55 protein-coding genes (2 of these 55 running past the window's edge) are annotated in these 56,707 nt (G+C 54.2%); 29 read left to right on the top strand and 26 right to left on the bottom strand.

Annotation, left to right across the window (positions count from 1 at the left end):
* Both trfA and OZ428_RS34070 read left to right on the top strand, forming a co-directional pair.
* Nucleotides 1-131 carry the 3' portion of a plasmid replication initiator TrfA gene (gene trfA, locus OZ428_RS34065; RefSeq protein WP_269134268.1) on the top strand. It extends 751 nt beyond the left edge of the window, so only the last 131 of its 882 coding nucleotides appear in the window; its start codon lies beyond the left edge, outside the window; the stop codon is at nt 129-131.
* Nucleotides 132-170: 39 nt separating this feature from the next.
* Entirely contained in the window at nt 171-683 is a 513-nt protein-coding gene (locus tag OZ428_RS34070; RefSeq protein ID WP_269134269.1) for a hypothetical protein, read from the top strand.
* Here the strand turns inward: OZ428_RS34070 and OZ428_RS34075 are convergent.
* Nucleotides 641-1,462 (bottom strand): hypothetical protein, encoded by an 822-nt coding sequence (locus OZ428_RS34075; protein WP_269134270.1) that lies wholly within the window; start codon nt 1,460-1,462, stop codon nt 641-643. The two genes, OZ428_RS34070 and OZ428_RS34075, sit on opposite strands and share 43 nt — an antisense overlap.
* A 673-nt stretch (nt 1,463-2,135) precedes the next feature.
* Between OZ428_RS34075 and OZ428_RS34080 the strand changes: the two genes are divergently transcribed.
* Complete coding sequence (locus OZ428_RS34080) at nt 2,136-3,785, top strand: DNA topoisomerase (protein ID WP_269134271.1); 1,650 nt, start codon at nt 2,136-2,138, stop codon at nt 3,783-3,785.
* 123 nt (nt 3,786-3,908) lie between these two features.
* Here the strand turns inward: OZ428_RS34080 and OZ428_RS34085 are convergent, their stop codons facing one another.
* From OZ428_RS34085 to OZ428_RS34170, 18 genes are all read right to left on the bottom strand, one after another.
* Entirely contained in the window at nt 3,909-4,274 is a 366-nt protein-coding gene (locus OZ428_RS34085; RefSeq protein ID WP_269134272.1) for a hypothetical protein, read from the bottom strand.
* Nucleotides 4,271-4,735 carry a type IVB secretion system protein IcmW gene (locus OZ428_RS34090; RefSeq protein WP_269134273.1) on the bottom strand — a complete coding sequence of 155 codons (465 nt, stop codon included), beginning with the start codon at nt 4,733-4,735 and terminating at the stop codon, nt 4,271-4,273. Before OZ428_RS34090 ends, OZ428_RS34085 begins: the two co-directional genes overlap by 4 nt.
* Nucleotides 4,732-6,615: a hypothetical protein gene (locus tag OZ428_RS34095; protein ID WP_269134274.1), complete on the bottom strand. Its 1,884-nt coding sequence runs from the start codon at nt 6,613-6,615 to the stop codon at nt 4,732-4,734. The genes OZ428_RS34090 and OZ428_RS34095 overlap by 4 nt, the downstream gene beginning before the upstream one ends.
* Before the next feature lie 14 nt (nt 6,616-6,629).
* Nucleotides 6,630-8,264, bottom strand: a complete 1,635-nt coding sequence (locus tag OZ428_RS34100) for a DotH/IcmK family type IV secretion protein (RefSeq protein WP_269134275.1) — start codon at nt 8,262-8,264, stop codon at nt 6,630-6,632.
* Nucleotides 8,261-8,914 carry a DotI/IcmL family type IV secretion protein gene (locus OZ428_RS34105; RefSeq protein ID WP_269134276.1) on the bottom strand — a complete coding sequence of 218 codons (654 nt, stop codon included), beginning with the start codon at nt 8,912-8,914 and terminating at the stop codon, nt 8,261-8,263. The genes OZ428_RS34100 and OZ428_RS34105 overlap by 4 nt, the downstream gene beginning before the upstream one ends.
* Nucleotides 8,911-9,474 (bottom strand): hypothetical protein, encoded by a 564-nt coding sequence (locus OZ428_RS34110; protein ID WP_269134277.1) that lies wholly within the window; start codon nt 9,472-9,474, stop codon nt 8,911-8,913. The genes OZ428_RS34105 and OZ428_RS34110 overlap by 4 nt, the downstream gene beginning before the upstream one ends.
* 5 nt (nt 9,475-9,479) lie before the next feature.
* Nucleotides 9,480-10,535 carry a ParM/StbA family protein gene (locus tag OZ428_RS34115; protein ID WP_269134278.1) on the bottom strand — a complete coding sequence of 352 codons (1,056 nt, stop codon included), beginning with the start codon at nt 10,533-10,535 and terminating at the stop codon, nt 9,480-9,482.
* Nucleotides 10,536-10,785: 250 nt separating this feature from the next.
* Nucleotides 10,786-11,865: a hypothetical protein gene (locus OZ428_RS34120; RefSeq protein ID WP_269134279.1), complete on the bottom strand. Its 1,080-nt coding sequence runs from the start codon at nt 11,863-11,865 to the stop codon at nt 10,786-10,788.
* A 106-nt stretch (nt 11,866-11,971) separates the two neighbouring features.
* Nucleotides 11,972-12,361, bottom strand: a complete 390-nt coding sequence (locus tag OZ428_RS34125) for a hypothetical protein (protein WP_269134280.1) — start codon at nt 12,359-12,361, stop codon at nt 11,972-11,974.
* Nucleotides 12,358-15,141 (bottom strand): type IV secretory system conjugative DNA transfer family protein, encoded by a 2,784-nt coding sequence (locus OZ428_RS34130; protein WP_269134281.1) that lies wholly within the window; start codon nt 15,139-15,141, stop codon nt 12,358-12,360. Before OZ428_RS34130 ends, OZ428_RS34125 begins: the two co-directional genes overlap by 4 nt.
* Nucleotides 15,142-15,150: 9 nt before the next feature.
* Nucleotides 15,151-16,257 (bottom strand): hypothetical protein, encoded by a 1,107-nt coding sequence (locus OZ428_RS34135; RefSeq protein WP_269134282.1) that lies wholly within the window; start codon nt 16,255-16,257, stop codon nt 15,151-15,153.
* Nucleotides 16,258-16,280: 23 nt separating this feature from the next.
* Nucleotides 16,281-17,126, bottom strand: a complete 846-nt coding sequence (locus tag OZ428_RS34140; RefSeq protein ID WP_269134283.1) for a hypothetical protein — start codon at nt 17,124-17,126, stop codon at nt 16,281-16,283.
* Nucleotides 17,110-17,589 carry a hypothetical protein gene (locus tag OZ428_RS34145; RefSeq protein ID WP_269134284.1) on the bottom strand — a complete coding sequence of 160 codons (480 nt, stop codon included), beginning with the start codon at nt 17,587-17,589 and terminating at the stop codon, nt 17,110-17,112. The genes OZ428_RS34140 and OZ428_RS34145 overlap by 17 nt, the downstream gene beginning before the upstream one ends.
* Nucleotides 17,589-18,242: an HNH endonuclease gene (locus tag OZ428_RS34150; RefSeq protein ID WP_269134285.1), complete on the bottom strand. Its 654-nt coding sequence runs from the start codon at nt 18,240-18,242 to the stop codon at nt 17,589-17,591. Before OZ428_RS34150 ends, OZ428_RS34145 begins: the two co-directional genes overlap by 1 nt.
* Before the next feature lie 12 nt (nt 18,243-18,254).
* Nucleotides 18,255-18,632, bottom strand: coding sequence for a hypothetical protein (locus tag OZ428_RS34155; protein ID WP_269134286.1), 378 nt, complete (start codon nt 18,630-18,632; stop codon nt 18,255-18,257).
* A 13-nt stretch (nt 18,633-18,645) separates the two neighbouring features.
* Entirely contained in the window at nt 18,646-19,080 is a 435-nt protein-coding gene (locus OZ428_RS34160) for a hypothetical protein (protein ID WP_269134287.1), read from the bottom strand.
* Nucleotides 19,061-20,341, bottom strand: a complete 1,281-nt coding sequence (locus OZ428_RS34165; protein ID WP_269134288.1) for a hypothetical protein — start codon at nt 20,339-20,341, stop codon at nt 19,061-19,063. The genes OZ428_RS34160 and OZ428_RS34165 overlap by 20 nt, the downstream gene beginning before the upstream one ends.
* Nucleotide 20,342: 1 nt before the next feature.
* A complete protein-coding gene (locus OZ428_RS34170; RefSeq protein WP_269134289.1) occupies nt 20,343-21,569 on the bottom strand; it encodes a hypothetical protein in 1,227 nt (408 codons plus the stop codon).
* A gap of 505 nt (nt 21,570-22,074) precedes the next feature.
* On the opposite strand from OZ428_RS34170, the gene OZ428_RS34175 reads away from it, so the two are divergent.
* The 5 genes from OZ428_RS34175 (at nt 22,075) to OZ428_RS34195 (ending at nt 28,298) form a co-directional block, all read left to right on the top strand.
* Nucleotides 22,075-23,241, top strand: coding sequence for a hypothetical protein (locus tag OZ428_RS34175; RefSeq protein ID WP_269134290.1), 1,167 nt, complete (start codon nt 22,075-22,077; stop codon nt 23,239-23,241).
* Between the two features lie 349 nt (nt 23,242-23,590).
* A complete protein-coding gene (locus tag OZ428_RS34180; RefSeq protein WP_269134291.1) occupies nt 23,591-23,803 on the top strand; it encodes a hypothetical protein in 213 nt (70 codons plus the stop codon).
* Nucleotides 23,800-26,793 (top strand): hypothetical protein, encoded by a 2,994-nt coding sequence (locus OZ428_RS34185; RefSeq protein ID WP_269134292.1) that lies wholly within the window; start codon nt 23,800-23,802, stop codon nt 26,791-26,793. Before OZ428_RS34180 ends, OZ428_RS34185 begins: the two co-directional genes overlap by 4 nt.
* Nucleotides 26,794-27,089: 296 nt before the next feature.
* Entirely contained in the window at nt 27,090-28,001 is a 912-nt protein-coding gene (locus tag OZ428_RS34190; RefSeq protein WP_269134293.1) for a hypothetical protein, read from the top strand.
* A 12-nt stretch (nt 28,002-28,013) separates the two neighbouring features.
* The gene (locus OZ428_RS34195; RefSeq protein WP_269134294.1) at nt 28,014-28,298 is read left to right on the top strand and encodes a hypothetical protein; all 285 of its coding nucleotides are present in this window, start codon (nt 28,014-28,016) and stop codon (nt 28,296-28,298) included.
* 58 nt (nt 28,299-28,356) lie between these two features.
* Here OZ428_RS34195 and OZ428_RS34200 read toward each other — a convergent pair whose 3' ends face one another.
* The gene (locus OZ428_RS34200) at nt 28,357-28,650 is read right to left on the bottom strand and encodes a hypothetical protein (RefSeq protein ID WP_269134295.1); all 294 of its coding nucleotides are present in this window, start codon (nt 28,648-28,650) and stop codon (nt 28,357-28,359) included.
* A gap of 1,039 nt (nt 28,651-29,689) precedes the next feature.
* Here OZ428_RS34200 and OZ428_RS34205 point away from each other — a divergent pair.
* From OZ428_RS34205 to OZ428_RS34230, 6 genes are all read left to right on the top strand, one after another.
* Entirely contained in the window at nt 29,690-30,823 is a 1,134-nt protein-coding gene (locus OZ428_RS34205) for a hypothetical protein (protein WP_269134296.1), read from the top strand.
* Nucleotides 30,824-31,037: 214 nt separating this feature from the next.
* Nucleotides 31,038-32,156 (top strand): ParA family protein, encoded by a 1,119-nt coding sequence (locus OZ428_RS34210; RefSeq protein WP_269134297.1) that lies wholly within the window; start codon nt 31,038-31,040, stop codon nt 32,154-32,156.
* A gap of 124 nt (nt 32,157-32,280) precedes the next feature.
* Entirely contained in the window at nt 32,281-33,303 is a 1,023-nt protein-coding gene (locus OZ428_RS34215; RefSeq protein ID WP_269134298.1) for a ParB/RepB/Spo0J family partition protein, read from the top strand.
* A 153-nt stretch (nt 33,304-33,456) separates the two neighbouring features.
* On the top strand, nt 33,457-35,598 hold the full coding sequence (locus OZ428_RS34220; RefSeq protein ID WP_269134299.1) for a DNA topoisomerase: 2,142 nt from the start codon (nt 33,457-33,459) through the stop codon (nt 35,596-35,598).
* Nucleotides 35,599-35,620: 22 nt separating this feature from the next.
* A complete protein-coding gene (locus OZ428_RS34225) occupies nt 35,621-36,655 on the top strand; it encodes a type IV pilus twitching motility protein PilT (RefSeq protein WP_269134300.1) in 1,035 nt (344 codons plus the stop codon).
* Nucleotides 36,656-36,847: 192 nt separating this feature from the next.
* Entirely contained in the window at nt 36,848-37,276 is a 429-nt protein-coding gene (locus OZ428_RS34230; protein WP_269134301.1) for a hypothetical protein, read from the top strand.
* Nucleotides 37,277-37,414: 138 nt separating this feature from the next.
* Here OZ428_RS34230 and OZ428_RS34235 read toward each other — a convergent pair whose 3' ends face one another.
* Genes OZ428_RS34235 through OZ428_RS34245 form a run of 3 tightly spaced genes read right to left on the bottom strand, consistent with a single transcriptional unit; the run spans nt 37,415 to nt 41,190 of the window.
* Entirely contained in the window at nt 37,415-39,604 is a 2,190-nt protein-coding gene (locus tag OZ428_RS34235) for a hypothetical protein (protein ID WP_269134302.1), read from the bottom strand.
* On the bottom strand, nt 39,601-40,200 hold the full coding sequence (locus OZ428_RS34240; RefSeq protein ID WP_269134303.1) for a hypothetical protein: 600 nt from the start codon (nt 40,198-40,200) through the stop codon (nt 39,601-39,603). The genes OZ428_RS34235 and OZ428_RS34240 overlap by 4 nt, the downstream gene beginning before the upstream one ends.
* A 12-nt stretch (nt 40,201-40,212) precedes the next feature.
* Nucleotides 40,213-41,190, bottom strand: a complete 978-nt coding sequence (locus tag OZ428_RS34245) for a hypothetical protein (RefSeq protein ID WP_269134304.1) — start codon at nt 41,188-41,190, stop codon at nt 40,213-40,215.
* 1,375 nt (nt 41,191-42,565) lie between these two features.
* On the opposite strand from OZ428_RS34245, the gene OZ428_RS34250 reads away from it, so the two are divergent.
* From OZ428_RS34250 to OZ428_RS34265, 4 genes are all read left to right on the top strand, one after another.
* Nucleotides 42,566-43,069 carry a hypothetical protein gene (locus OZ428_RS34250; RefSeq protein WP_269134305.1) on the top strand — a complete coding sequence of 168 codons (504 nt, stop codon included), beginning with the start codon at nt 42,566-42,568 and terminating at the stop codon, nt 43,067-43,069.
* An 86-nt stretch (nt 43,070-43,155) separates the two neighbouring features.
* Nucleotides 43,156-46,986 (top strand): strawberry notch C-terminal domain-containing protein, encoded by a 3,831-nt coding sequence (locus OZ428_RS34255; protein ID WP_269134306.1) that lies wholly within the window; start codon nt 43,156-43,158, stop codon nt 46,984-46,986.
* Nucleotides 46,983-48,098, top strand: coding sequence for a PcfJ domain-containing protein (locus tag OZ428_RS34260; RefSeq protein WP_269134307.1), 1,116 nt, complete (start codon nt 46,983-46,985; stop codon nt 48,096-48,098). Before OZ428_RS34255 ends, OZ428_RS34260 begins: the two co-directional genes overlap by 4 nt.
* Nucleotides 48,099-48,362: 264 nt before the next feature.
* Nucleotides 48,363-48,908 (top strand): hypothetical protein, encoded by a 546-nt coding sequence (locus OZ428_RS34265; protein WP_269134308.1) that lies wholly within the window; start codon nt 48,363-48,365, stop codon nt 48,906-48,908.
* A 446-nt stretch (nt 48,909-49,354) separates the two neighbouring features.
* Here the strand turns inward: OZ428_RS34265 and OZ428_RS34270 are convergent, their stop codons facing one another.
* Together OZ428_RS34270 and OZ428_RS34275 are read right to left on the bottom strand one after the other, a co-directional pair.
* Nucleotides 49,355-49,837 carry a lytic transglycosylase domain-containing protein gene (locus OZ428_RS34270; protein WP_269134309.1) on the bottom strand — a complete coding sequence of 161 codons (483 nt, stop codon included), beginning with the start codon at nt 49,835-49,837 and terminating at the stop codon, nt 49,355-49,357.
* Entirely contained in the window at nt 49,830-50,228 is a 399-nt protein-coding gene (locus tag OZ428_RS34275) for a hypothetical protein (RefSeq protein WP_269134310.1), read from the bottom strand. The genes OZ428_RS34270 and OZ428_RS34275 overlap by 8 nt, the downstream gene beginning before the upstream one ends.
* 166 nt (nt 50,229-50,394) lie before the next feature.
* On the opposite strand from OZ428_RS34275, the gene OZ428_RS34280 reads away from it, so the two are divergent.
* Nucleotides 50,395-51,363 carry a hypothetical protein gene (locus OZ428_RS34280; RefSeq protein WP_269134311.1) on the top strand — a complete coding sequence of 323 codons (969 nt, stop codon included), beginning with the start codon at nt 50,395-50,397 and terminating at the stop codon, nt 51,361-51,363.
* An 18-nt stretch (nt 51,364-51,381) separates the two neighbouring features.
* Nucleotides 51,382-52,344: a hypothetical protein gene (locus OZ428_RS34285; protein ID WP_269134312.1), complete on the top strand. Its 963-nt coding sequence runs from the start codon at nt 51,382-51,384 to the stop codon at nt 52,342-52,344.
* A 238-nt stretch (nt 52,345-52,582) separates the two neighbouring features.
* Here OZ428_RS34285 and OZ428_RS34290 read toward each other — a convergent pair whose 3' ends face one another.
* Nucleotides 52,583-53,203, bottom strand: a complete 621-nt coding sequence (locus OZ428_RS34290; protein ID WP_269134313.1) for a DUF6904 family protein — start codon at nt 53,201-53,203, stop codon at nt 52,583-52,585.
* 150 nt (nt 53,204-53,353) lie between these two features.
* Between OZ428_RS34290 and OZ428_RS34295 the strand changes: the two genes are divergently transcribed.
* From OZ428_RS34295 to OZ428_RS34335, 9 genes are all read left to right on the top strand, one after another.
* Nucleotides 53,354-53,641, top strand: coding sequence for a hypothetical protein (locus OZ428_RS34295; RefSeq protein ID WP_269134314.1), 288 nt, complete (start codon nt 53,354-53,356; stop codon nt 53,639-53,641).
* 90 nt (nt 53,642-53,731) lie between these two features.
* Nucleotides 53,732-54,124 carry a hypothetical protein gene (locus tag OZ428_RS34300; protein WP_269134315.1) on the top strand — a complete coding sequence of 131 codons (393 nt, stop codon included), beginning with the start codon at nt 53,732-53,734 and terminating at the stop codon, nt 54,122-54,124.
* Nucleotides 54,125-54,184: 60 nt separating this feature from the next.
* Nucleotides 54,185-54,430, top strand: coding sequence for a hypothetical protein (locus OZ428_RS34305; protein WP_269134316.1), 246 nt, complete (start codon nt 54,185-54,187; stop codon nt 54,428-54,430).
* A 120-nt stretch (nt 54,431-54,550) separates the two neighbouring features.
* Nucleotides 54,551-54,856: a hypothetical protein gene (locus tag OZ428_RS34310; protein WP_269134317.1), complete on the top strand. Its 306-nt coding sequence runs from the start codon at nt 54,551-54,553 to the stop codon at nt 54,854-54,856.
* 1 nt (nt 54,857) lies between these two features.
* Nucleotides 54,858-55,112, top strand: a complete 255-nt coding sequence (locus tag OZ428_RS34315) for a hypothetical protein (RefSeq protein WP_269134318.1) — start codon at nt 54,858-54,860, stop codon at nt 55,110-55,112.
* Nucleotides 55,109-55,354 (top strand): hypothetical protein, encoded by a 246-nt coding sequence (locus OZ428_RS34320; RefSeq protein WP_269134319.1) that lies wholly within the window; start codon nt 55,109-55,111, stop codon nt 55,352-55,354. The genes OZ428_RS34315 and OZ428_RS34320 overlap by 4 nt, the downstream gene beginning before the upstream one ends.
* 8 nt (nt 55,355-55,362) lie before the next feature.
* Nucleotides 55,363-55,656 (top strand): hypothetical protein, encoded by a 294-nt coding sequence (locus tag OZ428_RS34325; RefSeq protein ID WP_269134461.1) that lies wholly within the window; start codon nt 55,363-55,365, stop codon nt 55,654-55,656.
* Nucleotides 55,657-55,824: 168 nt separating this feature from the next.
* Nucleotides 55,825-56,223, top strand: coding sequence for a hypothetical protein (locus OZ428_RS34330; RefSeq protein ID WP_269134320.1), 399 nt, complete (start codon nt 55,825-55,827; stop codon nt 56,221-56,223).
* 120 nt (nt 56,224-56,343) lie between these two features.
* On the top strand, nt 56,344-56,707 hold the 5' portion of the coding sequence (locus tag OZ428_RS34335) for a hypothetical protein (protein ID WP_269134321.1). 158 nt of this gene lie beyond the right edge of the window; the window shows 364 of its 522 coding nt (coding positions 1-364); its start codon is at nt 56,344-56,346; its stop codon lies off the right edge, out of view.

Here is a 56,707-nt window from a genome sequence, read left to right on the forward strand (position 1 = left end):
CCTTCAAAACCAAGGTGCGTGCCGCATTGGAAGAAATCAAGAACATTGGTGCGATCGCAAACTTCAATATTTCTCGTAACGGCGTGGTGCACGTTGAGCGATACCCTCTCAATACCCTTCCAGGATTTTAAACCGGCTGCAGCGCATTGATCGTAAAGGCAGGAATAGACATGGCCCACGAAATCGCACTCACCGACTTGAACCTCACGCAACGCATCCTGCGCAAGGCGAGACGACTGCTATCACCTAAAAGCCTCCAGTACCAGGAGTCGGACCCAAGCTTGTTGGGACAGCAGCTGCACGGAGCTATGACCTTGCTTCATACACAGAGCGATGCGTTTCGCAGAGCCCTGATCAATCCGCAGATGACGCTTGTAATTTGGTTTGAAGACCGAACAGGTTGTCAGGTAAGCCCAGCGCAGGGTGACGTTCGCACCTCAAGAGGAATGCCAGAGACGGCGCTTGAGATGATCCTGGGCGTAGCCACTACTCTCGAACGACGCTACATCGCAAACGGGGTATTGCAAGGGATCAAAGTCACGCTCCCGGAGACCATCTGTGAGCACTTCTCTTCCGTTCTCCGCGACGTCGGTCAGCACCACGGAACCCGCGCGTGGATTAGAAACTATTCCGAACCCGCCTATGCAAAAGCCTGGGACGGGAAGGTTGATTTCTTCAGCTGACTGTACGCCTCACAGCGCAGCACCTCTCGAACGGCCCGGGTTCGCGTTGAATCAAGCGGCCAATGCCTACCCGCCTCTCTGAAAGCAGGTGCTGCACCACTGATCTGACGGATCCGCGAGCGGAGCCAGTTTGCATCGGCAGTGTACTGCGCTGCTGGATTGTTCTGCAGCAGAGCGCAGAGCTTCAATCTCAACTCACTTGTTAGCCTGACTCTTCCCAAGATGTGGAAGTCATGATGGCGCAAAGTGGAGCAATCCTCCGGGCTCATCGCCTCAAGGTTGGATGGAATGCCGGCACATATGCGGTCGGTCCCAAAGATTCGCACGGCTCGATCCAGCATTTGCCCGGCCGATAGCCCCCCTCTTTGAAGAGGCACGATTACGCGAGCCCCTGCCTGGGCCCAGATCTGCACTTTTTCGGCGTGTTCAGCCCAGAGAGCCAGGCTCGCTGCCTGGTCCCCGATCACATCTGGCGCAACGATACTGACCCCTTCAGGCCTTTCGGTATGTCCGAGAACGGTATCGTAAACACTGAAGACCTTGGCCCAATCCACTTCGACCCCCTTCTGAAACGCAGTGAAAGCGCCGGAGTCGATAAACACCGCTCCCCCGCCATCGAGATATCGAGGCAGGACCAGGATCTGTTGCGACAGGTTTAGAAGGGTGGCCACCACACCCACCGGCGCACGCTCCTCAACCGCAGCCCGCAGATCGCTTTTGGATGACATTCCAGAATGAAACGCAATATGCCAATTATGGTCCACCAGATAACCCCACACACACCAACCTGCGTTTATTAAGACCCTATAATTTACTAACGACTACTCAATTGTAAAGCGCCTAAGTTGTTGTTTATTTAATTATTGTGCATCGTTGAGCGTCCAACTCGCCTTCACCACAACTTGAATAATCATCACTCAAACGAAAACATTCCGAGGAGCCATCGCTCAGAGAATCCTTATTTTATTGAGCGCGTCAATATTACGACCCCGCTAAAATGAACGAAATTCATCATTAAGGGACTTATCCACAGCCGTCGTCACACGAGGTGGTTTGAACGAAATTCCCTACGTCATACGAGGTTGGTTCAGAAAGCGCATCAACCGAACTGTCGTCACACGAGATGGGAAGTCGTCATGCGAGATAAGGAGCTCGTCATACGAGGTTGAAATTCGTCGTCATGCGAGGTGGTTGGGGCTCGTCATGCGAGATGGTTTAAGACTTCAACAATACGTATATGTCATTGTTTTCATTAGGTTTTTCATATTTTTCAAATCTCCCTATATGTTTAATAAAAAGATATATATACAAAAAGGTCTGACGCCCTGCTCATCCGGAGCGACCCCATCTGGACACTCCTAAATCCACTACCTTTCCCATGACAAAACCGCCAACTCAGGCCTAGAATGTAGGACTGGAAGGTTTTTGTTTCGCGATTACGGTATTAATACAATGAGTGAACTGGTAGTGGTCATCGAAGCGCCCGGGAAAATTCGACCACTTCGAAAAATATTGGCCGAACTCCGCATTAACGCCCAGGTCCTCGCCACCGGTGGTGCGTTGTACGACATTCCTCAAGATGTTCTTGGGCTCAATCCTGACGACCTGACCCCTGAGCGCTGGACCCCGACCTCCTCACGAACCATCCAACACCTGACGAAACATTTCAAAGACGCCAAGCGCATTGTCGTTATGGCCGACGGCGATCCTGACGGTGAATTGATCTCTGCACAGGTTAATAGCGTCCTGATGGCGTCCGGGTCATCGGCAACTGTCGATCGCGTGACAACGTCGGCACTGAATGCCGAAGCCGTTAAAATCGCTCTTCAGTCGCCCCGGGCGATTGATCGCAAGGTGTGTGTCGCAGTGATGGCCCGTCGAGCAATCGACAGGGCCATCGGTTTTCTCTGCAGCAACCCGAATGCATCTGGTCAAGTCGCCGGGCGGGTAAGCAGCAAAATCATCAGCACCATCGATCGAGCTCCATTGAAAACAATTAAGGTCGCTGGGACACACCCTGCGCAACCAGGTTGGCGTATTTGGGCCAAAGGCACGTCATCCAAGCGCGAGTCACTGCAAGCAATCGAAACGGCGTTCCGAAACATGGATCCCGAATTGATGAGCTTCAGTCGTGAAACCACCATCAGTAAACCGGCGCCGGCAATGCTTAATGGTGCGGATGCACTCACACTCGTGTCCAGCCAACTTAACGTCCCCCTAGCGGAAGCCGAGAAGCTTATGCAAACGGCTTATGAGCGCGGAGCAATCAGTTACCCCAGAACTGATTCCAGGGACATTTCTCCACGGACCCGAACGATGCTGGAAGACGCGATGCGTACCTTTGGGCGTCGCGTGGGTCGTTTCAAAACGGGCAACGAGGGCCTCAGCAAGCCCGTAGCGGCGCACGAGGCTGTTTATCCATGCTCTCCCATCAAATTCAACTCATCGAGCCTGACAGGGCTCTCCAGGCTCGACTCAACAATTGCCGTCATTACGCGGCGCGCGTTCGCATCTCTGTCGCCTGATGCCAGGGTCAAAACGATCGAAATCGAACCAGACGCAATTTCTTCATTCCTCGCCAAGAAAGGCCTCCCATCTGTGCAAGTCCGCATTTGGAAGGACATTCCCGAGACCGCCGGTTGGTTAACAGTGGAGAGGGAGTTCTTGAGACCAGCGCAACTCACCAACATCCCACTCGACAGCGCCATCATGGAGCGGATGGTTGAACAGAATATCGGGAGGCCGTCCACGATCGTGGGGCACATCGGTAAGGCGCTGCACCGTGGCTGGGTCCAGGATAACGGGACGCTTTCCGGCAAGGGCCAGACAGTACTTGCTTACCTGCAACAGAATTATCCGGTGCTACTGACCCCTCATGAGCTGGACCGATTCCTTGCCCAGGCCGGTTTCGAACATGTGAACCTGGCTGTGCGCGCTGGCATAAATGACGTCGGATTGGATTTCAAGATGCTGCAGCACCTGGCGAGAGAGGCCTCGGTGGGAGTCAGCACTTCATTCCGACCGGATGCCGATGCTGATGAGAGCGGCTTGCCGACTTACGCCCCTGAGGAAGATGTCGAGATGGCTATTGCCGCACCCTAACCGATGTACACAAAGTCACATATTTGTGATTATCCGTACATCAAGAAGGCAGAAAGGTGAGCCCCGGTTCTTCAGTCACAAAAAAAGGAGCCTGCGAGGGGCTCCTTTTTCTTTGCTACCAGGTCAAGTGAGATCGATGCGCAGCACGAAGTCCAGGACCACTTCCATCGCTTCCTCGCAAAAACTCGCCCAGGCCCGGTTAACTGGATCCTCAGCATCCACTGGGACGCCCAGAACCTGTTTGCGATCTATCCAATAACAGTGGATATCTAGTGCTGCAAACAGGACGGCAACTCTCCTGAAGAGCTGTACCCTGGCGTCATCTTCAGCGTCGTAACGATAGGCGAATGGAATGTCGTACTCCTGGGGCAAGGCCTGACCAGGTGTCGCGGGTAACTTGTGCTTCTGCGCGACAGCCAGTACTTGCCTGGAGACCTCCCCGATCACCTGATCATTGGTCCAGACATTGAGTGAATCGTAGGTGTTCATTTTAAGTGGGCTCCCCCGCCGGTGATTTCGCTCACAATGTCTTTAAGGATCTGATAGCGCGCAATCATCTTCGCACGCTGCCAGACAACACTGCAGTTTTCATCATGACGAAAGTTTTGGTGAGCGTGCTCCAGCAATGTGTACGGTAGTTCGAAAGACCTTTCACCCAGCCATTCGAAAAATTTGGATGATGCCGAACAAGGCAACGCCGCGGCCGCCGCGGTAAGTTGTGAAACCCCCTCCTGAACCAGAGCGTTCTCCGTTCCGTTGCTTTGCTCGAACGAGTGAAGCAACTGCGCGATTTCCGAATATAAAGTGCTCAAACCATGATCAACGTCCTGCAGTGACCAGTGCTCCTTGTTGTCCATTTCTTGGAAGAACGATAGCAGTTTTGGTTCACGCTCGGCCCAAAACGCCTGGACTGCACCAGGCGTAAGGTCAACCCCATGACGGGAGGTCATGCACCTGGTCTCCGCTCGTTACCGCGCTCATAAACACGAGCGGTCAGCACAAAGTAGTAAGTAGAGACACGATTCTGACTCTTGGTCGAACCAATCAGTCCGGCAAATGGACCAGCTTTTTCATACCCTGTCACACCAGAACCAGAATTGGTCTCGTCGGTTTCCATCTGTCCTCCAATGATGATGGTGTCGCCGTCACGAAGCAGTGCTTCACCGTTGTAATCGATGTTGGCAGGAAGCGTGATTTGGGTCGGTACTTTAGTCGTCCCATTGGCGTCGGTCAGGTACTGGTCAATCGTTTTTACTTGCGATCGCACTGCAACGTTGAGCGTCAACTGTGTGCGGATGATGCCGGTTTCCAAGTCGATTTTTGGGTTGACCCGAAGCAAAGTACCGAAACGAATCGGTATCTGTGTGTTAGTTGTCGCAACGGAGCTGCTCTGTGTGCCGGCGACCGCGCTCTGACTGACCTGGCTAAACAAATCCGTTTCAATACGACGAAACTCCGCCGGCGCGCCCGACGTGGTAGCGATGGCAGGACGCTGAGTAACCGTAACGTCACCGATCGAGGAAAGGTAATTCACGAAAAGATTCGCGGGGTTCCCTTTCAAGACCGACAGACCCAATCCAGTCGAGCCAATCACGCTACCGCCTGGTGTCATCACGGGGGGGCTGCCAGGCGTACCAGGCATGCTTGGCGAGATGGTGATACCGCCGGCTGGGTTGTTGTTGACAATCATGCCGAGCTTGCCATTGGCGAATGAAGCAAAGGCAGTGAGATCAAGACCTTCCGACTTGTCTTTGGTCGTCGATACGAGGATCAGTCGGCCCTCAAAGTGGATCGCCGTGTTGAACTCTCGCGATACGCCCTTGATGTACTCGTCGATTTCATTCTGCAGCCACTTCGGAGCCTGCACAGTAATTGTGCCGGTATCCGGGTTGACGCTGACGGTGCCCAGTTTTTGTGAGCGGTACATATCCGTGGACCTGGACGTGTCCGCTCCTGCCATCGGCCCCATGTTTCCAACCGGCAGCGGTGGCATACCGTTGATTGGCATGCCTGCCGCGGTGTTGATGACACCCGGCACCACCGTGTTGCTGCTAACCGGAACCAGAACAGAAACCCGGCTATCAAGTTCCTCTTTCATCGACTTCCAAAAGTCTGATTTCGATTCCAACTTCGAGGTGCCTGAACGCTCACCCTCGGAACCTTCACCGCCGCCCCCTGATCCGCCGCTCTGTGGGATACCACCCAGGCCTCCGCCGCCCATGCCGCCGGAGCCATTGGCGCTCGACGCAGAATTGAGCGAGCTGGCCAGAGAAGCTCCGACATCGAGTGTGCCGCTCAGGGATGCAGACGTGAAGTTGGTGGAGCGCTGGGAGTTGATGTTCAGGGTCCACTGCTTGGCCCGCATTGGCACAATGGTGACAATGCGTCGGTCGTTGTCGACCACGTAATCAAGCCCCATCGAAGGAAAAATAAGGCGCATCGCCGTTTCAGCATCGACATTGGTAAACCCGTACCCAGCGTATGTGTAGGTGTCCAGAGGCATTGAGCTGGTGATATTTAGGCCTTGGCTGACCAGTGATTGGGCCAGTTCATTACCATTGACCGGTTTGTTGATCGCCAGCGAGACCCGCTTGTCCTGGAGCCACGGTGAGCGGACCAGGGGCATAGTCTTGCCGGTCATCAATGGACCATTTGTGATCTTGATACGCTGATTACGCTGCGATTGCTCGCTTTGCGTTTTCAACTCAGCAAGTTCATCCATAATTTTGCTGTAACTGCCCCCTTCAGCTCCCTTGGGGATATTCTGCAGACACCCCGAGAGGGTCGCACCGATAACGCTTGCCAGCATGAGTTTTGCGAAATTTTTCATTGGGCGATCTCTCGTTAGTGGAGCCAAACTTTCTTTTCGAGCGGGCTGATTTCTACATTGAACCGGTAGGGATCCGCGTAAGGTTCGAGGAATTTGGCCACGGCCTCTTGCGGCGTAGCGGCGCTAATGACGTACCCACCTTGAATTTCCTTGTCCTGTTCACCCAGGTCCCAAAGCGGCGAGTTCCAGTTGAGTTCTTGCGTCATCCGGAACAGGTTTTCGTACAGTCCTCCACTGCGAACGTTGAACGTCACCCCTGATGACGTTGGCGCCGCGGCTGCGGTAGGAGTGGCCAAGGTGGAAACAGGAACGATTGCAGGTGGAAGAACTTTGGTAGCCGCGCTGCTGGCTGTGACAGCCGCGGAACCAGTTGAAAATGTTTTGGTGTTCAGCGGTTTTTCGGCTGCAGGTGTGCCCACACTCACCCCTGGTGCTGATTGATTCGAAATCGGCGGGACGGGTCGACTACGGTGAGTGGCTTCAATAAGACGCGCCGCTGCATCCTTGTTCAGACTCAAGTCACTCACGATCTGAACGCGGTTCGCACGAACCCCCTTACCGTCGAAGGATTCGTAAGTAGCACTCGTTTCCTGGCGGCCTGACGCTGCCGGGTTGATTTTCTGAACACGATCCCGGCCTACCAGGCCCAATGGCTCTTCAAAAGGCAAAGCGGTATCCATAGGCGGTCTAGCCGGTGAAGTCCGCTTGACGGTCATGGTTTTCGACCCATCACGTCCTGCAAGAATATCCGCTGGATTTTCGAGCGACACCGAGTATTCGACTCCCGCGGCATCTCGTGTCCGGATCATCAGAGGGATGGGTTTTCGATAGCGATAAACTCGCGAAGCGCCGTCAGGATCACGTGTTTCTGTCAGCCAATCTGGCCCGACCATCGACGCGCCTCGCAGGCGAATGATCGCGTCGTCGCGATTTGGCGATAACCAATAGCTGACACTGAAGGGCAAATTTGCGGTGTCGCTCACCTTCAGCGTGGTCCAGTTTTTACCCGGAGACTGTCCCAGGGCGTTCATCAACTGATGATCAATCGCGACACGGTTGGGCTGCAGCAGGGGCGAGCTCCCTTTCGGAACGCCATCTACAATCAGTTTTAGGCTATCTTTCACGCCGTCGGTGGGATCGGCCGAAACCTTCACGTAAAGCTTGATAGCCTCGTTACGGTCTTTGAGATACAGAATGACGTTGGTGTTTACCCAGGGCTTCTGGGGATGAATTTCCACCGCGCCAGAGTCTTCTACCAGTTGCACATCAATCACGGAGTCGTCCCCTGCCCTGGCACGGCGGATCGGCCATGGCGATCCGTTCTCCCCCACCACCATCACAGAGGTCAAATAACCAAGCTGCAGGGTGACCGACTTGGTTTTTCCACCATCAGTCAAATCTATGATTTGCTCCGGGCTCGTAGCGGTAGCACCAGCGGGCAATTGCGGTGCCAGGCTTTTCCGCTCGTTACGCAGATATTCCTCAACCGCGGCTTGCTGCTTCACCGTCATAGGGCTATTGCGCTTGAGCACGGTGTCTACGAGTGGGTCGCCAGTACGGGGAGCATCACTCAAGCCCGGCTCTCCGTCTGCGTGTGCCGCTGAAGCGATCGTGGCGAGAAACATCAAAGTCCAGGTATTGATATTCATGTCTTGTTGACCTTCACTCGAATTGCATGCACTGCAAGACCATCAGCGCGGTTGGCCTGGTCAATGCGTAAGAGGTCGACTTCGATGGACCCACGGCGAGGCTGATTTACGTTGCCGTTGAAAACGATGTCGATTGGATGGGTGATGGTGTAGGACTGGCGTGCTACCCCATTGGTGACCTTCACTGACTTGTCCAGGAATTCGCCAGGACCAGGCGTAGCAGCGAGGACGAGACGAGTTTTGGGATCTCGCAAGAGTTCCATCAAGCCGGCCCGCTCGAAGGCGGCCAAATAGCTGCTGTAGCCGGGATCAGTAAAGCAGGTGCGCTGTGCTTCCGACTGTTGGCGTTTGTAGTTCACGTAGTCGAGTTGGAACATCCGAATAACACAGGTGGAACTGAAGTTCAGCGCCCGCTCCTCACCACCGATAGGAGAATCAAGGGGAGTTAACTGAAACAAGGAGCCATCGTGAGTCGTAGCGAAATACTCTCGCTGAATAGACTCGATTTTGTTTTTTGCATACCAGAGAACCCCACCCAGTCCAGCACTTAGAGCAAGCACCACAATGATCAGCACGCAAATGATGTAGAGGAATATTTTGCTTTTGAAAACGATTGCGCCGACCAGCTGATCGTCATTTACGTTGTTCATGTGTCACTTCCTTTGGATTTTGATTCAGACCAGGCCAGACTCGAAGCCATTGGGTGACGAACGCCTTTTTCTGCCGGTGGTGCTGAACCAATTAATTGCTCCTGCCAGCTTGGCTGCTTAGATGCGGTTTCGATTGAACGAGGCGTTTCCACCGGCCCATCCGCCCGCGGTTTGTCGTCTTCAAGAGCCTGTGGCAGTGCAGTTGGGGAGACATCTGCTGCCTTTGGCGCAATCGGTGCCTCCCTGACTGGCGTAGGTGTGGCCGCTGCTGGTGCATGCGAGGGGCCGGCAGCCGGTGTGGCAGCCGCAGGCGCCGGAAGGTCTTCGTGCACCGATCGCGGGTGCATTTGCAATTCCACCGGCCGCTCTTTCAGAAGACCGAGCAAGACACGCTTGAAGGCGTATCGATCAGCTTCGTCATCCGAAATTTCTTCAAAGAGCTCCTTGGCCTCTTCTGCGATCTTGTCGATCAGACGGAGCGCTTCACCTTCCACCGGATCCATAGGATCCAGTGAGAAGCGAAACTGGCGACGCTTTAACGAACGCTTCGCGCGTGCCATGGCAGTTACTCCTGAGTCGCTGCCAAGTGCCGGGCAAGCTTGTAGTTGCCTCTGGCATTACCGTACTGAGGGTCTTCAACCACCGTGGACAGTGCACGGCCAATTTCGACACCTTTAAGGTCATCCTGAAGCATCTCAGTGGTGCCGCCGGCAAACAGCACCCGGTTCAGTTCGTCACGGCGTCGAGAGACGATTTTTTCTACACGAGGAACGATCTCGTTCACGATGGCCCGCGTTTCAATTGCAACGATGTCGCGGATGTTTTCATCGTTGTTGCCGATCCTTAACCGTGACCCGTTTTCACGAATAGCGTGTTCAATGGCATATAAGGCCGGGGCGCGCATCAACCCCAAACGATCCTTCGCCGAGTTGGCAACTCGTTCGTAAAGATGTAGCGCACCGACCTCAAACGAATCTGAGTAGCCGCCGAAAACCAGAACTCCGTTCTCGAAGAGCGCGATATCCGTGGTGTTACCGCCGATATCGACCACCACATCAAGGCCCTGAGGTTCAACTTGAAACATCCCCTCCTCGTCCATCATGTAGTCGAGATAAACCGCAACCCCCTCCGCCGTACCATTCAGATTCGCGAACACAGATCCGCCCCGGGGCAACTGCAAGCCTGGGCGCCTGGCTGACAGCACGGTAGCTGGCTGTCGCCAAGCCTTCACCCGGGCCTTGATCAGATCGGAATTTACTTCCCCGCGGGAGTTGTAAAAAACATTGAGCGGCATGCCGAATACCGCATCGACCTCGGCGTTTGAAAGATCACCGAATTCTTGCACCAGGATGGCCAGCACAAGCGCGGCATTCATGTCCGAGCTGTAGTAACTACCGAAGCGGGTATCAAGAGGAGACTCAACCCGCGGTCCAACTGCGTAAACACTGCTGCCTACCTGAATGACGATTTCGTCTGGGCCTTTTGTCGCTCCGCCGAGGCTGATGCCGACCTGAGGCTTGGTGGAGACAGTGCTGCGGATTGAAATTTTCCGACCATTGCCGGCGTAAAGCTTGGCGTGGTTGCAACCGATGTCTGCACCCACCGTAATTTTCTGAATCATGCTTTCTCTCCACAAAAATAGAATCGTATCGGCGTTATCTTTTTGTTTTACCGTCGCACTCTCGAATGCAAACAAATCTTAGCGGTTTGCTAGGCCCAACACAACCGGAAGACGCAGGAATAATATTTATATCAATGAAAGTTTTTGTCGGTTATAGAATCGAATAGCTATGCACAAACTGAAGATTCGAGGCTGCCTACCGGCAAGGCAAAAAAAACCCGCACAAGGCGGGTTTTTTAGAGCTGCTGAATCAGCTATCGAAGCCTGGCGGATTATCAAACTGGTCCGGCTCCGGCTCCGACTGCGGCTGAGGATCAGCGGCCTTGTCAGCAGGCTTGGCCGGATCGATACCAGCTTCTTTTAACAGCTCATCGCTGTAGGCCGGCGCCGGGAATTTCTCCGAGGGAACCAGGAGCGGGTCGAAGCGATCTTTCGGCGTCACAGACAAGTGGCTGATGTAGTTGAACTCGTCGGAAGGTGCCCGGCGGATGTAGCATTCTGCGGCATACACCTGCTTGTCGTCCTGGAAACGCTTGGCCAGGGCCACGTAGTTGGCCCCACGCGGCGAGTTCATCATTTTCTTCGACATTTCGATCGACATGACCGGGATCATTTCGATCGTGCCTTGGCCGGCAGCCGCGATTTCCAGCATTTTGGTCAGGCGGGGGTTTTTCTTCAGGCCTTCGACGACTTGAGCGCCATTTTCAGCGCGCTTGACCTTTTCGCCGTCCACTTCAACTTCCGCCACGCCCTGGCGGATCGAAGTGAAATCGATGACTTTACCGTCTTCGCTCATCAGCCGGACAATTGGACGGGCACGAGAGCGATCAGATGCGCACTTGTCGGCCAGCGCCGCTACTGCACCAGGGAACTGCTCGGGAGTCAGAGACAGCGGCTTGCCCAGGCGATCCAACGCACCCCAGTTGGTTTCTTTGGTGCCTTCCACGTTGGTGCCGGCGCGGTACATCGCATTACCGATGGAGAGCTCATTTCGGCTATGACCGAAGAACTCTGCCCAGCGAGCGATACCTGTAGTTGGCTCGCCTTCCGCTTCCGGCTCGCGCACCCAGACGGTGCTGAACAAAATCATGCCGCCGACTGGCACGTAGTGATTGCTCTTTTCCTTGGAGAAGGAAAGAAGGTCATTGCGTTTGGTGTTTTCGGCCGCGTCACCAGAAGTGGTCAGAATTACGGAGTACGGCTTACCGTTCAGATCACGACCAACAACAGTATCGATGTCTTTGCTGCCCTCGGAAGCCACATAGGCCTCAACCTGCAGCATCAGGCTTTGTTCGGGTTTGTTTTTCTCTTGGCTTTTGCGCTTGAACATGACGTGCTCCTGGGACTTGGCTGGCGTTAATGCCATCGACACAAACCATAGACACACGTCAATTATTTTTCAAGTAGATTTTACTATCGACACTCATTTAGTAAAGTTAAAGCCAGTTGAGTAGCCTGCCTACCCCATTTGCCTGCGCGCCCTGGGGTTGATGAAAACCCAGCGCCACAAGTATTTGACCTACTGATTGGTCAGTCATCGACAGGGGGTGATTCCATAAGCCGACGGGAATATGGTTAAAGGCACCGTGCCGGTCGACCAGGGCCGCGACGGAAGCTGCTATCACATGAGTTTTTTCGTCAGCCGCTTCCAAGCTGATCATTGGCCAGTCGGTCCCAACGTCGTCATTGCGCAGTTCCCAGGCTGTGTCGAGTGTCATAGCTTCCATTTCAAGGATCGAGGATGGCACGGCGATCTCTGCGCTCGCAAATCCGAGCAAATGACGAACCTGGTCCCAATCCAACACATTTCCCTTAATCAATTTCATTGTTGCTCCTCCTTTTCACCCGTTGTGCTGGCCTGGCCAGTCGTTTTCAGTGAGTCCGTCATTTTGCCTTTGAGATCGGAAAGCGCGCCGCGAAGTGAATTCGCCGAAAAGTTCTTTGGCACCGGGCTTTCCGGGTAGGTGTTGTTTGGGTCATCTGGCATTGCGTTTTTCACTGCTGTGTTCGCACTCAAGCGCGCTTCCGGCAAGGTTCCTGACCACTGGGCATCGCTGCCGGTCTGCTGCATCTGCTTCACTTCTTGCATCACCGCAGCACTAAGGGCTGTTCGTGAAATCATGGCTTGGGTTGCCGTATCCGGCGCGTGATCGTCCATGCTGAATGAAAAATCTGCAGGGTGGATCAGTGGTTGGTCTGCTTTCGTTTCCAATGCAGCCTGCGGCGCCGGCGCCACGCTGATAGGCAACTCCGGAAGCAGGGATTCATCAAAGGTAAATACCGGCTGCGGGGGGGCAACAGTCGGCTGCTGCAACAGCGCTTTTTCAAGCAGGTCCAGGGAGTCTGATTTTGCAAAATCCACGTTGCTGTCAGTTGCGTTCGCTGCGGTCGCCGGCGCCGCGGCCTTTGCAAGCTGGGCTGTGGCGGCTGGAGCAGCCTTCGCTTGAGCCGGCTGTGGGTAAGCCAAACCGGGTGTTCCTTTACGATCACCTTTGAAAATCTGCTCAGCAGCTTTCTGCATCGAACTAAAGAGTTCGCCACCACGAGCCTGGCTGCCTTCGATTGCACTTTTGCACCACAGATGAAACTCATCGCCAAGATCGATAACAGCAGGTTCTGTGGTTGGCAGGTAGGTTTTTACCGCTTCCTGGATCTTGTCTAGATGTTTACGCATTGCGATAAGTCGTTCAGCGTCTTCTACTACCCCGCTTACCCCAACTGGGGTTCTCATACGAACGAAACTGTTCACCTGCGACTGCGAGCTTTGTTTGATGTCTGGGTAAAACATCTTCACTTTGGTCCAGAGCTTTCCGCCGAAGTAAATGTGCGCCATCCCAGGGTCCTGTGACGCCATCTGATCAATACGAGCACGGTCGACTTCCTGAACCTGAAGCGCGTCCACTGACTGGAAATTCGTTTTCACATCAGGCCGGCCGCCGTTGGGTCGGTCACCCCAGGTGCCAGCAACCGACACAAGTTTCTTGCCGCAAGTTTCGACAAGCAGCTTGACGGTGTTCGGATCGAAAGTTTTCAAGAAAATCTTCGTACTGGTGTTAGCGTTCACCCGGTCCGCCTCGACCTCGGACCCTTTTTTGAAGCTGGCCCAGTCCTGACCGCTAAAACATGCAAAAACGCCCATGGATCGAATTTGAGCTACGACATCGCCAAAACCTTCTACGCAGTAGCTTCCATACTCATCAAGGAACAAACCGTAAGGGATTTGCTTACCGATCGGTCGACCATCAATCAGGATTTTCTTCAGACCGGTGAGCTGGCCACCACCAATGATCGGCAGCATTGCGTTCCGCATGCTGGTCACAACCATCCGGCCGAGTTGCTTCAGGGACTCAGGTGACTTTTCCAGGGCCGGGAGCATGATGTAGACGGTGCGGCGCTGGTTAATTACATCGATCCAGTCGATTTCCGAAATGTCAGTGCCAGTGATGTACCCGTAGGTCCCCGATAACAGCGACAGTACCCGGGTAAACTGCATCTGCAGGAAACCCAACTGCTCGGACATCCGGCCCATCGACGTTTCTTTCGCCTGAGGCTGGGTTGCTTTCTGCCAGGCTGAATACCCTGGCAAATCATTAAGGAACAGCTGCGCCTCATCCCGCACGCGCTGTGAATAGATCATGTTTTGAGGAAGCTCAATCAGCTTTTGCAGCGTCATGCGCCGACGCAGGTCATCGGCAACGATTGTTTCACTGCGCAGATCACGGTCTTCGCAAGCAGCACGGATGATCAAGCCGAACAACGCTTCGGCACGACCACGCCACATGTCATCATTTCCACCGCCGGACCCCCCACCCATCATGGAAGAGACCATCTCAGACAAACTGTCTGCGGACGCGATCTCGAAAATGTTCGTTGTGTTCGAACGCTTGGTGTTTGCCCCGCCAGAAGTCAGGTAGTTGATCACCAGTAACTGGCGTTCGAGACCGAAGTGGCGAGCAAGCGTGTAGAGCATGAACCAAGTGGTAATGTCGGCCTTGCCGTCACAAAAAATTCCGCCCGACCCCTGGGCCATAAGTTGGGCAATCATTCCCAGGATAGCCTGGGTCTTCCCCGAGCCGGTGGTGCCGATCAGGAGCAGGTGGCGAACCAGCAGGTCCATGGAAGACCAGATCTGTGCCCCGCCATTGTCCATGTCGGAGCCCAAAAGCATAATGCCGTCCCCCATCATTTCCTTGGGGTCTTTCAGAAACAGCAGGTTGCCCAGGATGGGAATGTGCTTGAGAGGCGTGACCTTCTTCACCACGCCAAAAATGTCCCTCACCACCGGGGCTTGCTGCAGCTTGAACAATTTCTTGTGCAGTGGGCTTGCTTTGCAGACGAAGGCCGGTCTAGACAGTGCCCATGTGTGTTCCTGGCGTGTCGCCGCAAAGGCACCGAATGCACCCACACCGATACTGGCTGAAATCTCAAAAAGCCCGGGTGCTGCCAGAGCCAGAATCCCAGTACCCATCATCAATGGGGGAGCGTATTCCTGGATGGCGTAATTCATCCGCTCAGCTGCAGTGAGGTTCTCACGAATATAGCGGTTGTAATCGAGCTCTTTCGCCGCATCGCTATGACGGTTGTTCGGCTTAGTTGCTAGTGCCATGTTGCCCCCTTAAAGCCACGGATCGAAAGATGCCCAAATGTCGTCGCTTTCGACCCAGGGGCGTTCGTAGGGGTCTTTGCGTAGAGCTTCTTCAAGCCACCCAGCTGCCCATCGGCCACCGGCGTCGAGTTCTGGCTTCATGGTTCCTTTAGACGCGTTGTAAAGCTCAACTTCGTGCCTGAACTGCCCCATGATTCCGGAGCCGGCCACAAAGCTGGTCCTGCGTCCGCAACTTGAGACGGCATCAAAAAAGGCGACATCCTGGTAGCGCAAGAAAGACAGTGGACCAAACTCGACGATCATCAGCCTGCCCATCATTCGAATCAGTCCGATGATTACCGTCTTTTCGTACAGGTGCCCTTTCGTAGCGGCGATCGCAGCGTTCTTGCGATCTTGGGGTGGGATTTGCTTAATCAACGCCTTCCACGCGCGTCCATACTTGCCCTTCTCCAACGCCTCGATCGTCGTGAAGACTGGGCCCAGCGACAAATTGAACACGGCGGCGGCTTTCTCGGTGTCGAACCGAATCAGTTGTTTTTTTTCATCAACCTCACAGAGTTCATAAATCTCAGCCAACCGCCATGGTGTGAGAGGAGCCTGTAGTGCGATCTTGCCATCAAACAAATCCATCTTGCTGGCATCAACCACATCGTTCATCCACTCACGTCCGGGCATTTTCTTGATCAACTGGACAATGCTCGGAATACCCACGACGACCCTGAACATCTGCGGATCCTGCATGCGTGAGTGCTTGAAACACCGGTAGCCGGCGTAGATCAGAATTGGACAGAAAATAAGCGTTGTGAACCTGTGAACGTAGTCGCCATAGCGCTTAGCTTCGACGAAGCCCATTGCTTTTAACTGCGCCGGCCCCAGACTTGCCAGGTATTCAGGTATTTGCTGAACGGTAGAAGGATCGCGCTTCAGCAAGGGCATGAATTCCTGACCGACCTCTGTAGTGGCCACCCAGCCCCACACTTGGGAGACTGGAAGGATCAGCGATTGCCAGACTCCGAGAATACGATCGGAGAAATGATAAAGAAGGAATATGAGTGCTGCGAAAGCGATCAGCACTGAAATTGCTCCCGCGTCATCGCTACCATTATTGCCGTTCATGGATGTGTTCTCGGAGCTGTAGGTCAGGGATTGGGACTGGACTCTGGGTCGAGCTGGCTGTCGAGCAGTTGCTGCATCGTCGCGGCCATTTCAATGCACAAAGTCATCGCTTCGGAGACCCGACGAAAGAAATCGTCTAGTGGCCAGATTTTCAATCGTTCAACTTCAATACGAAATTTTTCCGGGTCACCGCTCAAGGCGGAGAATTTTCGGGTTGCCGCGGTGATTTCCCCATCCCACAACACGGGGTAGAACCCGGCGCAGACCTGAATCAACGATTGAATCTGCGGCGCTTGATTTTGACTGCGCATGCGTGCCGCTTGATCAGCAACAAGTTTGGCCATATGCCCTGTGATCTCTTTGCACAGGTCGACCGCATCGTGGCCAAGACATGCCTTGTCACGCATAGCCAAAATGACTTGGGCCGAGGCAGCCACGGCACTGCTGAGTCGCTCAGCTGACTCATCGCCCGGTCGAGCTACTTCCTGGCTGAGATCGGACACCAGTTGCATGCCACAGGCGACAGCGTGTTCGGCCAAGGCTGCCAAATCGGCGGCGGTGAGCGTGCTGCCATCCCGCCAATGCGAAGCGATGAGCCCCACAATTTCGCGAACGATGATGTGCCGGCTGAAACCAGCAGGCTCTGGGTTTTCCAGCAATCGTTTTTGGATTCGGTCGCACAGGTCGATTGTGCGATACAGGAGTGTTGATTGGGCCTTCACAATCTGCTCGCTGGTCACGCCTTCCCCTAGTCCTGGGCGGTGGAGAGAGGCGAGCATCAATGGTTCGACGAGTTGCAGACTGACTAGCTTGCGTTGGCCAGTTGATGAATTGTCGGCCCCTGGTAAAACTTCATCGCGCAGGAGCATAACCAGCCTCCGGTGCAAGATCTCGCTGAGCCGCTGGAGAACGTAGCCAGTCGCCATTCAATAAGTTGATCGCCCAATGTCCAGCGGCGTCAGGAAAAATCACCTGGCCTGGCTCAGCGAAAGCAACCTCCGGACAAGCCTTCATGACAGCTTCAACAGCGTCATGACGCCAAGTACCGTTATCCACCAATTTACTTTTCGCATAGCGCAGGGCGAGCAGTACCAGGGCCGGAGGAGCCAAGGCGGTGTCCCTTGTGTCACCTGGTACAACAGTCAGTCCTTTATCGGACTTTTGAAAGCCGTCTGATATGGCGTTGGCTTCAACCAATAACTGGCAGGTGCTGTTGACGAGGTAGGCCAGCAATACAGAGTTTCCGGATCGCGCGCGCATATCCAACGCCCAGGGTTGGCCGCCGCTGGTCATCATGCAGAGGTCTGCAAAGTTCGAATAATTTCGTTCCATCAAGTTGGACTCCCCAGTCTTTGTTTCATGACCGACACCCAAAATTTCCTACGTTCCAGCTCCATTGACTCGGGCGGTTTAGCCGGATTGAGATCCTGCATGCGACGGTGGACCAATCGAACATCGGCAAACAAAGACTCTCTTTTCGAGTATTCCTCATTGCTCATGCTCGACAGAATCTCAGCCACATCGTTGAGTTCCGAAGACCCAAAAACGCGCTCGGCGGCACCAATGCAGTTGGTCAGGTACTCTTCAAAGTTGTAGGCCCACTGAACGTACATTGGCTTCGCGTTTTGATGGGCACAGATCCAATCGTAAAAACGCGTAGCCTGGTTCAGGAACGCCTGAGGTGGCAGGGGTTTAATTCGATCAGTCGAGATCCCCACATACCCCAGCTCGTAAACGCCTGCGAGTCCGATGTGGTGACAGCGGTGACACCAGGCGCAAAGAGTGATGATGTTGGCCGGATTATTGTTTGTGTGATCATCATCTTTGTGGTGGCCTTCCTGATATCGGTCAGCCTGCCAGCTGCATTCTTGGCATGTGGAGTGATCACGAACGATGGCTTTGCTGCGGGCGTCGAGGTACACCTTGTCATTGTGAATTTCCTCCTCCCGCCAGTTTCCGCGTTTAACCCCAAGCAACAAAGTCATCGTCGTCAATCCTCATACGCCAGGAAGCAAGGTCGCACCGCCCATACCGAGCATGGAAGGCAGGAAGTAGGCGCCGATCCCCGCAATGGCATAACCCGCGGTCTTGGCCGGCTTGGCTTCCTGATCGTTGCCTTTTTGAACTTTCGACCAGTTGTCCCAGGCCTTGTAAGCAAAGAAGATGCCCGCGATCTGACTCACGTTCAGCAGGAGTAACGGGATGCCCGAGATGTTGCTGTTGAGGTTAGTAATGCTCTCGCCCAATTGGGAGGATGTGTTTGCACCGATCGGGTTTGAAGTTGCTGCTTCAGCCATGCCAGCAATCAAAATCGAGCCGAATGCCATTTGAGTTTTCCAGTACAGGTTGGAAGGCAACGCTTTAAGGTCTTTCATCTTGAGCTCCAGGTTATGTCATCAAACCCAACATCAAATCGGCGTCATACAAGAGCCGACCAAAATCGGGAATCATTGGGACCGTGTTGTGCACGATCGCGAAAAAGTAGCGGGAGTGGTAAGCAATGACTCCAGCAAAAAAATGAGAGGCGACACTGCCCATGTTGTCTTGCTGTCCTGCGCCTCGGCCCGAGACGACTCGGGCATATATCAGCATCGACTTCACGGCGTAATAGATTCCGAAGATGGTCACCATCGACTCGGCAAGCGCGCCAATAGCGGTAACCATTGCGGCGCTGCTGCCGCCCGAGCCAGACGATCCACCGCCTATGGCTCCGCCGTTCAACAGCGGGTCAGCGAATGTCGGCATGACAAAAAAACAAAGCACTATCAGAAGTCCTAGCGACACAAGTGCACGGCTTTCCCGGTTAGCGGTATTCACGGCCATTTACGAATGCTCCATTTGCTGAAACGTTGCCGATTGACTGGCCGGCGATTTTTTGCCCGGTACTCACTTCATAGACATTGCCGCCAATGATCATGTGGGCGTGCCAATTGTCCCGGACCAAAAACGAACCCAGATATTGAACATCGGACTTGACCGGCTCCGCAGCCGGCGCGGCTTGCTTGGTTGAAACGACCTTATGGACAGGTTTTTCAACGATGGTTCTCGGTTTTGTCACCGGAGCAGCTGCAGGTTTAATGGGTGCAGAAGGTTTCGACTTTGGCTGGTTTTTCTCAGCATCCAAGGCGCGTTGTTTCCACTCGTCGCGCTCCTTGCTCACCACCGCCAGTTGTTCCCTGACGGTGTTCAGTTCATTTGGCACCGATGTCTTTGGCTTCGACTCTGCCGGTAACTCGGCCTCCTTCGGTGCCACTACTGTTGGTTGTGGAAGAACAACAGGAGGGGCCGCAGGAATAATGACCGGCGCTTTAGCGTCAGATGGTTGAACGCCGGGAGAGAACAACTTGTCGTCGTCACTGCTGCCATTAAAGAGATCGTCACCGGCGCTTTTTGCTGCAGCCGCGTCGAGGGCTGCAGCAGGGTCAGATGCACCCAGATGGGAGACGTTGTCAGCCCCAGACTGAAGGTGCTGGATCGCCGCTTCATAGGGCGCGACCTGTGTCACAGGAGTTAACGCTGCAGTAGTTTCCTCAGCTTTATGTTTTTTGTACTGGTTCCACCCGACCACGGCGAGGACTAGAACACCGATGATCAATTTCGGTTTGTGTTTTTCAATAAACGTAACCGGCGTTTTGCGCCCCTCCGCCGGGGCCGCCTCACTCGATGGGCTTGCTGGTTGGAGCGCTTCAGAAAAAACAGCACGCTCTGGATCAGCTTGGACAAGCGAAAGTTCTTCCAGGCCCACTACAGAAGCGTGCCGATCCATAGCAGGTTCGTTGGTCGGGGCATATGAATGGGGTAGTGCCACCGAAAGGTGAACGGCGTCTACAGGCAGATCACCTGCAGATTGAGGATGGGTGTCTGCAGTCGTGGGCATGGGTGGCAAGTCGGCCAGCATGTCAGTGCTCGATGCTGAAACCGGCGCTTCCGCAGGCGCTGGGGCGTTATTGATGAGCAGATCATCAACACTCAGCATATCCGCTGCCGGGGGAAGTACGAGCTCATTCATGTTCCCTGTTGCGGGCTCATCGTCCTTGGCGCGACGCTCGGATCGCGGGAGGTCTTCAAAAAACTGCTCTGTCATTTCAAATGTCCTCAGCGAGCATCAGGCCGATGATCTGCATTGGTGGAACTTTGGCTTGAGGCTTGATTTCCCCTGCCATTTTTTGGGCTTCTTTCAGTAATGGCTCAGTGGCTTTACCCGCTGCATAAATCGCCAGGTCGCCGCCAGACAATTTGTCTTGGGTTGAGGTAGTGCCACCGTTCGAGACTACGGTGGTGCCACCGCGACTCAAGCCATCTGCGTACGCGGCAGGGAATGCAACAAGGAAAAGCGCGCCGGCTCGCTGGATATAACGGCCGTTGAATTCAGCTTTGACGTTAGGCATCTGATCAGCCCCGACCGCAACCATCTTGATTGGGATCGATTCCTTATCGAGCTGGACGGCGAAACATTCCAGGTTGAGATATTCGCGACTTGGCCAGGTGAAATTGCACAGTGCTTTGCGACCAGCAAACGGGCCTTGCTCGATGTCCGCTTGAATCGTCCCAGGACGATCAGTGTCGGCACCACCAGGCAGCACGGCGGTCCAAATAGTGCCCATCGGATAACCAAGCTTGGTTGACGGCTTCCCATTGCCACCCAGTCCGGTTCGCGTCGTCGAGTCCACACCACCGACGAGTGCTTCATCCAGTTTTTTCACATCGAGAACGTGAGCCGTGGAGGCTACCTGAGCGGGGCCATCGACACGCTCCGATATCCGTGCCAACTGGATGGCCAGGGCTTTCTCCATCGCTTCTGCACGCTTTAGATCGGCCTGAGCTTGCTGTGTATTCGCGGCTTTGTTGGATTGTCCATCACCCGCCGGAGGTTGCGGCGCCAGTGGTGGCTTAGGCGCGGCATCTACCTTGGGCGCAAGCGGCGCAGTCGGGCCAGCCAGAGGCGGCACGTAAGTGCCATTGGTCTGCTTGGCTTCTTCCAGCGCAGCAACCTCGACTTTGCCATCCAACCCCTTAACGCGCGGATCGTTTGCGGCTCTTCCTTCGCCTGCTGGTGGCACGACGTTAACGACGGTGTTTGTCGCCGCGTCAGTTGGCATATGACTTTTGCGGTAAGCAAACACGCCAACCCCCACTGCCAATGCGAAAGCAATCAACAGCGCCGGTCGGTTGTTAGCCAACGAAGACGCAACCCCACTCCAGGACTTCTTGCTGCGTAGCCCCTCGTCTGCTGGCTGCTCTATCCGATCCATGTCTTCCAGAGTTTGAGATTCACTCAGCGCACTTATGGTGGGTTCTGATTTTTCCGCCATCTAATTTCGCTCCAAAAATATGCACAGAAATATATCAGCGCAATTCCTTTAGCACAAGGAATCACCCCCTCACGCTGCGGTTGTTGACGTGTTTTGTTCCATCAGATAGCCTCCGGTCCAACAGGCTCGGTTGGCTTATACTATAATTGTATTGTCATACTATCTAAAATATATATGGTTTACCATTATATTGTCATAGTATTATAGTCTCGAAAGCATCACATCGGCTTTCATTCTGAACGGTTTTAGGGCTAGCTTGATCCTGAATCGCATTGCCCAGAATTGAGTCGCATAGCTATGCGAATGAACGCCAGATCAATTTTCTCAAGTGATCTCCTTCTCCCGGGGTCAACTCGCTTCGCACGGTTTTGCCTGCACCTGAAGAGCCAACAATCTCGATCAGGCGCTTCCTGCTGCGCGAAAACGCGAAGTTATGCCGGGCATGGCAATGACTTGAGATTCAAGGACAAACAATGCTTAACAATGCAAAGAATGAGGTGGGTTAATGGCTATTCCGGCTTTGGGCGTCGTCATCCTCGATGACAAGCGGTATCCCGCGACTTCAGCGGGTTACGCGGTAACGGCCGAAGGTGGCCGTCGGATCAATAGACTTTCAGACCTCGCGTCCGGAGTGGTCTGGTACACCAGCGTCGGCTATGCCGAATTTAAAAGGGGGCAGCTTTACAAGCAGTCGAACCTTCGTGGCGATCAGCTGCTGCGCTGCAGCATGTCCAGCATCATTCACGAGATTGGCCTTGAATATGCGCCGATACCTGAGCAGGCCGAGGCTGTCTTCAGGGTGTTCCAAGAAATTGCAGGCTACCTGGAAGCCAATCTGGGATGGAACGGCAAGGTGTTTGGTCGGCTCGATTGGTACTTGAACAATTTCCTGGGCATTGCCTCGCGACAAACAGCCGGTTCTCCCCTCATCACCGCAGCTCGGAATGCGCACGAGTACATGACTCCTGCGATGGTCCAATCCAATCCTGATGCAACTTCTCGGACCTACATCGCGCCCCGAATCCCTTATCTGCAGGCGTTGATGACCTTGCCGGTTCCTCATCTGCGAGCCGACTGGACCTATCAGCCACTGTCCGGCCAGGCCGATAGCAACAGACTGGCTGCCGAAGGTGGTTTGGGCTCTTTTTTTGAGGTAAGCATCAGCGATATCGACCCTGACCTTGCTGTAGTAGCGCCGTTTGCTGCTCGGCAGACAACAGACTCTGATCCGCGAGTGTGGTGCGCGCTCCCTGAGGCAATGTTCTATGCGGATCGGTCGAACCTGGTGGTGCGGGGTGTATGGAAGCCGAGTCGCGTGGAAAGTCTCGGCGAGCAACTCGCTGCGGCATCTTCCAACGGAATGAAACTGGTCCCGGATTGTGACTTTTCGTACTCCGCAGGACTTATCGCGGAATCGTTGCTCTACGCGATTCTTGGAACCACTTCGGGGGACAAGCCTGCCACAGGCCGTGAACCGGTCGCAGCTTACGTCGCGGCGCATGATCGATTGATGATGATACGTCATGCACAAAAGGTGTACGACGCAGGTTACACCCCGATGTCTAGCGCTTGCGGCGGACGCCTGGTGGTATCCCTTCCCGCGATGGCTATTGCGGATCTTGACAGCCTTTGTCAGGGCATGGGTCTGGAAGCGCCCATGACTGGCTCGTAAGAGGCGCCGATATCGCGTCATGCGAGATAGGTTTTTCGTCATGCGAGATGGGTTGTGAGCACCCGGGGCGGCCACCCCGGCCGCTCGCCAAGCGTTTTAAAGGTCGTTCAGCGCCTCCATCCTCCGTAGCCGTCTAATTCTGGGGATTTGAATGGTTACGTCATGCGAGGTTGTTTTTAGCTATTTGCAGACTTGCTTCAAGGTTTTAGCTGTAGATGCGCGTTGCGTAGCGCAGTGCGTGATAGAGGTGCGTTATTGGCCTTTGAATGTCCACCGCGAGCATTGAAACGCATAGATATGCAAAAAATGTATTTTCAAGGCATTAAATGCCGAATGCGAGGGTTATATCGTGAGCGATCTGACAGAGGCTTCATCCACAAACAAGCTTGAGCGCGCCATGCGTGAATGGATTTCGGCAACGACTCTGAGCTCCAATTTTCTTTCCAAGGTTAAAGGCATTCGCGACCCGGCGTTGCTGCTTCAGTTCAATGCGCTGACCAACGAGCCAAGCGAGGTGGCGATCGCCAAAATCGATGAAATCGTCGCAGGGCTCGACCAATGAGCCTGTTCTATGGGTTGAATGAGTTATTCGGAAAATATTCATCCTCTCGCCTGCCAGTATTGGCTGTGGTTGACCCAAAGACGATCCAGCTGCAGGCGGGGTTGGGGTATATGAGCGGTATCCGAATGTCAGGCGCATACCGGATGTTCGGTAACGCCGAGCGGCACGATGCATTGCGCTCGCTGTTCACCCTCCTCGCAGCCCAGCTTCAACAACCCGGCTGCCAGATCCAGTGGGTGACTGAGGTAAATCCGGATCAAGCACGCCAGGATTTACGAATGCTCACCAATGTTTCGCGCGAAACATGGCGGCGTCTGAACGTCGATATGGTCACCATTGAGGCGCTAATCAGTTCGCGCGAGGAAATGCTGGCCGGGCGCGCCGTTCGGGAAAACAACATTGCGACAGTGACGACCTCGATGCAGTCGTTGGGCGACCCAAAGCAAATTGCGTTGGACTCCCGCGGTGCGCAGAGGCTGCTGGGGGGGCTGCCCCGCTCATTGAGTGCGTTTACCCAGATACTGGGCAGTAAGATGCAAACGCTCTACCAGCGGCATCACAGTAACGTTAACTCGTTCACCGCTGCTATGAGATCGCCTGATGTGACGCAGATCTGCGAGCCCATTGATAGTAACGCCCTGATGCGTGAGATTCGGCGGCTCTACCTCCCTGATACGACGCCAATCAACTGGGCGCCGGCGGTTCAAGGTGATCGCGCCTACTTCAATGTTAATAGCCCCGCCGATGACCATACGCGCTTGCCTCATTTGAGAGACCAAATTCTTCCGGAGCTTATGGATGTCTTTGATGACGGTGTGGTTCGTATTGGGAACCGTGGAGGACGTTTTTTCGCAGTCGCATACATGTATGTCCATCCTCTCACCTGGCTCGACTCCGATCAGCTCGTGAACGAAATGCCTCGTAACTTCCACTGGTGGACGTCGATGTGTTTCTTATCGGGCGCCGAAAAGTGGCGTCGTTACGTTCGCTCACACAAGGGCGTTGCTCAGTCAGTCAAAATTCTGTCCAGTAAGAACGGCGATATTTCGACTCATGCGGAGACGCTGCTCGAAATCGCCAAGACTGAAAACCTCTGTGGTTTTCGCATGCAGGTGTGCACGCAGGCGAGAACGCGTGAAGAAGCCCAGCACCAGATCTATACGCTCATCAGTCAGTTGCAGGCCTGGGGTGGCTGTCAATGGCGACAGGATACGGACGATCCCGATGAACTGCTGAAACATGCTGTACCAGGTTGCGATCGAGCAACGACCTTTGCAGGATCGACGTTCGCGGTTCCCTCTAAGCATGCGCTGCGCACCTTGCCATTTTCGCGGCCTGGCTCGATCTGGCAGCGGCACATGCAGGGCGCATTGCTGATGTTGACCGAAGCCAAACGCCTTTATCCGTTCAAGCACCAAGCTGCCGGCATACAAAAATTCGTTTCGGATCTGTTCATCGCCCCTATGGGTGGCGGTAAGTCGGTGCTGCTGCAGGCTATTCGTGCGGCCTACATTGAAGCGTATGCGTCAGCTGGGCTCCTCCCGAGAGGTGTGACGCTTGATATCGGCCCTTCCTCCAGCGGGATGATTCTTTTACTGCAGTCAATCTTGCCAAAAGAGCACCTGTGGCAAGCGTCCTATCGACGGATCACGGATTCACCAGACTGCTGCATGAATTTTTTCGATACCCAGTTGTGCGTTTGGCACCCCACGACGGTGGAAAGGGTGTTCCAAACAAACTTCCTTATTCAACTGTTCACCTCCGCAGGTAAAGACATCCCGCCGGAAGGGGTTTCCACTGTTGTGCCGATGCTGATCGAGCATGCTTACAAGATGTACCTGGGAGAAAACAGCTCACGACTGAAACGTTACACACCGGGTCTTGCGGGATACGAAGATATCGACGAGATCGTGAGTCGCGAGCGATGGAATCGGGAGGAAGACCTGACATGGAAGCACTTAACCCGGCTGCTCTTCGACCAGGGCAAGTACATCCTGGCTGAATATGCACAGTGGAGGGCCATGCCAACCTTACCTGATCTGGCGGACGTACTTCATTCGACCCAGGAAATCACTGACTTTTATGGTGAGCAGGTCGTGCCTGGTCTGGGGATCACGCTCCTTAAGTACTTAACCAGTGTTCTGCAAAGCTGGACGCGGTCCCACATTTTCAGCGGGCCTACCACCTTCAGGACCAACGCTAGGATCTTGGCGCTTAACCTTGAGGACGTGGTTAAAGCGGGTGGCGTTTCGGGTGAGCAGCAAGGAGCTCTGATCATGCTTCTTGCGCGTCACGCTACAACGCGGAAATGGTGGATCAACGATGACGTCCTGAAGGAGCTGATATGCGCACCAGAAGTGCGTGAGTTCCACCGTAGGGCGATGGACCGTGAGAAGAGCATGCCCTCGCGACTTGATATCGATGAATACCATCGTACCAAGAAGTTCACCAAGGTCCGGGAGCAGTTTTCCCAGGATCGCCGTGAGATTCGTAAATTCAACATTCATTACGGGATGGCATCGCAGAGCGACGAGGACTTTGATGGCGATGACATTGAGTTGGCCAGCTCGATTTTCTTTCTGGGCTCACCTGGTGAGCAGGGTATTGTCCGGTGTGAAGCCAAATTCGGCCTGCCAAAATCTGCTGTTGAAGCTTTAAGAAGCAAGGTACGGGGAGCGGATTCCGAAGGGGCCCATATGTTGCTGATTGCTGAAACATCCAAAGGTCGACTTATTCAGTATCTTACCTACCCCCTCCCGAGCATGTACCTGTGGGCATTTTCGTCAACGCCGAATGATGTCAACGTTCGGCAGAAGCTGGCTCTTGCCTTGGGCTACTTGAGCGCGCTCAGGGGACTGGTAAGGCTTTTCCCTGGTGGTTCGATCGAGCGCCGGCTTGATGAATTGAAAGTCATGCACCCGAACCTTGCCCCGGATGAGATTATCAATCACCTGGTGCAGGAAGTGATTCGTCAAACACAACCTGACTAAATTGATTGCAGAGCACAGACTTGAAGCAGTGTGACACCCGCCAATTGAGCGGGTGTTTTTTTGTCTGTCAAAACACTGCTTATCAACACCTAAGATCGATTTGAAGATGCGCAATAGGCCATTAATCAAGTAAAAGAAAATAGATAAGCATAACAATGCGCACAAGTGGTTGGGCGCAAAAAAAACCGCATCCCTTGGGAATGCGGCGTGGAAAGTGAGGAATACATAATCTATCGAGTGCGGTTTAAGTATATTACTATTGAGACTGTGTAACCACAGTAAAATGGAGAATCTAAATGCGCCGATTTGAACCCGCCGATGCGCCATCCCCTGCTGCGACGCCTGCAGTCCAAACAGGCCAGCCCCCTATGTGGGCTCTTGATGATGACGACATCTCCAGCATTCTCTTGAAAGGGGCCAGTGAGGGTGTCCAGAACATCCCCTCGCCCGTACTGAAAGAGGAGACGATGCCCGAGCCGGAACCTCTGCTGGAAAAGCAAGCTCAACAAGCAATCGCAGATGTTCAGACAGAACAGTTTTTTGAAGCCGGCGGCCCGGGTTTTTCCCCTGCTGAATTGGTTGAAGGCCAGCTTCAGGAGGCGGGTGGAATTACCTTGCCGGCGGACGTAGATCAAACTCGTCGTGCTGATGCGAAGCAGCGCACGGATGAGCTGGTTGCACTGCTTTCCGAAGGATACTGGGCTGATGCCAAGGCATTGCTTCTCCGGCCGATATCGAAAGGTGGGTTGCGATCGAGTTTTTCAGTCTCTGGGGATGAAATTACCTTCAAAACAGATGGTGGCTTGATCCGTTCCAGCCAGGTCAGTATGGATCTTTCCAGTGGCAAACTGAGTTGCAAAGCAAGGGGGACATCCGATCAGGAAGTGGCTCAAGCCTTTGTTGAGTGCGGAAAGGCCGCGGGCTGGAAAACCATGTGGTTCAAGGGTTCTCCAGAATTCATGCAGTTGGTGACTGCCCTGGCCAAAGCTGAGGGAATTCAAGTCGTCAGCCAGAGTGATATTCAGCGTATGCAGAAGGCTGCCCAACCAACACTGTTGAATAGCCTGATCAGCAGTGCGACGTCGATCCTGCCTCGTAAACCTGATGACGCTGTTGATAAACCCTGTGAAATTCGACCTGGTGCAGATGAGTTGGGCCGGATTGAGCCGGTACTGTCGGATGAACCGGATTTGGGTTTTGATCGTTAACGAGGTGTAAGCATGGTCAGAAAAATTGGTGTGTTTGTCTTACTGTCTTCGTTCACGGTCCTCGCGTTTGCTGCCGGCGGTAGTTCGATGAATGAAATTCAAACCGATCCTAAATCCTTCGACGGTCCTGATGGGGTGACATCTGAGTTGCTTGCAGAGGGAGGTAGCAAGCAGGCTGGTTCAACTGCTGGTGGTGCTGCAGCTGACAAGACGGAGCGATTGAAGGCGCAGCTTTATCAGGATCTTAATGCTGATCCTGCAGCGGACAAGCTGGGCCGGTATCTGTGGCGGCAGTAGTGATTCCGTTATCACCTGTAGCGTTCGGGTGAGCCCAGGACTTTTGTTTTGAGCCTTCTCATAAAAGAATGAAGGAGAAGGAAAAAAGCAAAAGAAGGGGGCTCGCCTGAAACCCTTTATTTTGCTGGGCTTGAACCGGAATAAGCGGCGTTCTGTCTCCCAATTTACCCGCTTCGCGTCTCCCAGTAATACGGCGAATAATCTCCCAGGCCTTCTGAATATAGTGGGTTTTATCTCCCGGATTTTGCTGCGTAAGTGCTGTGTTCCGGTGTGGGGTCATGATTAAAACAGCCTTTATCTCCCAGGTATTTGCTATTAAGCGACGCTTTATCTCCCGGGTTTTGACATGCACACCCTCATTTCAGTAATTAGCGTGCTCAAGAAATGATCAAAAAAGGCATAAACCGCGTTTTGTCTCCCGCTTTAATGCTGTTCTGTCTCCCGGGTCTTTAATGAGCCACTGGCGGGAAACGTTCTTTGCTGGACAAACCGTAGCACAGCCGGCTCTGCAGCACGATGAGTACGCAGTGGGTGGTGAATAAGGCGGGAATTATCTCCCGCCGTCGCGCGCTCGCTAGATGATTGAGATTAAATCCACATCTATCTCCCGGTAATGCCTGATGCTGGCGGCGGTCTTCGCGTTGAAGGCAGTCCGTATCACTGAATTAATACCCTTCTGTCTCCCACGTTGCCGAAACTCGATTTGAGTTCTTGAGGCATCATCCTCATTTGGTGCGGCGGACGACGAACGGTCCTTTGCAGGCCTGGGCCGGTAATAAACACGGTTCGATCTCCCGCCTGGCAGTTGTGTACATAGGGTTTTGCCATGAGTTTATCTGCTTAAAGCACCCGTATAGGTCGTGCTTTGATAGCGAGTGGTATTAAAGTTGATTCTGTCTCCCGCCCATAACCTGCTGATTACACGCATCTTTAAAGGCTGTGAGAGCTCGGTAACCGCTCCTTTCCGCTTATTAAATGGCTATTTGTCTCCCATGCCCGCTTGCCCACGCAAAGCGCCAAATGGTAGTTAAATCAGGTAGTTAATGATTAAAGCTAGATTTATCTCCCGTCGGGTGGCTGATTAAATAGAGCTCCATCTCCCGCGCCTCTTGGGGAATCTGCTGAATAAGGGCCGACTGATCTCCCACGTATCCTGGTCGGGATAGGTCAGGATTGACAGCATTGGCGGGCCAAGTGCGGCGGTATGTGAAGGCTCAAGCGTTGAGCTGAAATCGAAATATCGCCCCTGTGTTCGGGATTAAATGAGCCTTCATCTCCCGATTATCGCCTTGTTTATCTCCCGGGCCGGTTGCGCACGTAACAAGCAGACGTCTATCGTTCGCATATTCAGGCGTTGAACGCCGTTATCATCCATTCAAAGGAGCAATCGGATGGCCTCTACCACTCCAGTTCAGGAAGAGAAGCTTCTTTTCTTCGGGCCTGAGGGCACATTCAGTCCTGCCCCGGTCACCCCTGAGCGGAGGCCTGCTGAGGCACTGAGATTGTTCCAGGGGTTCCTGTGTAACAGTGATGGGGAGAGGGCTGAGCTGTCGAACGTGATTATGCTGTGGGAGCAAATTCCCAAGTTTTCAGGCGACTTTCTGAACAACTCATCCGGCATTGTCCCAAACGATCATCAGATTGACTTCAACATCGGGGGCAAGGAAGCCAAGGTCACGCTGTTCCCAGGCACCTTTTATCCCAAAACCAAAAATGCCAAGCCGCAACGGCGCTTCCCTGGTGTTAAAGAGCAGGCGGTTGAGCAGGCCCTGATTCACCATGCGTGCGCACAGGCAGAAGCCCATTCCGACAACGGTGAAGTTTCCTATTACGTCAAATTTTCCATCAGAGACCTTGCGCGGATTCTCAAATCGATGGGCAGCACATTGAGCCACGGTCAGATCCGTGAGGCTCTGGAGGTTCTCTCGTCCTCCATCATGACCATCGGCTCTAACAATGATAAGCGTGACCAGCGTGAGGCTATCCTACCGGGGTTCGAGCGCAACAAAGAACAAGCGGATGTGGCCATTGGTAGCGATGTATGGTCGGTTAAGCTTCATCCACTGATCGCCCATGCCATTCAAAATGTCACTTACCGTCAGTTCCCGATGGGGATCACCAAGGGGTATACACCGCCTGGTGCTTATCTCATTCGGTTAATGCATTACCTGGTGCCGAACATCTCCTCACAACTGCCATTTACCTTCAGGCTGCTCGATCTTAAGAGGCTCACCGCAGGACTCTCCCACGTTAAGCTCAATGGGAGCCTTCAGGCGATCTGCAAGGAGCTCGACAAGATGAAAGTGGATGGCTTGTTAGAGGACTATAAGGTTGAAGAGCTGTATCCAACTCGACGCCCCCGCGGCCGTCCGTCGATCATCGACGCGGAGTTTACCCTCTACCCAGGCAAGGAATGGATCAAGCAAGTAATGGCAGGTTCCAAGCGAATGGCGGCCTCTGAGCAATCTCTGGGGCTGCCGCGTAGTCAGCGTAAAGATCGTCAGATGACCTTGCCCAACATGTAACGAGGCGCGGTGGCCAGCTTCGTTTGGTCACTGCTCCTGGTTGGTTCGCCATAACTCCCCTCCCCTCCCCTCTCCGCGTAAAACGTTGCTCACTCAACAAGGCTCTAAATATACGGTTTACGGCCTAAAAATGGACTTTAACCATATATTGCTTTGACTTGATTGTTCTTTCGTATACGGTAATGGCACATATCGACCCTGAAAGGTGTTAGCCATGGCCTACGATGCGAACCAAGAAACTTACCCCTACGCTGATTTTAGCTCGTTGTATCTCCCGCCCCAGTTTGCTGCTGAAGCGCTGGGTCTCAACATTCAGACATTGAAGGCTGTAGAGCGTGACCATGACTTGGATATCCGCCGTGTGCCACGCGGCGCCATTTCCGCACGCGCCTATACGGTGGATGACATTTGCAAAATTGCTTTTTTGCGTCGCGAAAAGGGACTGACAAAAGGTCTGTCGAGGCCAATCACGATTTCAATGTTTGTGCAGAAAGGTGGAACTGGGAAAACGACCTGCTCAGTCAATCTACCGATGGAATTGGCATTCCAAGGATTGAGGGTCCTTTTGATCGACAACGACCCCCAGGCTGATGCGTCGAGTATGTTGGGCTATGATCCCGACCTTACCCCGGAGGAGCTGGAAGAGATGGGTATCTCCCGTGACCGAGCCATCAACGGTCATTTTGGTAACCTGCTGGGAATCAGCAATATGTTCCCGGCCATGACACTGGAGCAGGTCATTAAAAAGCCATTCGGTGAGCATGGTCCGCATTTGATTCCAGCTGAAGAATCGTTAGACGATTTGGATATCGCGCTTGGCGCGGCCAATAACTCCGATTTTAGATATGCCGCCCACATTAATAAGGCGCGAGCAGGCCAGTTGCCGCATTGTGATTTTTCCGGGTATGACGTCATTATTTTTGATAACGCTCCGTCGGGCTCCCTCATTACGCGAAACAGCATGGTAGCCAGTGACTTCCTGGTCTGCCCGGTTCGGATGGACCGCTTCTCCTTTCGAGCTCTTTCGCGTCTTGCCGGTAAACTGGCGCAATTCAAGGAAGACTTCCAGCGGTCGCCGGAGATTATCGCCATCCCGACTATGTTTATCAAAAATCGCCCTCGCATCCTCGCAAACCTCACTCGCTTATCTGAACTGTTTCCTGGCCGCGTTACAGACGGAAGGCTGTTTTTCTCAGAAGACTACTCGAAGGCTTTGGAAGAAGGTGTGCCTATCATGGCGTGGAAACATGGCTCAGAAAATTCGTTGGGGGCTATGCGGGGGGTTTTCTCCGAGGTTCTGACTCGAATCCGGAACACTGTAGGTCTTGGTTAAATTTATGCACGGTGCATAGCTGATCATTTTTTGATCTATGCACGGTGCATAATCGATGTTATAGGTTTCCTTAGGTTTTGACCTATGCACGGTGCATAGGAAGTCAGATTACGAGGTGGTGAAGATGGCTAAGCAAGTGCGGCCGCTGGGTAAGGACAGAAATATTCCCGAGCAAGGACCGGCCGCTGCTGCGCCGGCTCATATTCAAGGCGTTCGAGCGCCTGCTGTTCTACCGGACAAGAATCTTGACGTTAGTCTCGATGATATTTTGGCTAGGCGAGGGTTGCTGGATGATGAGCCTAGCAACGCCCCGGGCGCCTCGTCCAGAAATGCGACGGCAAGCACAATAACGCCTGCTAGCACTGAATCAGACGAAATTCCGATAATCCTCATTGACCCTTCTCCCTATCAGCCAAGATTGAGTATCGATGAGGTTGAGCTTGATTTGCTTGCAGTTTCAATCAGCGAAGCAGGCGGTTTACGAAGACCGATCATCTTGCGCAAAAAAAGCGATGGGCGATATGAGTTGGTTGGGGGGGAGCGTAGATGGCGTGCTCACTTCTTGCTGGGTTGGGAGACTATTCGAGCCAGGGTTTGTGAGCTCTCTGATGCGGAAGCCGAGATTGAGGCGCTTGCTGATAACTATGGTGAAGCTGGCCTGTCTGACTTCGAGGCGGGCAAAGCCTACCGCAGAATCATGGATAACAACCAAAAGTTAACTGCCAGCGCCCTGGCCCGGCGCGTAGGAGTCAATCAATCTACGGTGAGTCGTTGTCTCGGCTTTTTGAGTCTTCCTGAAAGCATCCAGGACTATCTGAAAAAGAAACCCCGCTTGATTGGCACAAAAAATGTGTTGAAGTTCGTTGAGCTCTCGAAGCGTGACGAGGGGGTTGTTTTGCAGGCTGTCGCCAGTATGAGTGAGGGCAAGCTCGCGCAGCAGGGAGCGATTCGTTGGATTTTGGATAAATTGAACGCAGGAAAAGAGCCGCCGCGTACAGAGCCGCGCGCGCTGTATTCAAAAGCGCGGCCAATCGGGACGATTAAGGTCGTGAAAGGAAAAATTGAAGTTTCCTGTGATCATGAAGCCGATGCGGAGCGAATTGCGTCGCTTGTTGCTGAGTTTCTTCAGACCGTTGACGGTATTTAACAACAGATTTTTACAGAGCTTTTAAAGCCGGGCAGGCAGCGAGGAGTATTCCTTGGTGCCCGCCTGGCTTTTTTATTTCTTGTGATTAATTATGTGATTGGTCTCTGTTATATTATTGACATTGCATAATGATCATTCGAGGTCTTTTGAACCATGACAACCGTCGTCCTATGTGAGAAACCGACTCAGTCAAAAGTGCATGCATCGCTTTTCGGAATCGCGGAAAGTGGGGCTGGCTACCACAAGGCGAAGAATGGCTGGATCTTCACTCATTCGATCGGCCATATGGTGGAGATGGTTGAGCCAGGCGACATGGAGCCGCGTTGGAAAACCTGGGATCTTGAGAGCCTGCCTATCATTCCCAAGGCCTGGAAAATGGCCGCTTACAAGGACAAAGCAGAGCAACTCAAAACGGTCCTGCGCCTACTCAAGTCGGCGGACGAAATCATCATCGCGACTGACTGTGGACGGGAGGGGGAGTTGATCGGTAGAGAGCTCATTGACCTCTCTGGTAACTCTAAATACCGACTGCTTCGGTTTTGGTCGTCTTCACTCGACGAGGCGAGTTTACGGGCCGCCTGGAACAAACTGCGTGACGGTCGTGAGTTTGATACGCTGCACCAGGCTGCTTTGGTTCGCTCCCGATTTGACTACATGTGGGGAATGACCAACAGCCGAGGTGCAACGTTGACCTTCGCGCCGTCGGGTACGGTGTTCCCAATTGGCAGAGTGCAGACGCCGGTTTTGAACCTGGTAGTGATTCGCCATTTAGCAATCATCAACTTTACACCTCAGGTGTTTTTTACCTTGGCGGCGCTGGTGAACACCAGTGCGGGTGATGTCGTGATGACCTTTGCTCCGAAAGGCCATGAACACCGTCTTTGGGAAAAGTCCAAAGCGGACGCATTGGCTGCCTCCATCCGAGGCGCCCGCGGACAGTTAGCCGTAGAATCGAATGACAAACGGGAATCGCCCCCTAAATTTCCAAGTCAATCAGATCTACAGAAAGAATGCAGCCGCCGCTGGAAGTGGACTTTGGATCACACGCTTGATATTGGTCAGTCACTCTATGACGCCAAGTACATTTCCTATCCGCGTACGGGCTGTAATTTGATGCCTGAGGAACAGATCCCGGATGTGCCAGGTATTCTTGCTGGCCTGGAAGGCGCTGGCTGGGTGCCCTCGCTGTCTATTACGGGCACCCCGACCCCTATCTACCGGAAAGACCGAATTCAACCTGACTCGGAGATTCAAAAGAACTTCGACCACCATGCAATCTTGCCGACTACGTCAATCCCTACAGGGTTGTCCGGTGACGAGAAGCTCCTGTACCAATTGATTGTGCTGTACTACATCCGTGCTCTTTCACCTGACTACGAATACAACCAGGTCGACGCCACGTTGCCAGCCGGAGGGATCCTCCTGAAGGCGTCTGGGGTAACTCCTCTGAAGTTGGGGTTCAAGGCCCTGCAGCCTAATGCTGCTGAGTCCAACCAAGATGACGGCGAGAAGGGAACGAAGCAGCTTCCGCCGTTAAAGGACGGGATGGATGCGCAAGTTCAGCAGGTGGATGTCAAGCAGGGTGTCACCAAGGCGCCGCCTTACTACACCGAAGGCACACTGCTTGAAGACATGATCAATGTGCACAAGTTTGTAACATCACCAGAGCAACGTGCACGGTTGAAAGAGACCTCTGGGCTCGGCACTGAAGCTACGCGAGCCAACATGGTGAAAGAACTTCGCAATCGCAAACTGATTATCCCGGGGCCTAAAAAAGGGGATATCGATTGCTCTGAAAAGTCCCTTCTGTTGATTCAGTCCATTCCAGATATCCTGAAAGATCCAGGTCAGACAGCGATTTGGGAGGACTACATGGACCATGTCCGCTTCGAAAGAATCTCGTTCGAAAAAGCGATGGAAGCTGCCAACAACGCTGTTGAGCGATGCGCACTGTTTTATAAGCAGAAAGGCATGAACCAAGAGCGCGCAGACGCCATGAAGCCCATCTTCGAGTTCAACGGATTTGCGACCAATTGCCCGACGTGCGCCAAGCCGATGGCGTACCTGAAGAACGGAAAGTTCGGACCCTACTGGGCCTGCAGCGATCGCGAGTGCAAAACCAGTCTGAAGGCTGCCCCAGACGGCAAGCCTATCCCCAAGGCTGATGTGGTAGTGGGTGAACTGTGTGAGAAGTGCAAGAAGAAGCACATGGTCTTACGCGAGAGTTCCAAAGGACCATTCTGGGCATGCTCCGGTTTTCCGAAGTGCAAACACACTGCCAAGTTCGAAGCATAAATAGGGATCGGGAGCTAAAGAATTGAACATTCAAGAACTCTTATCCTTTTGCATCGCGCAGAAAGCGTCAGATCTGCACCTGTCTGCGGGCCTTCCCCCAATGCTCAGGATCGATGGAGACATGCGGCGGATTAATATGCCGGCGTACACTCCTGAGGCGGTTCACGAATTGATCCTGGCAACCATGGGTGAAGCTCAAAAATCGGCTTATAAGACCGATCTCGAAATTGATTACGCCTACGAAATACAGGGCGTTTCTCGGTTTCGAGTCAATGCGTTTACACAGAACCGAGGCGTTGGTGCTGTTTTCCGGGCGATTCCAGACAAAGTGCAGACGATGGAGGATCTTGGCCTGGGCGAAGTCTTTCGTCGAATTCTAGAGGTTCCTCGTGGCTTAATACTTGTCACGGGACCAACGGGCTCAGGGAAGTCCACCACATTGGCAGCGATGATCGACTACATCAACCAGCACCGGCTTCTGCACGTGCTCTCCATTGAAGACCCAATCGAGTTTGTGCACCTGTCAAAGAATTGTCTTATCACCCAGCGCGAAGTTCATCGCGATACTCATAGCTTTTCAGCGGCTTTGCGTTCCGCGCTTCGTGAGGATCCAGACGTGATTATGGTGGGGGAACTGCGTGATCTGGAAACGGTACGGCTGGCACTCACCGCCGCGGAGACTGGCCACCTGGTACTTGGCACACTACACACCACCTCCGGTGCAAAAACTGTTGACCGAGTGATTGACGTGTTTCCGGCTGCAGAGAAGTCAATGGTCCGATCGATGCTTTCTGAGTCTCTTCATGCCGTGATATCACAAACCTTGGTGAAGAGGATTGGGGGAGGGCGGGTTGCCGCTCATGAAGTGATGCTGGGAACGCCTGGCGTCAGAAACCTTATCCGCGAAGACAAAGTCGCTCAGTTGCTTGCCACAATTCAAACCGGAGGTGCCCTCGGCATGCAAACTCTCGATATGTGCCTTAAAGGTTTGATTGCGAAAGGGGTCATAACGCGAGAAAGCGCTATGGAGAAAGCTTTCTCGCCTAAGGATTTCTAGATAGGATTCGGTGACCAATGCTCGTGCCTCGGGCAAGCTTTAAAGACGCGGCATCTTTTATGTGATCCTCCAGCAGTGCTCGACTGTGGAGGTTTTTTTTCGAGACTTTGAACTTATCGAAAAATATGCTTTCATATCTACAAAGGCACAACGAATGTGCAGTCGCCCAAGTGACGGGCAAGGAGCAAAACCATGAAAAAGATCAAACTGATGAGCGTTCTGGGCGCACTGCTTGTTGCTGCTGCTGTGATGGTGGGCTGCGGTGGCCAGAAGAATGGTGAGGTCTGGCCCGCTAAATGGGATGCGGATGCCACCGCCTATTTCAATCAGAACGTTCCACCTCTGAAAAACCTCCCTGGCAAGGTCTATCACTACCAGGTAACCAAGGTCGACGGAGATGTCTATGTGAATGCCTTATACATAGATGGCAAGTTCATTGAGAACCTGAAGCCTAACGCGGCGCAGAAGATAGGCGGCGTAGCTGCTGGTCAGTTGGATGGCGTGCACATAGTCTACTCGGCTGGTAATGGCTACAAGGTTGCCACCAAGTATGAGTTCGGTCGCACCATACACCAGGCGTTGGCCAACAACTTCCCAGTGTTCTTCAAGAACTATCTCTGACAGGTTCGGGTATTGAGTATGAATGTGGCACAAGCAGCAATAGAAGGGCGCACCGAATAGGGCGCCCTTTTTTTTGCCTGGGATTTCAGTCACAAAAAACCCCGGCCGTGACCAGGGTTATTCGTTCCAGTTTGTTGCTTACACCCCCCCTCCGCCTGGCGCCCCGGGTGAACCGCCAGGGGTTACAAACCTGCGCATGAGGGTTTGGCTTGCGATCGACAGAGGAGCTTTGACCATGCCGCTGATGCCGCCCATGACTCCCTGGGCCGTGTTTTCATACGGGTTAAGCCCGGGTTCCGAGAAGGAGATCATGTTCAGTACAGTCCTTGGAAAGTTGGTGATCAACGAAGCCGATGTGATGCACACCGACCAAAAAAGCAAGCAGGTCAACAGCACCATCATTACAGAGCCAATCAATACGCCTGCGAGTGCGTCGAAAGGCTGGCTAAGGTCCGCAACGCCGTTGTCCATCATTCCCCAAAGTCCGGACATGATGGTATTCACGATCGGCAGCCCGATGCTGGTTATGGTCACTGCTGCGGCCAGTCCACCAACCGCGAGTGCCGGATAGAATCCAATGAAGATCAGGGTGTTCCAGCCCTTGCCAGCCATTTGCGAGGTATGCTCCTCACCCTTCGGCGCGGCTTGGGCGGCCCCCCAAAGTGTCACCCCGAAAAACGCTGAGGCTACGAAGGTCAACCAGCTGATCACGCCCATCAGTCCAAAGATTGCGAAGACAACAGGCAATACGTATCCAATCAGCGCGCCGGCGATCAGTAGGACGACGCCTATCAGAAACAGGGCCTTGGTGAAGCCCTTGCTTTGGTTGGTCAGCCAGGAGAGGCCACTACCACTGACAAACATCATGCCGGTGCCGGCGAGCTCCCGGCCGAAGGCTGCAACAGTGTAAAGGTTGGCCTTGGATGGGTCGGTGCCCAGGATCTTTAGTCCGAACAGTTCTTTGAAATTGGTCGAGGTGCCCTTACCCTGCAACTCCCGGTCAACCTGGTTCATGGTCAACTTTGTCAGATCGTCGCCTACCGTGAGGTCGGCCAGGCTACTGGTAGGGTAAAGCTTAGAGGTGCCTTCGGATGCATAGCCTTGCGCCCGGGTGAAGTCGTTCGCTGCCCGTAAGACAAAGGTTCCCCCCATCATCCAACCCCACTCCTGCAGAGACTCAAAGTAGCTTTGGGATTCGGCGAGGAGGTTGCCAGCGATCGTTTGACGGATCACGTCCTTCGCGGTGGTGGTGTACCAGTCAACCTCTTGCTCAAGGTAAGTCTGCGCAGAGGTAGAAAGTGCAGCTGCCTCTGCGGCGGACGCGTTGTTCTTGACGCTCATGTGACGGCTTAGCTGTGTTTGTACAAGTCGTTGCCACATTTGCCGCTGTGCAGAGGCAAGGCCTTCGGAGATAGATTTGTCGTTGGCCACGCGCAGTGCTATCTGCTCGTCGGAGCAAACGATCGATGCTGCGAAACCACTGGCCCCGGTGTAGCTGCAGAGGAAGTTCTCAGACCCCATCTCATGCCCAACGGTGCCTTCACCGGCACCCTCTGCAACTGTGGGATCGCTGTGCTTGATCGCGGCGGCGATCGCGTCAGTTGGGGGGATCAATGGGATCGCGGTGTTATTGAGAATCTCGTTTATGAACTGATCCGTCGCCGACGCGGCGCCGTAATAGCCAGGCTTCGAACTGTCGGTGTACTGCCGACGCCATGCGCCCTCCGCCAATTTGGTGGCCAGGTCCGTTGCGCTGATACCGGCCAGGTGGTCCTGGGGGTTTTTGTGGACGTAATAGCCGGTGGCCGATGTTGCCAGGGTAAGCCAGTTGCCAATCATGCCCTTTGCTTCAGGTTTACTGATCGAGACCTCATAGCTGGGCTCGTTAAAAAGGTTGTAGGTGTGCATCAATTTGAAACTTTGAGTCTGCGCATCATCTCCCCAGTTGCTTCCGCTTTTGGCAATGCCACCAATCAAATGGTGACCTGGGGTCAGCACGATGTCTGAACCACCGACGCTTGAGACCGGAATAACCGGTGCGCAGAGAGCCAGCGCAAGGATCACGCGTAGAGGATAGAAAAAAGCCTCATTGCCGTCCCGTTGGCCGAAAAAATTCCCGTTCTGCCGGAGTCGAAAAATCCCGAGAAACATAGCCCACGACGAAAGGATCCCGAATCCGGCCAAGCCGACGATCGAAAAGTAACTAGCGAAAATCGTGAGTGGCGTAACTTCGGTCGCGTGCACGCTACCAAGACTTGAAAGTTCGCCGGCATTGAACATCCAGGTGCCAAACAACCACACCAGGACGAGTGCGGAGAAGGAGTTCATGGGGTATCTCCTTTAGGCGGGGCGGCGATTCTAAGTTTGAAGTCTTTCGGAAGCGGGATCGGGAATAGCAGTCCAGGGTTTTTGATGATTTGTTTGATGAACGCCGGGATGGTGATCACCTTTTGCTCCCGGGCCGTGTACAGCTTGTGAAGATTGGAGACGTAGATGATCAGCAGCACATTGAGCAGCATGACATTGCCGATCAAGGCCATAGGGATGGAGTAAATGGTGGCAACCATGCCGATCCCGCCGGCGAGGCCCGTGAAGAGTAGGTAACTGAACCAGTAGGCGAGTGTGTATCGTATACGCAACGATCGTTCAGTGATGCTTGCACTGACCACCAGTTCATCCCAAAAGCGCTCAGGATCTTTTTTCGCACTTTCTGCGTCATCCTTCGCCTGAGCTCGGTTGAAGGTGACCATTCCCTTCAAGCTTGAGAGGGCCCAGCCCGAAATCCGAGCCATGGAACTGATTTCCTGAAACGCCATTTTGGTTGGGGTGACGCCCGTGAGCCACCCCAGGCCGGCAAGGGCTTTGGAGCGTCTTGATCGTTGTGGGGCTTCCGGCGCCGCCGGCGGTCGTTGCTCTGTTGTCATGATAGGCATTCCTTACTGGCGGCCGGAGTTGCTAATGAGTGCACCGATTTGTTTGCGGTGATCCTCCTCGCGCTGCGAAACAAGAATCGCAAGCAGGCGCTGCTGCTCAACGGACTGCTTGAAGATGTTCAACAGCAACTGATTTTGAAGTTGTTGTTGCACCAGGGCATCACGGGACACTCCACCGGTGCCGCTCATGGCGTTGATCTCTTCAATAGTGGGAGAAGCGAAAAGCCTTTGATACGCGTCGATCTTGGCGTCCATTTCCTCGCTCATCGACGACCCAATGGCTCCTTCCACGGCTGACATCCGGAAGTTGTAGGTATCGATCTCTTGTTGCAGTACTTCGCCGACGTCCGTTTCTTTCAGCGCGTCTGGTGGTTGCGGGGCAGGTTTTCTGCCGCTCGCTACAGAGGTCGCAAGCTCGATCTGGGTTTCCGTGCAGCTCATTGGAGACGGACCGTTGTCGAGGTCCTTTTTACCTACTGGGGGAAGAACCCTGGGGTCGCAAGCTTCCGTGACGTTGGATTTCACATCGCGGTTTAACTTCGCGGTGAATTTCGCGGGTTCGCGCACGGCATCCACGGCGTTGTACTTGTTGTACAAGCTGGTTTGGCGGCTGTAGGTTTTCTGTGTTACTGCTTTGCCAAGTTGTGTCGGCAGAACTTGGTCTTCTTGGCAGAACGTCGAAGCCTGCTGGTCCTTTTGGTTCTGCTGGTTATAAACGCTGACTTGGCCATTGACGATCGCACGGGCGTTTTGTTCCGACTCCTGCTTGATGGTCTGCTCTGTCGACTTAACCGCGTCCTCAACGTTGCCGAGCCCATCATCGATAGTGGTGTTGATCGTTTGCTGTTGAAGCAGTTGGGCGATGGCCTGCTGCAGAATGGCGGCCAGAAGCGCGGTATCTACGGCGGCATAAGCTTTAACTGAGGCAAACATTGGGACAAGCGAGAGAGTCGTGGCAATGGCGATGGTTTTTATGCGCATAGAGGTGTTCCTTCCAAGAGCGGCTGAGCCTGCCTGTAAATGCTATCGTCAGCTCAATAGTACAATATTTTGTATGTGTAAAATCTATTGTTTGCACCGTGCCGGCGCAATGTGACGAACAGCGGTTTGGCAAAACCGATCTAAGATTTCTGCGCCATATGCCAAAAGTGAATAAGGATTGTGGTGTTTAGTCGGCTTGGACATATGTTTGGCCGATGTTATAGTACTGAGTATTCAACACGATAGAAGTTGTGGCGCTCAGGCTGCTGCACTCAACTGAAGTTGTTTCCAGGGCTAACCGACAACGCGCCTACGTGTTGCACGAAGCACAGAATTCGAAAATCCAGCACTTTATGGAGGTTAGCGATGAAGCCGATCCGGTGGCTTAACCTTGAGGCCTACGGGGCTGCGCTTGAGATGTGGCGCAACTCCGAGGGGAAGTTTTTTTTCGTTGCCTTAGGGGGCACTGAGGCTGCCAAGCAGGCATTGCTTGAGCTCGGAGGCAAGCAAGGCTATTTTTTTGAAAGAAAGATTCTTGCTATCCATTTTCCACCGCTGGCTGACCAGGCATCAGCTGCCGCGTGGCTGGTGAAGTTGCCTAAGGCATTCCTTGAGGACCGTGATCGCTCGACAGTGTTGCTGGTCAGTCCAGACGCTGAAGGGAAGTTCCCTGAGCAGTTAATCGATGGCGCCGTTGATCGTTTCAATCAATGGACTGCAAAAGCTCGCGAACTCGATCTGCAGGAAACCGCCCTTGAGGCCAAAGACGAAGAGCTATTCATTCCCGGCTTCCTCGACGATGTCGCACCTAATATCGAGCAGCCTTTGTCCGGCTTACCACCGGCTGCTGCAGTTGAGCCTGCTACTGAGGCGGAAGTTGCCGCCCCCGCAGCGCCCGTTGAGCCAGCGGTAAATCCGAAGTCTGCTATTGAGCAGTTCGTGGATGCGATCCACGCTGGAGACGATCGCCCCATCCTGCAGGCGTCTTACCCGGTGATGCCTGGCGCCGAAGAGTTTGAGCGTATTCAAGCAATGGGGCCCTCCGCGGCGATTTTGATGTCCCCTTGGGTTGACGTGTTCCGCGAGGTGCTTCAGCGCATGCCTGAGGATTCGCAGGCGGTCTTGATGGTGTTGGGGAATTCTCAAGAGCGTCTGCTTGCCGGTGTGAACCGATTCCTTGCTGAAAATACTGACTTCCCAGTTGTGGCTGCGGTTTGGGGAAGTTCGAAAGGGGATACGCACCGCCTGGTGCTTTTTGTTGATTCAACCTTGCCAGTGGAAAGACGCTTGGCAAGCCTCAGTGATGCGCTGCTTGCAAGTGTCACCAATGAACCGCAAATGGGTTCGTTCCTGAATGGTGTGTGGAGAGACGTTTATGGGCAAGAAGGTGAAGTTGTTTCGGTTGCTGCCAGTGTTCGAGAACCAGGAGATGCTGCTGACGTTCGGCCTGGTGCTGAACGAGACAGAGCACAACGAGTTCATGGAGCGACCGAGCTGGAGCAAGTGGAAGGAGCTGTTCCAGCGGGATCTGGCGGCCCAGTTGGAGCGCGCGTTGAACCAGGGGTTGATGCGGCAGAGCGATCTGGAAGAGTTCGCAGCGCAGAGCCTGGGTCGCAGCGTGCTGGCCTTTCTGCCGGGGAGTCAGTTGACACCGGCGATGCTCGCGGAGGCGATGCTCGCCCGGGACCTGGTGCCGGACAGTCCATTGGCGCTGATCGAGAACTATCTTTACGCGGCGATGAACGCGGACGCGTCGCAGATGGCCCAGATAGTCGAGGCGGCGCTGGAGCGATATCCGAAGGGCGAGATGGACGTCGAGAAACTCGCGACGCTGTCTCCCGTGGAGCGGCTGCAGCGACTGGTCGCAGCATTGGCGTAACCCAAGCGGAAGATCCTGCGGCAGCTGAAGCTCCTGCAGACGTCAATCTTGCAGGCACCGATCTTTCCGTAGCTGACGAACAGCGTGTGCGTGCTGAGATCGATGAGCGCCGTGCCGATCGCCGTCGTGGTTTGGATTTGAACATGGAGGAGACCGCCGGTCGTGTCCAATATGTAGCGCGCAGCAATCTGCGGTCTCAAGGGACGATGGTCCCCGCCAACATGGCCACAGCTGTTTCATCGGCACTCGATCGTTTGGTGGAGCGGCACGGCGACGTGGATGCTTTTGTCTCGCGTCAGTTGGGATTTGATTCGCCGGCGGACCTAGACGGGCGTTTGTACGCCGAACAGGTGGACGCAGTTGCCCTGGCGTTGGATTCGTTCGGCCGCGATCGAAACATGGTGCTCGGCGACCTGACGGGGATTGGCAAGGGTCGGGTGCTGGCCAGCATCATCCGTTTTGCCCACCTGAACGATATGCCCGCTATTTTCGTTACGAAGGATCAAACGCTCTACAACTCTATGGCTCGCGAGATGGCAGTCTTGGGCATGAGTGAACTGGTTGATCGCACCCGCATGCTGATTACCAGCACCGGCGTCGGGATTGAAAACGATCAGGGCGAGCAAATGTTTTCCGGCCGCACCAGTGATGAACTGAACGAGGTGTATGCCACCGGTGAGTTGCCGCCAGGTATCAGGGTGGTCTTCACCTGCCATTCTCAGTTAATGACCAAAGCCGATACTCCGCGGGTTGACTGGCTTCGCTCCGTCGCCGCCGATGCGCTGGTTCTGGTCGATGAGTCGCATTTGTCTGCCGGGGTCGACAGTCTTTGTGGCATGAATTTGCGCGCTATCTCCGAAGCTTCTCGCCACACGTTGTTCAGTTCCGCGACATCGGCGAAAGAGGGGAAAAACCTGAGCCTTTACGCCGGCACGGACCTGTCCTTGTTGGGCAACTCTCACCAGATTCAGGAAATCTTGCGCAAGGGTGGTGCTGCAGCGATGGAGGCGGTGCCCATGATGCTCGCGCAGCAGGGGCAATACATTCGACGCGAGCACGATATGTCGCGTGCTGAATACAGTTCACCCGAGGTGCCGGAGCAATATGTGGCTGGCATCCGGGCCAACATGGACGCTCTTTCTGCCGCGCTGCGTGCGCTGCTGGAACTGCAGGTCGTGGTTGTGGGCTATACGCAGGACGTAAATCGCAACGATTACTTTACCCGCCAGCGTGAAGCCCAGGAGCGCCGTCGCCGCGGTCGCGAGCAACTTGGCCTGAGCAGCATGCATTTTAGTTCAACCCTTCACCATTTCAGTCAGCAAGCGCTGCTTGCCGTTCATGCCGACTTCTACGCCGATATGGCGATTGAGTCCGCTCGTAGCGGGAACAAGCCGACGCTCGTGCTGCAAAGCACCATGGAGTCTCTTCTGACCGAAGTGGTCAAGGTGCTCGTCGAAAACGATGTTCAGCCTGACGGTGCTGAGGTCGAGATGAACTTTGCCAGCGTCCTGCGTCGCATGGCCCGAAAAATCACCGAGATCAATATTGCATTCGGTGGGGCGAACCACCCGTTCAACTTGCAGGATCCGGTGCTAAGCCTCCAAGGGAGAGGGCTGCCGGAACAGATGCAACTGTTGCTGGCTGGGCGTCAGCTGGAAGCGAACATGAATGTTCGCGGCGTCATGGCAGAGTTCGAAGCGGCGCTGAACCGTATTCCCAACACCATCCCTGTCTCGCCGATCGATTACATCAGCGATAAGTTGCGGGCAGCTGGGTATGAAATGGGTGAGTTGACCGGCCGACGCTGGAAGGCCGAACAGGTTCGTCCAGGCGTTTATCAGATTCAACGTCGACGTGACTCTTCCAAGCGCGATCGTCAACGTGTCATGAATGATTTCAATGGAGGGCAGACGACTGGCATCATCATCAATAAGGCCGGCGCTACGGGCATCGACTTGCACGCTGATTATCGATTCGCTGATCAGCGCAAGCGAGACATGATCGTGCTCCAGGCGGATGACGATATCTACGTGTTCCAGCAGTCTCTGGGCCGTGTTTTCCGAGCGAATATGGTCGTCCCCCCTCGTTATACGTTGCCAGGCTCGGCCGTACCGGTTGCCGTACGCTCGATGGCGATCATGCGTCGGCGCTTGAGTAACATGATGTCCCTGACCCGCGGGTCCCGCGAAGCCGAAGTCGGCGGCGGTATGCCAGACCTATTCAACTGGGTCGGCTGCGAAGCTGCGATGTCCTATCTCCAGGACAACCAGGAAGTGGCTGATGTCATGTGCATCAACCTGGCTACAGAGGCGGCCAAGTTGCAGGAACATGGCGGTGACACCGGTTTGGCGTCGCGCGTGACGGCCATGGGCTTGCTGCTGCCTTGTGATGTGCAGGACACGATGATGGACGGGCTGATCAGGGCCTACGAAAGCAAGCTGGAGGATCTGGAGCGTCGTGGCATCAACCCATTCCGCAGCCGTCACCTGGACATTAAGGCCCAGGTAGTGAATGAAGTGGTCCTGCTTCCAGCGACCGGTGACTCGGTCTTTCAAGGGGCAGTTGTCCTGAAGGAATTGTCTTATCTTGAAGACCTTCCGGCGCTGACCCCAGACACCGTGCGTACATTGATCAATGATGGTCGCGAAGCGCTAAGCATGGCGCATGGCGCGTCGCGAAACTGGTCGAGACAACCTCTAGCTGAAGTGATGCCGGAAATTACTCAGCGCATGCAGACTCGGATGAACAATGTTCGAGATCTCTTCGCGGAGCGCAACGACGGTGAAACCCTCGAAGATCTGGCCAACGCACGCCATGAGTCATTCAGTACCCGGGCGGCAAGGGACTACATGGGACTTTTGTCCGTCGCCGAGCGAATCAAGCTGGGGGCACATCTGTCTCTGCGCCTTGAGTCGGACACGCCGATCGACTTCCATGTGGTGGGTATTGAGCCTCCAACGTGGGCTCAGGAGCTACACAGCCCTTATGAGTGGCGTTTGATGCTGGTCAGCAAGGATCAGCACATGAGACAAGCGCGTGTTCCAGTGAGTTTGCTGTTGAACGAGGCCCGTCAGGTTCAGAGAGATCAATTTCTGGAGGGGGCCGACGCAGACCCTCAAGAATTTATGGTTGACTGGGCTCAGTTGGCATTTACGATCGGGGATCCAGAGCGCGACCTGATTGACCAGGACGGTCAACTGCGTGCCGAAGTCCTGCGTGAGTACGAAGATCTGCCGCGCGGCTCGATCGAAATGCGCAGGCACGTACTTTCCGGGAACTTGCTCAAAGCCATCATGATGGCCGGTGAGCTTCATAAAGGTCTGCCTGCAACCTATACACTAGCGAACGGCACTCGCGAGTTTGGCGTGGTAATGCCGTCCAACTTTGACCAAATCCAACTGCTGCGCATGCCGATGACACTCACGCAGGTGGACGAGGTTCAGGACTACCTGGTCCACCGGCTTCAGACCCTGGTGCGCGTCAGCACCTACATGAACCTGAAAGATGTTCAGATTGCCGGCATTCCAGCCAAGGACATTGAGCAGGCGCGTAACGATCTTCACTGCAGTTATTTCCTTGAGGCCAGTCGGGTACGTGACGGCGCCGAGGTGAAAATAGTTGTGCCGCGTGCGAAGGGGCGCTCAGGTTGGCTTCTTGGAGACGAGACCCTGCGTGAACTGACCGCCGGTCGTGAATGGATCCGATCTGCTAATGATCTGACCATGACGTTCCCGCTGCGTGAGGGCCAATTCCCAGAGGAGCTTCGGGTCGTTGTGCAGCACCTGCTCGATGTCGGGGCGTCGTTCCGTACTCCGGCGACGGACAGTCGGGCTCGGGAGTGGAGCTTGGCCAGGTCAGATGCCCAAGAGCAGGCGCGTCGGGCAGAGATGCAGCACGAGGGGAGGGCGTTGGCATGAACGGCCAGTCAATCTTCAAGCTGATGATCGGCTCGCCGCGCCTTCCCAAGCCATGGGAGCCGCTTTATGAGGAGGCTCAGGCGTTCATCGCATGGGCCGACGCAATCCCCGAGAGTACCTCTCGGGGGCTGCTACCCATGGTGTGGAGCGTCCGTGACAAGCTCACGTACCAGGATGGTGGTGGGCTCAACGGCTATCTGAAAGACCGTGGAATGTCCAAAAAGGGCTGGAAGGCGTTGAACAGCCTTTCGGTAGAGCAGACTGCAGAGGTGTTCACTTTCTATCGTGCCCGGGGCGAACAATCCTGGCCTGCACGTCTCGTTGCGCCGGCAGAGACCGCGCGCGACGCGTCAGTCGAAGTGACCGCATCATTGCTGGTGGTATTGGCCGAAGCTGAAATCTCGTTGGAGGGCATCGGCGCGCCATACGACGAAGATTGGAAGTTGATGATTCGTGCGCTCTCCAGAGAGATTGCTGGCAAATCGCTGGCTGAGTGTCAGGACGTCGCCGGCGACGCGATCTTGGTGCGTGATTTCCTGACCGGCGGCGATGTCGATATCGTGCCATCGACAACGTGGGACGATTTGAAGGTTCAAGCGCGTCAATGGACTGAAGAACTTGTTCTTGATGGGGATGAAGCTGCGCCGGCGCCCGCTGCTGCAGCGCCGGGGGAGAACAGTGCACGGCCGGTGATGACGCCTGGTGGTGAGGACCGTCTTGTCGACGGTCAAAGCGGCCTTGTGGTGGTTCGCCTAATCGAGCTGTCCGATTTCCGCCGTGAGTCAGAGCTTATGTCCCACTGTATTGGCCACGGCAATGGCTATTTCAACAAGCACCTGAACGGCACGGGCGCCTTCTACAGTTTCCGCAGAGAAGGTGTCGAGAGGCCAGTCGCGACATTGGAGTTGGCGGTCAACGATGGCGATTGGCGAATCTGCCAGTGCCGTGGTCCGTTTAACCAGGACCCCGGCGTGGAGAGCGCCGATCTATCTAACCGATTGCGAGAGGCTCACCAACTCGGTGGGGAGATCCGCAAGGCCAGTTATGAGGTTCTGGCTCAGGTCGTGGGTCAGACCATGGAACTGGATCACACGTCGTCGCGATACTTCTGATTCAATCGTGCGAAAGCAAACCAACGAAAAATTTCGATGGATTGACGCCCCTTAGTGCATGCGGGTCGATCTGGAGCCTCCGGCGACCCGTTCTTCAAGCTTTAAAGTCCGAGCCGTATCCCTAATTTTTGCATGACCTTGTACTAGGGATCCTGAGCTCGTCGCTTGCTCTGATAGGCACATGTGCCTATACTTCCATTGCCGTAATGAATTTTTATTCTATTGCCCGGGGCGCTATCACGCTCCAGAAGTCGAGGAAATGAAATGCGCGCAGAACCTGTTCAGTTGTCTATGCCGAAAGGCTTTTTTTGTGTCGCGGATTATTCCAATCCGCTTCAAAACAATGAGGCATATCTTGCCGTTGGTTTCGACGGTGTGGTTGATGGGGGCTGTTTCACAGAGTCTCCTGAAACGCCCACCTGGTTCCGCGCTGCAGCAGACGTTGGTGCTCGGATTTTGCGTGGGCCCCGGGAATCTGCTAAGACAATGCTAGGGGTTTCCCTTGCGTATCAAGGAATGCTCTTGGCATCAAAGAACGGCAATATCTCCGCGTCCAAGCTGTTGAGCGAAACAGATAGGGCCTGGACCTTGGAAGTGGAAAAGCGGTCAGTCCGAGTGAGTAAATCTGGTACTCATCAACGAGCGTTCAGACTTATGAGCGACGCGCTGACTTGGGCTGGTGGGGATCAGGATCTGATCGATCACTTTCTTGCCCTGGAGGCAGAAAAGTCATTGGGTGGCCAGGCAGGCACGGTGGCCATGGATCGCCAGGCCAGCGGATCTACCACGTTGAGTGACCCAACCAGTTAACGGACAAGTCGTAACCCGTCCCGGGCTGTATTGGAGAGTGACCTGGAGTACCGATTGCCTGCGAGAGATAGCTGCTCAAAAGGAAATCAAACGTCAGACCAGGTCGCTCTCTAATGCAGCACAATTGAGGAGCTATCATGCTTGTCGAGCGAAGCGAAGACATGAGTCCTGATGGGCGACTGTCCCTGTACAGGGATGTCGACGGCGACGTCCATGTGAAGGTGATCCCACCGATGGACCGAAAGGACGATTATGCTCCTTCGGTTGAGTTCGTTACCCACTGCGCCCGAAGTCCTCGGACAGTCGCCGCGCTTCAAGCTCTGATTGAGGCGATGCGACTGGACAACGAAGAGAGCCCTTTGGCGGGTTCGTTCACCATGGAGTAGTGGGTTGGTCGAGGACGGCCCCCCATAAGTGGGTCGCTCGATAGGCCGAGGCTGAGTAGATTATTTGGCCGCGATGTTCGAGGCATTTGGGCTTGTCAGCCACTGCTGGAAACTTGGGCCGTAGCGCAAACCTTTCTGTTGAATCTTGCTTGCGTAGTCATACATGCGACGAACGTGAGTGTCTGTTTTCGGGTTCTCGCCCGTGTGGTAACAGCCGATGGCCATCCAGGCGTTGTTGTTGAATTTGTTCAGGCACCTTCGCATGATCCAGGCGCTCACCCACAAATTCATGCAGGCATTCCACTGAAGATCCCGGGCAGACACACCGTAGGGCCGAAGAGCCGTCAACCAGGAGCTATTGACCTGGGCTGGGCCGTAATCAGTGGAGCCATTGCTGTTCTTACTGGCGGTTCCGAGTCTTCCATTTTCCTGCCCCAGGACGCCGACGATCAGATCGGGCGGAATTTGATAACGCTGTATGGTCTCCACCACGCATTGGCGTGGTATCTCGCCGTTGGCGATTGAGGGAGGGAGATCAAGCATCGGTGCTGCTTGTAGCTGCAGGTAGTGCAAACAGTGGGATGCTTTTGCGAGTTGCTGCGACTGCCTCCTCCAGGGAGCGATAGGGGTATGCGTCGGTGGAGAACAAACGGTAGAAGCTGGCGGCCACTTCCCAGGCAGGCATCTCGACAACGATCGCCCGCCTTAAATCGACGGTGATATAGCCCCCGTCTAAGAATTCGTGAACGAAAAACCGTTCGCCCCAGGCCCACCCGCCAGTACCCGTACCGATCAGTAACGTGCCAGCAGGTAGCAAAGGGTAGGTTCCCCACATGTCCAACTCGACAGGTGGTATGCCTGTGAATGTGAGCCCGAGAGCTTTCAGCTTGATCTCGGTGGGCACGTCCTCTGGAGTCAGTTCAGGGATAGGCATCTGTACAACCGATTTAATAGAGTGATTGCGCCAATATAGCGTAGTCGAAAGTTACGAGCAAAGATTTGGATGTATTTGACGGATGAAGCTTCAGAACGGATACTTTTGATCATAAATGGCATATGTATATCATTGACTATTCAAAAGAATATCTGAGGGCGCGAAGATGCGTGTGACACGACAAGACTTTACAGATGCGCTGGAACAAGTCAGAACGGCCTTCCACGCCGAGGCCATCGCCCAGCTCCTGGAGCACGATTTGTTTCCAGGCGAGCTACATGAACTGTTGGGTGATCAGGGCGCCGGTAATCAGCCTGAGGGGCTGCTGCGGGCAATCGCGGGTGCGGTGGCTGTGATCAATATTGCTCAGCGAAATGATCGGGCGGCTGGACTGGATTCGACCTTTCTCTCGCAGGCGAACCTGATTCGCGCCGGGCACGTCCGCGGGTCCCTGATGGATGATGCCGCGTTGTCAGATCTGTTTCCGCAATTGGTGGAACAGTACGGCCCAGACAGTGCCCGCGAGTTGCGTGGAGGTATTGCCTTGCATCTTGCTTCTCGATTTTTCCTGCCCGAAGGTCAGGAGAGCGGCATTCATCAACAACTGCTCCGCGTTGCGGTGATGAGGTCGGCCGAGGTTGAGGGTGAAGTACAGCCGCTGACGCAAATCGCGGTACGAGAAGAAGTGGTTGGTGTTGATCAAATGCTTGTCGCGGTCAACGCGATCCAGGACGTGACCCGCGGCGCAGGTTTACCGCTGTCGCAGGGGCTGATGATGATCGGGCACGGTGCGTGCGAGTTCAACGTTGGTCTGGCACCCATCCATCAAGTGATCCGGGATTTGCACCCTGGTATCGATGACATGCAAGTATCCTTGTTGACAGAGCGGACGTTGGGCTACTTGCACCAATTCAATGGCCAGGTCGTGAACCAGGTGTTGCAGGAGATCGGTAACGAATGGCTGGCTGAACATGCTGACGCCTACCTGGCAGGGCAATACTTAGAGGAGGGTGATGGCTTGGACATGGATGAGAATCCTGCCCAGCAGCTGATGATCGAAGTTACAGCCCACCATGAAGACCCAGTTGAGCCGGCGGTCGATATCCCAAGTGCTTCCTACGATTTCAAGATGTAAGACCCAGGGGCAAAGAGAATGAATGCCAACATCAGATCCGGGGCCAATACCGATCAGTTCGCAATGGTCAAACAAGTGTTCATGGAACCCGGCGAGCGGCTCCAGGACGCGCTCTCGGCTGCGCTTGCGCATAAGGGGGAGGTAGTAGACTTCCAGCTGACGCCTAAGGCCGGATACGCGGCAGTCAAGACGGCTGGGGGGCAGGTCGAAGCGTTTGTTTTGCCTTACGCTGTCGACTTCCATCAGCCGGCGCCGAGGGCCATTCAATTTGGTATCCAGAGCGAGCGCGATAATCCGCGCCTGGCCTTCGCGCCACAAACGCTTATCGAACAGTTGTCCCCGGCGTTGGACGGTGGCGCCTCGGCTTGGCGTCAGCGGTGCTGGGCGAGTTTTGTGGGACATCAGGCCGCACTGAGTGTGATGAGGCCTGGTGATGTGGTAATGCTGGCTCGCGAGATCGCCGGCAACCATGGGCCTTTGCGCCCAGATTATTACGCCGTGCGGGCTTCTGATCGAGGCTTCACCGTGATTGAAGCGCTCCGCACGGGGAAATCGTCGTTGGTCCACAACCTAGCGGCAGACGCCGTCAACGTTAATCTGGATCCTGATCCGATGCTGCGGTTGAGCCAGCACCCAAGCATTGTCAAGTTTGGGTTGCAGCGCGTTGCCCACAACGATGAGCAAGAGCACTATCTCCTGGTCGGTCGTACCGCCTCTGGTCTGCCGGTGCCGCTGGCGAAAGCCACAGGCGTGGACGAGCGGGATTACATGCTGCAGCGAGTTTGGGAAATTTCCAAACTGCGGCAGGAGTCACTTCGTAGTCTCAATGACTCCCCGGTGTTCTCCTACATGGCCAATCAAAACTTGATTGACGCGGTGGTTGAGCAGTCCAAGGGCGAGGAGCCGTTTCTCTTACAAGATCTGCAGATCGAAATTACGCCAATGGAGCCGGAAATTACCCCAGATGGACCTTCCATCTAAGTTCGGCCTTCAAACGCGGCAAGGCGAAAGCCGGCGCATAGAGTCGCCGGTTTTTTTCGCCTGGTCTTTGCTGCTCTAGAGGCCAGATAGCCACTTGGTCTGTATCAAACAGAGTTCGTCTCATAGTGACAGCCACAAAACGATTCTGGATTTAGTGAATGAGAACTGTCGCAACCTACGCCGCTCACCAGTTCTGTCTAGGCGACGACACACCGAACGGTCATCCACTGCGACAAATTCACCATTTGTAAGAGGGATATTCAGACCAGCTCTCGAACGATTCGAACACCGTCGGTCGGAGAGGATTGTTGAATGCAGGGATGTAAAGAAGAGTATCCAAAATCGCGCCAAGTTCCGTTTTTCTTTTTGCTGGAGTTATCGTCAGAAAGTAACTTGTCCTGCTATGGATTTTTTCATTGGCACGTTCTCCACCTTCTTGGGCAACCATGAGCGCAGTTTTGTATAAATCTTCGCTTGCCCCAGGCAGCATGATGTTAAGGCCATCCAATACGGTATGTTCCAACCCGTACATAACTGCTTGGTCATTTCTCGTGAGAGTAGACATGAAGGCTAAACTTGCTCGCAATAAGCCCAACTGAATCAGCATGTTTGGCCAAATACAGTCAAACCCATAGATCGGAGTCGCGTCGTCCCCGAACCACTCCCTAGTGCCATTGTGCCTCATGCCATCAAAGGCGTGACGCACCTCATACGCTAGCCCTGATAGCAGTGTGTCCTCTTCGTTCAAAAGGGCGCTTTCATCAATGACACGGTGGATGAACGTCCAGAGCGCTTTGAGTTCGTAAATATCGCCCCAGAGCACAAGCCCGGCGTTACTTTTTCGTATGGCGTGCTGCATCCGGATCACCCTGTTATGAAAGGCATTGCTACAGAGTAGACGCACTGAGGCAGCCGGGCGCGACAGCTTTTAAGCCCCTGCGACTAGAATCATTCGACATGTGTTAGGCCTGGCCTTATAGTTCTGTTTATCAGTACCTAGAGAGCGCCAATGAGCGATTTACCTATCAATGAACATGGCGTACCCCAGTATCCCAAGGGGCACGTAGGTCGCCTTTTGGTGACGATGGCGGCTATAGACGTCCTTGATACCCCCACCGCTGCAAGCGTGGCCGCGTTGACGGGGTTGAGCAAGGGCAACGTTGACACTTATGTCGCCGCGTTGAACCGCGAGTTTGGAGTCCATATAGAGAAAGATGGACCGGCCTATAGCATTCGATCTTGGGGGGATATCTTGAAGAGAACAGGGGTTAAAAAGGTCTTGACAGGTTCTGTTTAACAGAACAAATATAAGCCGGACCGAGCCGCTCCCTGACCGTCGCGGTAACGCGGATAATCCGACACCCCCAAATCGAAGGAATGACCAGTTATGACCAGCAAGCCTGATATTGTCAGAGGGCAATCCAACACCTGGACTCGGGGCGGCCAAGCAAAGTCCTCGGACGTAGCTGCAACAATGGAAAAATTGCTGGCATCCCAGGGAACTGCCAGCGTGATGTTGTTTTCAATGAGGGCTGAGTGCTTAGTTGACTTCAATCGGTTTTTCGAGCTGGTAAAGCCAGAGGGCTTGATCCTTGAATACACGATGCATCCTGATGCTGACGGTTTTCCAGACGTGGAGATTGAGTTCACCTCAGATTCCACTTTGGGCAAGCTATCGGATGCAATTCGCCGGGTTCCCGATGGGCACACAATGCTACAGACCTTGAGACCAATGCCTCTTGCAGAAAACTCTATGGAACGTGACTACGACATCCGTTAGGGCCCACAGGCGACTAAGCCCGGCGCTAACCTTAACGAAATAGCTGGAGTAGAACCCTACATGCTCTACAGTGTTGATGAGCTGCAACAGACCTTGCGTGCTGACCTTCTGCCCGATTTTGAGGCGATCAGCAAGGCGGACAGTATGGAAGCGGCTCTGTATGCCAGCGGTGTGCTGGCTGGGCGTTTGCAGGAGCTTGACCGCTTGGGCGTGCTGCAGCAGGGGCAGCGGCATGCCTGGCTGGCAGACGCGTCCTCAGCGGTGAGCGCCCGGCGAAGGGCGCTTGATGCGGACCCGTTAAACTAGATCGTCACTAAAGTAAAAGAGGCCCCACACTTCACCCAGGTGTGGGGTTTTTTTGTGTTTGAGAAACGTGAACGCCTTAGAATGGAATGCCACACACCGCCCGAAAAGGAAACGACCTCGATGTCAGCCCTTCACTTGTCCGCCTTCGAACACTATGAAGAACCGATACTGACTCGTGCCCAGGTGCGCGAGCTGGTAAATGATCTACCCGAGGAGATCAGCGCCGGCCTGGTTGAGCGCCTGAATGCCGCTCTGCGTGCTGAAGCGCCGGTGCCCTTTTCCGACACCTTGAGCGAGTTGTGTAATTATCTGGACGGTCTGGAGGATTCCGGGTCGCTACCTTTTGAACAGTTGATCCAGCTCAAGGCGTACGCCATGAGTGGCTGGAGGGAATGGCGCACCACCTTTACCGCGCTGGAGGTGTGACATGAGCACCGCAGATTTGAATGGGACGAACTATCAAGCTGCCGGCGTTATCGAGCACTGGACGCGGGATTGGGAGCTTGGTGAAACCTGGTTGCGCTGCCGCCACTGCGTTGGATTTCAGCCCTTTGCGCAAGCCGCTGGCGGCGAGTCTTTCACCGCGCATACGCCGGAATGCCCGGGCATTAGCCGGGGTGAGCATTTTCCTCTGCACACACTACGCGCTGCGCTGGCTGCCCTCGGCCCGGTCAAGCCATGAGCGGCGCCGATCAACTGTCCGGCATGACTCTTCCGTCCAGGATCAAGATCCACACGCTCAAGCATTTGGAGCGCATCGGGCGCGCGGCAGATAAACAGGGCGCGTTGCTTGCCGTGGAGCGCGCAGAAGGTTTTGTCGAGGGCCTGGAGGTGAGCGGTGCGCTCAATCCGGGCACGATTGAGGCCTTATACATCGCTGTTGATGGCATGGCGACTGAGCGTCTGGCGGAGCTCGACCGGTGAAAATCATGATGACCGAAGAAGAGATGCGCCAGGCATTGTTTGGATCGGTGGGGGCTGCGGAGCAGTCTACGGTTCCAAAGACCCAGCCACACGCTGTGGCCGCCACCAAGCGGAAGATGGCCAAACCGTTCGCGCCCAAGCTGGAGGTTACGTTGCGGGTAGGTAACCAGTTCGAAGGTGAGACTGAGTTGCTCACCCACGAGGCCGACACATTGAGTACGCTTCAGGCTGAGCTGGATGCTACGAAATTGGCGCGGAAAAAATATAAGTTTATCGAGGTCATTTCCGTAAAAAGGCTTTGAAGGTTCTGTTAATCAGAACTATACTGCAAAAAATAATCGTCGTGTAAGTCAAGGAAGAAGCGATGGCCAACGCCAAGTCAGTTTTTAAACGTCGCAAGGTGTCAGGTGTGCCCACGGCCGCAGGTGATCACAGCAAACAGGGGTGGATGTGTGAGTTGGAATGTGGCCATGCGACCATCACAACCGGCCGGCATTGGCGACGTCCGAAAACGGCGCTCTGCCCACTCTGTCAATAATCAACGGCTCAAGAAAATGACCGACTATAAAACCGATGTTATGCGCATGGTGCTCGCCAACCTACCGCCAACGGCTACCTACACTTTTGTTGAAGAACCATTTCAACCACCATTAGAGCGTGACGTTACCGTAAAGCTGCCGGTCATCGACGGACAATGCAAGGGTCAAAGGATGGCTCGTCCAGGATACGAATTCACCTTTGAAGTTAGCAGTTCGAGAAGCAAAACTAAAACGCGAGTAACCTATTTCTTGCGTCGCCACCGGTTGCTTGGTCTGGTGTGGGCCTTACCCAACAACAAAAGCGTAAGCGAGATTTACTTTGCTCTGTGACGCTCCTGCTCTTGAGGGTAAGGCCCAGAGTAGTACGTCTGTTTAGGGGCTCTGGAGCGCCGGCCGAAGCTACAAAAAATCGAACTCCGTGGCAAAGGCCGCGAGGGAAGGGATGATCATATGCGAAAAATTTTAGGATTGACCGAGGCCGGTGTTGAAAAGCTTAAAAAGCACCTCGCAATGAGCGGCAACCAGGTAAAAATTCCCTTTGCTCAGGCTGTCAGCAACCTGATTGAAGTGGTGACCCCGCAGGTCAACAATCAGAATCCTGAACTGGCGGTCGAGCCTTGGTACTTCGCAATGGGTGTTGCTGGTACTACACCCCCCAAGTCAGCCGATGAGCATGAAACCTCCGATTATGAAGAAGTCTGCCTCAGTTACAACGAGACTGATCTCCAGATCGAGAACACAACTTCAGCTGCTGCGACGCCTCCCAAATATGAAGAGATCGACTTCAAGGATGTTGTGTCAGCGAATTTTTCAG

This window comes from Pseudomonas sp. GXZC (assembly GCF_026967615.1).
GTDB classification, from domain to species: domain Bacteria; phylum Pseudomonadota; class Gammaproteobacteria; order Pseudomonadales; family Pseudomonadaceae; genus Aquipseudomonas; species Aquipseudomonas azotoformans_A.

What these genes read in the sequence shown, in the direction of transcription:
- OZ428_RS34070 (WP_269134269.1), top strand. Translation starts at nt 171, where the DNA reads ATGGCCCACGAAATCGCACTCACCGACTTGAACCTCACGCAACGCATC.
- OZ428_RS34080 (WP_269134271.1), top strand. Translation starts at nt 2,136, where the DNA reads ATGAGTGAACTGGTAGTGGTCATCGAAGCGCCCGGGAAAATTCGACCA.
- OZ428_RS34085 (WP_269134272.1), bottom strand. Translation starts at nt 4,274, where the DNA reads ATGAACACCTACGATTCACTCAATGTCTGGACCAATGATCAGGTGATC.
- OZ428_RS34090 (WP_269134273.1), bottom strand. Translation starts at nt 4,735, where the DNA reads ATGACCTCCCGTCATGGGGTTGACCTTACGCCTGGTGCAGTCCAGGCG.
- OZ428_RS34095 (WP_269134274.1), bottom strand. Translation starts at nt 6,615, where the DNA reads ATGAAAAATTTCGCAAAACTCATGCTGGCAAGCGTTATCGGTGCGACC.
- OZ428_RS34100 (WP_269134275.1), bottom strand. Translation starts at nt 8,264, where the DNA reads ATGAATATCAATACCTGGACTTTGATGTTTCTCGCCACGATCGCTTCA.
- OZ428_RS34105 (WP_269134276.1), bottom strand. Translation starts at nt 8,914, where the DNA reads ATGAACAACGTAAATGACGATCAGCTGGTCGGCGCAATCGTTTTCAAA.
- OZ428_RS34110 (WP_269134277.1), bottom strand. Translation starts at nt 9,474, where the DNA reads ATGGCACGCGCGAAGCGTTCGTTAAAGCGTCGCCAGTTTCGCTTCTCA.
- OZ428_RS34115 (WP_269134278.1), bottom strand. Translation starts at nt 10,535, where the DNA reads ATGATTCAGAAAATTACGGTGGGTGCAGACATCGGTTGCAACCACGCC.
- OZ428_RS34120 (WP_269134279.1), bottom strand. Translation starts at nt 11,865, where the DNA reads ATGTTCAAGCGCAAAAGCCAAGAGAAAAACAAACCCGAACAAAGCCTG.
- OZ428_RS34125 (WP_269134280.1), bottom strand. Translation starts at nt 12,361, where the DNA reads ATGAAATTGATTAAGGGAAATGTGTTGGATTGGGACCAGGTTCGTCAT.
- OZ428_RS34130 (WP_269134281.1), bottom strand. Translation starts at nt 15,141, where the DNA reads ATGGCACTAGCAACTAAGCCGAACAACCGTCATAGCGATGCGGCGAAA.
- OZ428_RS34135 (WP_269134282.1), bottom strand. Translation starts at nt 16,257, where the DNA reads ATGAACGGCAATAATGGTAGCGATGACGCGGGAGCAATTTCAGTGCTG.
- OZ428_RS34140 (WP_269134283.1), bottom strand. Translation starts at nt 17,126, where the DNA reads ATGCTCCTGCGCGATGAAGTTTTACCAGGGGCCGACAATTCATCAACT.
- OZ428_RS34145 (WP_269134284.1), bottom strand. Translation starts at nt 17,589, where the DNA reads ATGGAACGAAATTATTCGAACTTTGCAGACCTCTGCATGATGACCAGC.
- OZ428_RS34150 (WP_269134285.1), bottom strand. Translation starts at nt 18,242, where the DNA reads ATGACTTTGTTGCTTGGGGTTAAACGCGGAAACTGGCGGGAGGAGGAA.
- OZ428_RS34155 (WP_269134286.1), bottom strand. Translation starts at nt 18,632, where the DNA reads ATGAAAGACCTTAAAGCGTTGCCTTCCAACCTGTACTGGAAAACTCAA.
- OZ428_RS34160 (WP_269134287.1), bottom strand. Translation starts at nt 19,080, where the DNA reads ATGGCCGTGAATACCGCTAACCGGGAAAGCCGTGCACTTGTGTCGCTA.
- OZ428_RS34165 (WP_269134288.1), bottom strand. Translation starts at nt 20,341, where the DNA reads ATGACAGAGCAGTTTTTTGAAGACCTCCCGCGATCCGAGCGTCGCGCC.
- OZ428_RS34170 (WP_269134289.1), bottom strand. Translation starts at nt 21,569, where the DNA reads ATGGCGGAAAAATCAGAACCCACCATAAGTGCGCTGAGTGAATCTCAA.
- OZ428_RS34175 (WP_269134290.1), top strand. Translation starts at nt 22,075, where the DNA reads ATGGCTATTCCGGCTTTGGGCGTCGTCATCCTCGATGACAAGCGGTAT.
- OZ428_RS34185 (WP_269134292.1), top strand. Translation starts at nt 23,800, where the DNA reads ATGAGCCTGTTCTATGGGTTGAATGAGTTATTCGGAAAATATTCATCC.
- OZ428_RS34190 (WP_269134293.1), top strand. Translation starts at nt 27,090, where the DNA reads ATGCGCCGATTTGAACCCGCCGATGCGCCATCCCCTGCTGCGACGCCT.
- OZ428_RS34195 (WP_269134294.1), top strand. Translation starts at nt 28,014, where the DNA reads ATGGTCAGAAAAATTGGTGTGTTTGTCTTACTGTCTTCGTTCACGGTC.
- OZ428_RS34205 (WP_269134296.1), top strand. Translation starts at nt 29,690, where the DNA reads ATGGCCTCTACCACTCCAGTTCAGGAAGAGAAGCTTCTTTTCTTCGGG.
- OZ428_RS34210 (WP_269134297.1), top strand. Translation starts at nt 31,038, where the DNA reads ATGGCCTACGATGCGAACCAAGAAACTTACCCCTACGCTGATTTTAGC.
- OZ428_RS34215 (WP_269134298.1), top strand. Translation starts at nt 32,281, where the DNA reads ATGGCTAAGCAAGTGCGGCCGCTGGGTAAGGACAGAAATATTCCCGAG.
- OZ428_RS34220 (WP_269134299.1), top strand. Translation starts at nt 33,457, where the DNA reads ATGACAACCGTCGTCCTATGTGAGAAACCGACTCAGTCAAAAGTGCAT.
- OZ428_RS34230 (WP_269134301.1), top strand. Translation starts at nt 36,848, where the DNA reads ATGAAAAAGATCAAACTGATGAGCGTTCTGGGCGCACTGCTTGTTGCT.
- OZ428_RS34235 (WP_269134302.1), bottom strand. Translation starts at nt 39,604, where the DNA reads ATGAACTCCTTCTCCGCACTCGTCCTGGTGTGGTTGTTTGGCACCTGG.
- OZ428_RS34240 (WP_269134303.1), bottom strand. Translation starts at nt 40,200, where the DNA reads ATGACAACAGAGCAACGACCGCCGGCGGCGCCGGAAGCCCCACAACGA.
- OZ428_RS34245 (WP_269134304.1), bottom strand. Translation starts at nt 41,190, where the DNA reads ATGCGCATAAAAACCATCGCCATTGCCACGACTCTCTCGCTTGTCCCA.
- OZ428_RS34250 (WP_269134305.1), top strand. Translation starts at nt 42,566, where the DNA reads ATGGGCAAGAAGGTGAAGTTGTTTCGGTTGCTGCCAGTGTTCGAGAAC.
- OZ428_RS34260 (WP_269134307.1), top strand. Translation starts at nt 46,983, where the DNA reads ATGAACGGCCAGTCAATCTTCAAGCTGATGATCGGCTCGCCGCGCCTT.
- OZ428_RS34265 (WP_269134308.1), top strand. Translation starts at nt 48,363, where the DNA reads ATGCGCGCAGAACCTGTTCAGTTGTCTATGCCGAAAGGCTTTTTTTGT.
- OZ428_RS34270 (WP_269134309.1), bottom strand. Translation starts at nt 49,837, where the DNA reads ATGCTTGATCTCCCTCCCTCAATCGCCAACGGCGAGATACCACGCCAA.
- OZ428_RS34275 (WP_269134310.1), bottom strand. Translation starts at nt 50,228, where the DNA reads ATGCCTATCCCTGAACTGACTCCAGAGGACGTGCCCACCGAGATCAAG.
- OZ428_RS34280 (WP_269134311.1), top strand. Translation starts at nt 50,395, where the DNA reads ATGCGTGTGACACGACAAGACTTTACAGATGCGCTGGAACAAGTCAGA.
- OZ428_RS34285 (WP_269134312.1), top strand. Translation starts at nt 51,382, where the DNA reads ATGAATGCCAACATCAGATCCGGGGCCAATACCGATCAGTTCGCAATG.
- OZ428_RS34290 (WP_269134313.1), bottom strand. Translation starts at nt 53,203, where the DNA reads ATGCAGCACGCCATACGAAAAAGTAACGCCGGGCTTGTGCTCTGGGGC.
- OZ428_RS34295 (WP_269134314.1), top strand. Translation starts at nt 53,354, where the DNA reads ATGAGCGATTTACCTATCAATGAACATGGCGTACCCCAGTATCCCAAG.
- OZ428_RS34300 (WP_269134315.1), top strand. Translation starts at nt 53,732, where the DNA reads ATGACCAGCAAGCCTGATATTGTCAGAGGGCAATCCAACACCTGGACT.
- OZ428_RS34305 (WP_269134316.1), top strand. Translation starts at nt 54,185, where the DNA reads ATGCTCTACAGTGTTGATGAGCTGCAACAGACCTTGCGTGCTGACCTT.
- OZ428_RS34310 (WP_269134317.1), top strand. Translation starts at nt 54,551, where the DNA reads ATGTCAGCCCTTCACTTGTCCGCCTTCGAACACTATGAAGAACCGATA.
- OZ428_RS34315 (WP_269134318.1), top strand. Translation starts at nt 54,858, where the DNA reads ATGAGCACCGCAGATTTGAATGGGACGAACTATCAAGCTGCCGGCGTT.
- OZ428_RS34320 (WP_269134319.1), top strand. Translation starts at nt 55,109, where the DNA reads ATGAGCGGCGCCGATCAACTGTCCGGCATGACTCTTCCGTCCAGGATC.
- OZ428_RS34325 (WP_269134461.1), top strand. Translation starts at nt 55,363, where the DNA reads ATGACCGAAGAAGAGATGCGCCAGGCATTGTTTGGATCGGTGGGGGCT.
- OZ428_RS34330 (WP_269134320.1), top strand. Translation starts at nt 55,825, where the DNA reads ATGCGACCATCACAACCGGCCGGCATTGGCGACGTCCGAAAACGGCGC.